Raw genomic sequence first — 57,671 nt, 5'->3', positions numbered from 1 at the left:
ACAGCATCCCGGCGATCGTGCGGGACACCCGTGACGACGCCATGCTCCGCGACGCCCTGCTGGAGAACATCCACCGGGCCAACCTGAACCCGCTGGAAGAGGCCGCCGCCTACCAGCAACTGCTGGAGGAGTTCGGGGCCACCCACGAGGAGTTGGCCCGCCGGATCGGCCGGAGTCGCCCGCAGATCTCCAACACCATCCGACTGCTGAACCTGCCCGCACAGGTGCAGCGCCGAGTTGCCGCCGGCATCCTGTCCGCGGGGCACGCCCGCGCTCTGCTGAGCCTCGATGAGGCGGAGGCGCAGGAACAGCTGGCCCTGCGGATCGTGGCCGAGGGCCTGTCGGTTCGGGCGACCGAGGAGATCGTGGCCCTGGCACTGAACGATGGGCCGGCGAAGGGTCAGGCCGCGAAGCGCCGCCCGAAGGCGCACGCTCCGGCCCTGACCGATCTCGCCGATCGGCTGTCCGACCGGTTCGACACCCGGGTGAAGGTGGACATCGGCCGGAGCAAGGGCAAGATCACGATCGAGTTCGCGACGGTGGACGACCTTGAGCGGATCGTCGGGATCATCGGCGTACAGCAGGAGGAGAGCGGGGAGGACTGAACCCGCCCTCTCGCCGACGGCCGCGCTACCCACCGGGAGCGCGGCCGTTCCGCATCCCGGGGTCGTCGCGTTTCACGTGAAACAGCGGTCGGCCTGATGCCGGGATCGGCCTGCCCTGCGGACCGTCGTCGTCCTCGGCTCTTCCCGCCAACCCGGCGTCCCCTCTGACCGCAGGATGAGTGGGCGGGAGTGATGGGCGGATGGGGCGCGCTGGCTTGGAGGTTGCGAAGCACAAGCCGCAGCCGCAGCCGCAGCCGGCGGGTGGCGGGCGATCGGCGGAGGCGGCGGACGGACGCGGCGGTGGCGAGCGCGGACGTGGCGAGTGCCTTGCGGCCTCCGGCTGGCACCCCTGGACCGACGCCCCACCTACCGCGGCACCGAATCCACCGGCGCCCCGTCCGACGGGTCGAGGGCGCTGTACTTCCGGTAACCCGCCGCCGTCCGCTGCGGCGCCGACGACGTATGCCCGGCGGCCCACGGTCGCGGACGTGGTGGCGGGCGGCGAACGGGGTGGCGGGCGACGCGAAGCGGGCGCCGGGGTGGGTGCGGGTGGCGGGCGGATCCGCTAGACGCCTCGCAGAAGACTCCGGGATGGTCCACTCGACCGCAACCACCCCCTGCTCGGCCCGAAGCGTCAGCGAGCCACTGAGTGGCGTGTAACGACGCCTCCGCCGTCCCCCTCGGGCGGGCCGAAGCTCTCGGTCGCGGTCAGTCTGGTCGGAGCGTGCCTCACCGCGACTTTGGCGGGAGGTTAGCCGAGTCGACGACCCGCCGGCTCGGGCTCGCCGCCCTGCGCCGTTTCACGTGAAACCGCGATAGCGGCTCGGTCGGACCGGATCGAAACCCCTTGGGTTCGGAGTGGCGGTACAAGCGGAGTCGCCCCCGGCTCTCAGGCGCTAGACGCCGGTGCTCCGGCTCGAACTGCCCGTCCCGTCCACAGCCTCCGGCGTCCAGAGGTCCAGAGTCCGGGCGCAACGGGGCGCACGGGCGCACGGGCCGTGGGTCGGGCGGGTCCGCGTACGAGCGAGGCGGTCGTCCGCCCACGGATGCCAAACGAGCCAGCGGGCGGTGGGGGCAACGCGTCGGCGGCGGCATGCGGTGCCGATCGGAGTGCGCCCGTCCAATTCCGTCCCCCCGGGGCCGTCGACCCCGCCGATTTGGCGGTTCGCGGACAACGACCGACCGGCCGAAAAGTTATCCACACCGGTTGTCCACAGGCACCCCCCGTTTCACGTGAAACAGCGCGTGGGAGCGGGTGTGAGCCTGTGGATGACGGCCTGTGTTCAGGATCTCGGCAGCCTGTGGATATCGCCTCTCGCTGCCCGCGCGACCGCGCCGGCTCGGTCGACGACGGGCACCGATCCGGTGGCCCGCGACCGCTCAAACAGGTAGGGACAGCGGTGCCAGACTCGGTTAGGGTCAGCGTCGTGCACGACACCCCTCCCTCAGTCCCGGACTTCACCCAGTGGCCGTCATTTCCCTTCGAGGGTGACCTCCACGTGAAGCAACTCGATGATCCGGTCCCGGTCGAACCGCCCCGGAAGGGCGAGGGTCTCCGGGAATGCACCGCCTGCAACGCACCCGACGACGCCTACATCTGGGTGGGCGAGCGGTGGCGGGTCCGTGCCATGGACCGGCCCACCGGCCTGCCCATGGTGCTCATCCTGGAATCGCGGACTCACCTCGACCTCGGCGACCTGCCGAACCTGCTGGCTGCCGAACTGGGGGTGATGACCGTACGTCTGGAGCGAGCCATCCGGTCGCTCGACGGCGTGGCGCGGGTGCACGTCAACCGCTGGGGCGACGGCTCGGCTCATCTGCACATGTGGTTCCTCGCCCGTCCGTACGGCCGCCTTCAGTTGCGGGGCACGTTCCTGTCCCTGTGGGATTCGATCCTGCCGCCGATCTCCGAGGCGCAGTGGCGGGAAAATCTGGCACTGGTCGCTGCCTGGCTCGCCGAGTTCGGTGGCCGCCCGCTCGCCGAGCCGCCCCGCATCCAGTGGCAGGCGCCGTCCAGTCTGCTGGCCCAGTCCGCTGCCGCGGATGCCGCCGCCGCAGCGGAGGCTGCCTCAGCGGCAGCAGCCGGGGTGGAGGCGGTCTCGGTCATCGAGGCGGCAGAGGAGATCCCGGAGCCGGCGCTCGACTCCACTCCCGATCCGAACCACGCCGACACCACGCTCCCGGCCGAACCAGCCGCGGACCCGGACGCCGCTGCCGGCTCGACGGCGACCACCGTCACCGACCGGACAGCTGAACCCGCTCGGACGGCCACGGTCACCGGACCGGCGACCGAGCCCGCTCAGACGCCACCCGCCACCGACCTGTCCGGCACCCCGGCGTCCGGCACCCCGGCCTTCGACACCCCGGCCTCCACCGCCGCAGCACCCGGTCGCACAGCGTCCGGCATCGCCGCCAGGGTGGGCACGCCCGCCGAGGGACCCCACCTCGGCCCGGCGGAGACGCCCGGCGGCGGACCCCAGGCTGGCCCGGCGAAGGTCCCCACCGACGGGTCCCACGTCGATCCGGCGGGGACGCCTACCGACGGGTCCCACGGCGGCCCGGCGATCGGCACCGCCGACAAGGCTGTCTCGGGTCCCGCCAACCCGGCCGCGTACGACCCCACCGACGGGGACACCGCCGGGGAGGCCGTCACGAAGACCGTCCCCGAGGACGGCGTCCGGGGCACCAGCGCTCCGGGCACGGCCGCGCGCACCAACGGCAACGACGCACCCGACGTACGCGCGAGCCACTGATCTGGAACCGACCATGAGGTTGGCCCCGACCGGCCAACCTCATGGTCGACCGGGGGCGGGTGCGCTCGACCGAACGGGTTGCCGGGTAGGTAGGTCAGTGAGTGGTGAGGCGGGCCGCTGCTCGGGCGACCAGGGTGCCGAGGAGTCGGCCGAAGTCCAGGCCGGCCGCCTGTACGGCGAGCGGAAGCAGTGACGTCTCCGTCATGCCCGGCGAGACGTTGACCTCCAGCACGTGCGGCTGGCCGGCCGCGTCCACGATCACGTCGACGCGCGAGAGGTCCCGTAGACCGAGCGCGGTGTGTGCGGCGAGGGCCACGTCAGCGACCGTGGCAGCCACCTCGGGGTCCAGCCGGGCGGGGGCGTGCCAGGTGGTCCGCCCTGCGGTGTAGCGGGCGGCGTAGTCGTACACGCCGTTGCGCGGCACGATCTCCACCGGCGGTAGCGCCTGCGGGCCGTCGCCGAGGTCGACGACGGAGACCGCCACATCCATCCCCGGCACGTACCGCTCCACCAGCGCGGTGGAGTAGTACGCGAAGCAGCCGACCATCGCGGCGGGCAGCGCGGCGGCGTCCCGGACCACCGCTCCGCCCAGCCCGGAGCCGCCCTGCGCCGGCTTGACCATCAGGGGTACGCCCAGCCGGTCGACGATCCGGTCCAGGACGGCGACCGCGCCCAGCTCGGAGAAACGGTCGTGCGGGAGCGCCACCCAGTCCGGGGTGGGGATGCCGGCCTCGCGGAGCACCGCCTTGGCCGAGGGCTTGTCCCAGGCGACCCGGGAGGCCCGAGCGTCGCAGCCGACGTACGGGATGTCGCACAGATCCAGCACCCCGCGCAGTGAGCCGTCCTCGCCGGTCGCGCCGTGCAGTGCGATCACCACCGCGTCCGGTGGGTCGGCCGCGAGCGCCGGCAGCAGGGCCACGTCCGCGTCGCGCAGCTCGGCCTCCACCCCGACGGCGCGCAGCGCGTCGAGCACCCGACGACCGGAGCGCAGCGACACGTCCCGTTCGTAGGAGAGCCCACCGGCGAGCACCACGACGCGCAGGTCGGCCGAGATGGCGGAATCGGTCACGAGGAGGTGCTCGGCGGTCGTACCCATGCCGGCATCATGCCAAGTCGGGCCCGGGCACGTCGGAGCCGGCCCGGCCGCGTCGGCCGGCGGCGCCACCCACGGCGCCGAAGACCCGGCGCATGGCGATCTCCTGCTCCATGACCCCGGCCAGCCGGCGGACGCCCTCGCGGATCCGCTCCGGCGGCGGGAAGCTGAAGTTGAGCCGCATGGCGTCGGTGCCGGTGCCGTCGGCGTAGAACCCCGTGCCGGGAACGTAGGCGACCCGGGCGGCGACCGCGCGCGGCATCATGGCCTTCGAGTCCAGCCCGTCGGGCAGGCTGGCCCACACGAAGAGCCCGCCGGCCGGGGTGGTCCAGCTGGTGCCCTCGGGCATCAGGTCGGCCATCGCGTCGAGCAGGGCGTCCCGGCGTTCCCGGTAGACCTCGCGGTAGACCTTGAGCTGCTGCCGCCAGGGCATGGTGCTCAGATAGGTGGCCACCGCGGCCTGGGCGAAACCGCTGGGGCAGAGGATCTGCGCCTCGCTGGCGATGACCAGTTTGTCGCGGACCGCGTGCGGCGCCAGGATCCAGCCGACCCGCAGCCCGGGGGCGAAGGTCTTGGAGAACGTGCTGAGGTAGAAGACGCCATCGCGGCGGCGGGCCCGCAAGGGGGCCGGGGCCTCACCCTCGAACCCCAGTTGACCGTACGGGTCGTCCTCGACGACCAGCAGGCCGGCGCGCTCGCAGATGTCGAGCACCCGCTCCCGGCGCTCCTCGCTGAGCGTCACGCCGGTCGGGTTCTGGTAGGTGGGGATCGTGTAGAGGAACTTGACCCGCCGGCCCGCGCGGGCCAGGTCGGCGATGGCCGTCTCCAGCGCCTCCGGGATCAGCCCGTCCGCATCCATCGGTACGTGGACGACCTGCGCCTGGGCGGCCTGAAACACGCCGAGCGCACCGACGTACGTCGGCCCCTCGGCGAGCACCACGTCACCCGGGTCGAGGAAGAGTCGAGCCACCAGGTCCAGGGCCTGCTGCCCGCCCACGGTGACCACGACGTCCTCCGGGGAGGCCCCGCACGCGGCGTCGATCCCGGAGAGCGACATCACCTCGCAGATCCGCTCGCGCAGTTCGAGGGTGCCCTGGCCGATGCCGTACTGGAGGGTGGTCACGCCGTGCTCGGAACCGAGCCGGCCGAGCATCTCGCCGACCGCGTCCAGCGGGAGCGCGGCGATGTACGGTGCGCCGCCGGCGAGCGAGACGACCTCCGGGCGACTGGCCACCGCGAACAATGCTCGGATCTCGGAGGCGGTCATCCCGCGTACCCGCCGGGCGTACCGGTCGGTGTAGTCGTCGAGTGTCGTGCCGGTCATGACCTCACCTCGATCGCTGCTCGGGTGGCTCCCGCCCCGGGTACCCCGCACACCGCTGACCATGGCGGCGGGCACACCGATTGTCGATCCTAGTCCGCCACAGTCGTGCTGCCGCGGGGCCGAGGCAGATCGACCACATGGCGGACCGTCCTCGGCGTCCCCCACTGCGGTGAGCATTCGCGCGTCCCCTCCCGTATCGCCGATCGGCGGCGTACGATCGCTCGTCGGGGGCAGGAAGGCGGCGCTGTCGTTCCATGCCGGTCTCACCACCGAGCCTATTGTGGGGATGCGCCATATGTCGCGACGTCTGGTCAGCCTGACCCTCGACACGTTGGAAGACCTCCCGCGCCCGTGCCGGCAGTGCGTCTACTGGGAGCTCGATCCAGTCTCCGCGGACCGGGCCTGTGCCGCTGGCGACCCAGGCCTGGAGAAGGAGGCGTGGGTCTCCCAGACCCTGCTGGAGTGGGGCTCCTGCGGCAAACTCGCGTACGTCGACGGAATGCCGGCCGGCTTCGTGATGTACGCCCCGCCCGCCTACGTGCCCCGTTCGATGGCGTTCCCGACCTCACCGGTCTCTGCGGACGCGGCACTGCTGATGACCGCCAACGTGGTCGCCGCGTTCTCCGGCGGCGGGTTGGGCCGGATGCTGGTGCAGGGTGTCGCCCGGGATCTGACCAAGCGCGGGATCAAGGCCATCGAGGCGTTCGGCGACGCCAAGTTCGGCGACGCGGACGACCCGGCCGGCGGTTGCGTGGCCCCGGTCGACTTCTTCCTCTCCGTGGGCTTCAAGACCGTACGTCCGCACCCGCGTTTCCCCCGGTTGCGCCTTGAGCTGCGGACGGCGCTGAGCTGGAAGTCCGACGTCGAGTACGCGCTGGAGAAGCTGCTCGGGTCGATGAGCCCGGAGACCCTGCTTCGGCCGGTCCGTCCCGCCCCGGCCACCCGCTCCACCAACGGCTGACGCCCAGCGGCGGATCAGTCGACCACCGTGCCGGCGGCCACCACGGCACGCAGTTCGCTGACGTCGAGCGACCCGGTCGGGACGTCCCGTTCGATCGGGTAGTACATCCGCTGCACCGCGGCCACGAGCGCCTCCACCACCCGGTCCCGGAACCGGGGGTCGACAAGGTGGGCGCGGTCCGTCGGCGAGGTGAGGTAGCCGACCTCGACCCGGACGGCGGGCATCCGGGTCAGTCGCAGCAGCTCCCATGTCTTGGCGTGGGTACGGCAGTCCCGCAGCCCGGTGCGGGCGACGATCTCCCGCTGCACCAGCCCGGCCAGGCGTTCACCGGTCGCCGAGGTCACCCCGTTGTCGGTGCCGTAGTGGTAGGTCGCGACGCCCTCCGCATCCGGGTTGGCGTGGCCGTCCAGGTGCAGCGAGATGAACACGTCGGCGCCGAGCGAGTTGGCGAGCAGGGCCCGGTCGGTGTCCGGCAGGCAACTGTCGGGCGACGGGCCCCGGGTCAGTTGCACCCGCACCCCGGTGGCGGCGAGTCGCCCCTCCAGTCGGCTGGCCAGGTCGTGCACCAGGTCCGCCTCCGTCCAGCGCAGCGAGCCGTCGGGCACCACCATCCCGGGGTCGGTGCCCCCGTGCCCCGGGTCGATGACGACCGTCTTGCCGACCAGCGCCGGCCCGGACTGCCGGATCGCGTCGGATTCACGGAGCCACTGCGGGCGGCCGCCGACCACCTTGCGACCGATCCGGCGGAGCGCGTTCATGGTGTGTGGGCCGCAGGAGCCGTCCGGGGTGAGCCCGACCTCGCGCTGGAACTGGGCCAACGCCCGGGACGTCCGGACACCGTAGATGGCGTCCGCGCGGCCCACGTCGTACCCCATCTCCAGCAGTCGCTCCTGCAGCGACCGGACGTCCTCGCCGGTGAGCGGCTCGGGGACCGCGTGGTAGAGGGTGCGGGCACCGAGCCGCCAGCGGGCGGCGTCCAGGGCGCGCCAGGTCTCGGCTCCGACCCGGCCGTCCACGCTGAGCCCCCGTGACTGCTGGAACGCGCGGACCGCCCGCTCGGTGTCCAGGTCGAACTCGTCGGTCTGCGGGCCGGCGGCGGCGAGCAGCTCAAGGCCGGTCAGGATGGTACGGATCTCCGTGACCGCGGGTCCCTGGTCACCGGGTCGGATCGGACGCACGCACGACCCCCTCTGCACGACGCTGGCTGGCCGGGCGGCCCAGGCTTGAGGCTATGCGCTCCGGGGCGGCGAGGTGGCTCGGCCGGGAAAAACGCGGCCGGGAAGACACCGAACCCCGCACCCGACGAGCGGGTACGGGGTTCGGTTGATGTTTCTGCTGGTCAGAGGGCCGACTCGATGAGCCGGACCAGCTCGCCCTTCGGCTTGGCACCGGCGATCGACTGCACCGGCTGACCGTTCTTGAAGACGGTGAGCGTCGGCACCGACATCACCCGGTAGGCCCGGGCGGTCTCCGGGTTCTCGTCGATGTTGAGCTTGACGATGCTGACCCGGTCGCCCATCTCGCCGGCGATCTCCTCGAGCAGTGGCGACACCTTGCGGCACGGCCCGCACCACTCGGCCCAGAAGTCCACCAGCACCGGCCTGTCGGCCTGCAGTACGTCAGCGACGAAGCTCTTGTCGGTGACCGCCTTGGTATTTCCCACTATGCCCCTCCTCCGGGATGTGTTTCCTTGCTTCAGCTGAGCGTCGCGATGAACCGTTCGGCGTCGAGCGCTGCGGCACAGCCGGTGCCGGCCGCGGTGATCGCCTGACGGTAGGTGTGGTCGACCAGGTCACCGGCGGCGAAGACGCCGGGCACGTTGGTGCGGGTGCTGGGGGCGTCGACCTTGACGTAGCCCTCGTCGTCCATCTCGACCTGGCCCCGGAACAGCTCGCTGCGAGGGTCGTGACCGATGGCGACGAAGACGCCTGTCACGTCCATCACCTTGGTCTCGCCGGTGTGCACGTTCCGGACGCGTACGCCGGTGACCTTGCCGTCGTCGCCGAGGATCTCCTCGACGGCGCTGTTCCACTCGACCTTGATCTTCTCGTTGCTCAGCGCCCGCTCAGCCATGATCTTGCTGGCCCGGAACGAGTCGCGGCGGTGGATGATGGTGACCGACTCGGCGAAGCGGGTGAGGAAGCTGGCCTCCTCCATCGCCGAGTCGCCGCCGCCGACGACCACGATGTGCTGGTTGCGGAAGAAGAAGCCGTCGCAGGTGGCACACGAGGAGACGCCGTGGCCCAGGAATTCCTGCTCACCGGGCACGCCCAGCGGACGCCAGGCCGAACCGGTGGAGAGGATGACGGATCGCGCCCGGTAGGCGGTCTCGCCGACCCAGACGGTGCTCACCGCGCCGGAGCCGGCGTCGCCGGTGTCCACCAGCTCGACCCGGGTCACGTCGTCGGTGAGGAACTCGGCGCCGAACCGCTCGGCCTGCTTGCGCATGTTGTCCATCAGCTCGGGGCCGAGGATGCCGTCGGCGAAGCCGGGGAAGTTTTCCACCTCGGTCGTGGTCATCAGCGCGCCGCCGGACTGCACGCCCTCAATGATCAGCGGCTTCAGGTTGGCGCGTGCGGCGTAGACCGCCGCGGTGTAGCCGGCCGGCCCGGAGCCGATGATGATCAGGTTGCGGACCTCGTCCACTGCCGTCTCCCGAGTTGTGTGTGTTCGGCGTCGGCGCGAGCACCGATGCTGATCCGAGTTGCCGACGCCTGGGTGGGGCCGGCAGCTGACTTCCAGAACGTCATCGTACGAACCGGGGATTCCCGAGCCGGGCATCCGGTGGGTCAGGTCACGTGGGCGGTCATCGTGCCCTTGACCGTGGATTCACCCTACCCGCGCCGAATACCGGCTGTCCGAGCCGGACCCAGGCACTCCGCACTCCGGGCCGCTCACCCAGGCCCACCGGGCTCCGGTCGCATCGGTGAAGTGGATGACCAGCGCCTGATCGCCCTGGAACCGCGCGTAGTCGACCACCTCGACCACCAGTGGGGCCGATCCGTGCTCTGCCGCGATGCTGGCCAGACAGGTGGTCAGCGCGGCCTCGTCGGTCAGCCGGGCCAGCTGGTCCGACCCGTCGGGAGAGGGACGGCGTCCGCCCTCGGCATCCACCTCCGGCTGCTCGCCCGGAGTGTTGCCGGTGGCCCGGCTGGCAGCCGGTGCGCTCGGCACGTTCGTGTCGTAGGCGTTGCCGAGGGTCTGCGGGGTGTAGTTCGTACCACTGCGCAGTCCCGGCCCGGTGGTGCGGACCGTTCCGGCCCCCGCGGCGCCCTCGGGCGCGCTGGCCGGCTGGTTCATGGCGTTGGTGCCGCCGGAGTCGTCCGACGTGCGTATCGACAGCTGGTTGAGGCCCAGTGCGACGGCGATCACGGCGATCGCGGCGGCGGCCACGGGTGCGCCACGGCGGGCCCAGCCGCGCCGGCGGCGGCCCGGGCCGGTGGACGCCTGGCGCCCCGACCCGACGGGCGTGCGGACAGGCGGCCGGCGATCGGCACCGCCCTGCGCCGGTACGACCACCGGCGTCACCGCGTCGCCGTCCGGATCGGCGGCGGATGCCCCCTCGATCGAGGTGTCGTTCGTCGTCTCCACCGAGGCCAGCGCGGCCAGGAGGCGGTCGGTGATCGCCGACGGCATCTCCGGGGACGGCTCGGCCCAGCGGGTCAGGTCCGTCCGGACCTCGGCCAGGGCGGGGGCCAGCAGCGCGTACGCCTCGGCCCAGGACGGGTCCGCGGAGACCAGTTGGGCTACCTCGTCCTGCTGCGGGGTGCCGTCCAACGCCCCGCCGAGGTAGTCAGCGAGGAGGTCGGCGTCGACCTCCCGGAACCCCTCGGTCGTCACGTGTCCTCCTGGTTGGCGTCCCGCCGATACCGGCCTGACCCCGATCCGACGCCCTCCACCGGGCCGGGGTTCCCCGGCGTGACGCCCGGCACGCCCGTGATCGGGGCGGCCGGGTCCGGTCGGGCCGAAGGCGTCGCGACGGCGGTGGGGCGGAGGTGCCCGAGCAGCACGGCCAGCCGCGCCCGGCCCCGGGCACAGCGGCTCTTCACCGTTCCCTCGGCAACGCCGAGGATGCGGGCCACCTCGGCGACCGGATAGCCCTGTACGTCGACCAGCACCAGCGCGGCACGTTGCTCGAGGGGCAGCGCGGCGAGCGCCTCGCGGACCACCAGCACGGTGTCGTGGTCCGCTGTCGGTGCCGCCGGCTCCAGCCCGCCGGTGCCGTCCTCGGCCCGGTTGCCGTCCGGCAGCGGCACAGTGGGGTGTGCCTGCCGGCGCCGGATCCGGTCCAGGCAGGCGTTGACGACGATCCGGTGCAGCCAGGTGGTGACGGCGGAGTCGCCGCGGAACCGGGCCGCCGCTCGATGCGCCGACAGCAGGGCGTCCTGGAGTGCGTCGGCCGCCTCCTCGCGATCGCCGAGCGTCCGCAGGGCCACCGCCCACAACCGGTCACGGTGCCGGTGGAACAGCTCGGCGAAGGCGTCCCGGTCTCCGGCGACGTGCGCGCGCAGCAGCTCCAGGTCACGTGCGGCGGCACGCCCGTCCATCACCGCGTCCAGTGAGTGCGGTGCCCGGATCGTGGTGCCCGGCTCACGACCCCTGGACCGTAATCTCCTGCACCCCCAGCTTGAACCCACCCTCGGCCGGAGCCAACTCGGTGATCCAGAACAGCAGGTACTGGTATTTCTGGTCGGCGTCGAAGCCGTTGAACGTCATGGTGGTGCCGTCGTGGTCCTCGAACGGCTGGCCGATGGCGGTCTTGTAGCTCGCGACCAACTGCTTGTCACCGTTGGAGCTGGACGGCGGGTTGGTCGTGCCGGCGAACAGTTGGGCGGACGCGTTGGTGGCCGACAGCACTGCCTGCACCGACTTGACGGTGTGCGGCTCGCCGAGGTCGATCCAGACGCCCATGCCCTTCTTCAGGTTGCCGAAGTTGGGCCGGTCCCGGTAGGTCTCGGTCTCCCAGCCCTTGTCCTCGTCACCGTCGATGACCTTCTCGGCGCCGTCGACCTCGCTGCGGTTCTTGCTGTCCGGGTCGATGATCCGGACGTCCTTCACGGTCAGCTTGCGCGCCGTCGCGGCGGCCGGGGTGGCGTCACCGGCCGGCGCACTGGAGGTCGGCGCGGCGACCGGGTTGGACTGCGGGTCCTTGTCGTCGCCGCCCAGCGCGACGATCCCGATCAGGAGACCGACCAGGGCGACGGCCAGCAGACCGGCGATGCCGACGGCGACCTTGCGACCGCCGGCCGCGGCCAGTGGCGACGGCTCTTCCCCGGTGTCGGCGGCGAACCGCAGCGGCCCGGTGTTGTCGAGGTAGTGCTCCTCCTCGGCCGGCACGTCCAGTCGCGCCAACTCGGCGGCGAGCACGTCGGACGACGGCGGCGCGATCTCGGCGTCGAGGAGGTCCATGGTCAGGTCGTCCAGGTACGCGGGAACGCCCGCGCGGACCTGGCGCGGTGCAGCGATGGCACCCGCAGCGTCCCGGACAGCGTCCGGAATGGCGGCGCGGCCGTGGCCGGCGGTGGCGCCGCGCAACGGTGCCTCGGCGTGCGGCCAGGAGCCGGTCAGTGCGAAGTAGAGGACCCCGCCGACCGCCCGGATGTCGTTCTCCTGGCTGTCGGCGCCGTCGGTGCGGGCGTCGGCCAGGACCACTCGGCCCTCGTCACTGATCATGACGGTGCCGGGGTGGACGTTGCCGTGCACCATGCCGGTGGCGTGCACCGCGGCGAGCGCGCTCGCGACGGCGTTGCCGATGGCGGTGGCCCGAGCCGGGTCCAGGGGGCCGTCGGTCGCCAGGTCCCGCAGGGACTGCCCGTCGACCCACTCGCGCACCACGTACGCCCGGTCGGCCTCGTCGATCGCGTCGTAGACGCCGACCAGGTTGGGGTGGATGACCCGGCTGGCCGCGACGGCGGCCTGAAGCATCTCGGTGGCGGAGTCGCCACCCGGGTAACGCAGCACCACGGCGACGGGACGGCGCAGGATGACGTCGACCCCGCGCCAGACCAGCCGACCCGCACTGTCGTTGTTGATGTGCTCAACCAGTTCGTACCGCTCGGCGAGGACTTCACCGGCCGTGGGAGCACCGAAGGTCATGACCGGAGGAGCGCTTTCGTCCGCCTCCTGACCCTCGCCGACCTGGGTCACCCGTCCTCCCTCGGTGATCGTGTCGATCGATGAACCCGAACTGCTGGGCATGTGGCTTCCCGCTCTGCCGTTGAAGGAACCGGCCGACCGGTGTCGACGCCCAGCGTCGGCCCCTGCCGTACCCGTCGAGAGCGACCTTACCCGGGTTGCCCGTCTCTCCGACATGTCATCTTCCCGCCGTACCTGGCGGGGTTCCGGCAGTCGGCGAACTCGTCCGGTTACGACCGTTGTCAGCCACGTTGCTGGCACATGTACTAGCTAATCTACGGCTTCACCGCAAGTGACCGACGCCGGGGCTGGGCTGGCGTGGCGCTCGCGCTGCCCCGTACGTTCCCACCGATCGGGTTGCCACCCTCAGCCGTACGGTTGGTTATCCACAAGCTGAAGGGGTGGTTGACCCGCGAATCGCGGAGTTATCCACAGGTGCATCCCCAGCCTGGTGATCCGTGGTCACGGTCCGTATCAGTGCGAACTTGTTGTAATCAGGTGCGGACGTTCAGCGACCGAGACGGCGGCGAACCATTCCGACCACCTCGGTGATCTCGCCGATCTTCAGCAGCATGGCCAGACCCAGGTAGGTCCCGCCGATCACCACGCCGCCGATCACGAGCTGCACGACGGCCTGCATCCAACTTGGCCTGTCGCCGCCGGGCAGAAGACTCACGACGAGGAGGCCGACCAGGGCGGCCCCCAACGCGGCGACCGCCACCCGGCCGAGCGTGCGCAGGATGGCACCCATCCCGATCCGGCCCACGCGGGGCCGCAGCAGCCACGCGGAGGCGAAGGCGGCCGCCAGGTAGGACACGGCGTTGCCGATCATCATCCCGGCCGCGGCGAAGTGGGCGGCGAAGGCGACGTAGAGCACCACCTGTACGCCGATCCGCAGGGCGACCACCGGGATGTTGATCAGGGCCGGGGTGCGGGTGTCCGGCAGGGCGTAGAAGGCGAAGGTGAAGAGCTGGCTGATCGCGAACGGCACCAGTGCCAGCGCCGCCAGGAGCAGCACCAGCGAGGTGTCCGCCGCGTTCTCGTCGGTGAACGCGCCGTAGCGGAACAGCGTCACGGCCAGCGGAGTCGCCAGTACCGCGTAGCAGACCGCGATCGGGGCGAGCACCGCCGAGACGGTGCGCGTGCCCCGGGACAGGTCGGCGGCGACGTCGGAGTACCGGCCGTCGGCGGCGGCCGCGCTCATCCGGGGCATCAGCGCGGTGATGATCGACACGGCGATGATGCCGTGCGCCATCATCAGCAGCAGGAACACGTTGTTGTAGATCAGTGGACCGGCAGCGTTCTCCCTGCCTGCCCGGTTCAGCAGGTTGAACAGCACGATCAGGCCGACCTGGCTCACCGCGACGTAGCAGAACATCCAGCCGCCGAGACGCCCCAGCTCCTTGAGCCCGAGGGTCCGGAAGTCGAACCGGAACTTCCACCGGAAGCCCACCTTGCGCAACGCCGGCAGGAGGCCAGCGGCCTGGATCGCGACGCCGAGCAGGGTCCCGCCACCGATCAGCAGAATCCGGCCGGGGGTCATGTCGTCCGGCTTGACGATCTCCGCGCCGAAGATCGCGATGTACAGGCCCGCGGTGGCGATCACCACGATGTTGTTGAGGATGGGCGCCCACATCGGCGCGGCGAAGTGCCCCCGGGTGTTGAGCACCGCGCTGATCAGCGCGCTGAGACCGGTGAAGAAGATCATCGGCAACATCAGGTACGACAGTGCCTTGACCAGGCCCCGGAATTCTTCTCCGGTGTCTTCGCCAGCGTAGAGCTTGGTCAGCAGACCGGCCGACAGCACGGCCAGCAGGGCCGCTCCCGCCAGGGTCAGCACCGCGAGGGTCAGCAGCCGCTGGGCGTACGCCTGGCCGCCGTCGGTGTCGACCCTGCGCCGACGGACCAGCACCGGGATCAACACGCTGGTGAGGATGCCGCCGAGCAGGAACTCGTAGACCATGCCGGGCAGGATCTGCGCGGTGGTGTACGCGTCACCCACCAGCGCCCCACCCAGCGCGGCGGTCAACGCCAACGTGCGTAGGAAGCCAGTACCCCGGCTGACCAGGCTGCCGATCGCCATCACCGCGCTGTTGGCCGCCGCGCTCGCCTCACCCACCTGCTCCTGCGGTGGCGCGGTCGACTCCATGGCCGGCTGGTTCAGCGGCTCGGCGGAGATGAACGTGGCGCCGTCCCCGGGACGGGCGCCGGCGCCGCCATCGTTCGCGGCGTTGGCGCTGCGGTAGAGCCCGCCGCTCATCTCCAGCCTCCCAGGGGTACGTCGAGCCGGACACCGACCCGCACGCCACAGACCATAGTCAACCCCCACCCGTTACCCGCGCCCGGCGGATCGGATCACACCCCGGCCCGATAAGCTGGCGATCCCATGTCCGAAGCCTCCGCTCCTCACGCCGCCGACCGCCGCGAACTCACCGCCGCGCAGCGCAACGCCGTCGCCGAACTGCTCCGGGTGTCCCCGGTCGCCGACGAGTTGGGCCGCCGCTTCGTCCGCGCCGGTCACGAGTTGCACCTGGTGGGCGGTTCGGTGCGGGATGCCCTGCTCGGTCGACTCGGCGACGACCTCGACTTCTGCACCGACGCGCACCCCGACGAGACCCTGCGGATCATCAAGGGCTGGGCCGAGTCGATCTGGGAGACCGGTCGGGAGTTCGGCACCATCGGCGCGCAGCGCGACGGCCTCCGACTGGAGATCACCACCTTCCGCGCCGAGTCGTACGACCAGGTCAGCCGCAACCCGGTGGTGGTGTACGGCACAAGCCTCGACGAGGACCTGAAGCGGCGCGACTTCACGATCAACGCGATGGCGGTCAGCCTGCCCGACCACCGGTTCACCGACCCGCACGGCGGGCTGGACGACATCTCGGCCAAGGTGATCCGTACCCCGAGCACGCCGGCTGAGTCGTTCGGCGACGACCCGCTGCGGATGCTGCGGGCCGCCCGGTTCGCCGCGCAGCTACGGTTCGCCGTGCACCCCGACGTGCACGTGGCGATGACCGAGATGGCCGCCGACCTGGACCGGATCACCGCCGAGCGGATCCGCGACGAGTTCACCAAGCTCCTCTGCGGCGCCGACCCGATCACCGGCCTGCGGTTGTTGGTCGACACCGGGCTGGCCGAGCGGTTCCTGCCGGAGCTGACCGGGCTGAAGCTGGAGATCGACGAGCACGCCCAGCACAAGGACGTCTACGAGCACACGTTGACGGTCGTCGAGAACGCCGTCTCCTACGAGGATGAGGGCTGCGACTTCATCCTGCGGATGGCCGCCCTCCTGCACGACGCGGGCAAGCCGGCGACGAAGGCGGTCGGGTCCGACGGTCGGGTCAGCTTCCACCACCACGAGGTGGTCGGTGCCCGACTGACCAAGGCCCGGATGAAGGCGATGCGGTACCCGAAGGAGGTCACCGCGAAGGTGACCGCGCTGGTCGCGCTGCACCTGCGCTTCTACGGGTACGGGCGGGGTGAGTGGACCGACTCGGCGGTGCGGCGTTACGTCGCCGATGCCGGTGACCTGCTGCCCCGCCTGCACAAGTTGACCCGCTCGGACTGCACGACCCGCAACCGGCGCAAGGCCGCCCAGCTCGCGGCCGACTACGACGCGTTGGAGGATCGGATCGCCCGGATCGCGGCCGAGGAGGACCTGGCGCGCGTTCGACCCGACCTGGACGGCAACGCGATCATGGAGTTGCTCGGCGTACCGCCGGGGCCGGTGGTCGGGCGGGCGTGGAAGCACCTCAAGGAGCAGCGCCTCGAGCACGGCCCGCTGGACCGCGACGCCGCCGAGGCGGAACTGCTGCGCTGGGCCCGCGCCGAGGGCCTCATCGGTTAGTCACGCCGGCCGGGCGCGAGTTGATCGACTCGGTTTTGGTGATGTCGCGGGGTCCTCGCAGTTCGGATGCCCCGACTTCAAGGAACCCGAGCGGATCTGCGAGCCGGGACGTTTCGACGGGCGCCACCCCACCGGAGAGCGGCGCCCGTCGGCGTACGGAGTCAGCGGCTTTCGACGGCCTTCCCGTCGACGGACGCAGTGCCCTTGCCGGCCGGAGTGGACGTCGAGCCGAGCCGCGCCAGCAGCCCGGGCAGGTCGATCCCGGTGAGGTCGCTGCCGAGCTGGAGGCCCTGGGCCACGTTGCCGGCCACCGACTTGGTGAGCGACGACGCGCCGTCGGTGGAGATGACCGTCATCTTGTCGATCGCCCCGATCGGCGCACTGGCCGCCTCGACGACCTGCGGCAGCACCTTGACCAGCAGGTCCAGCACGGCCGCCTCGCCGTACGCGGCGAACGCCTCGGCCTTGCGGGCCATCGCGTCCGCCTCGGCCTCACCCTTCGCCAGAATGGCCGCGGCCTCGGCCTGACCTTCCCGCTCGACCGCCTCGGCGATGGCGGAGCGCCGCCGCTGCTCGGCTTCACCTTCCTTGGCGCCCTCGATAGCGTTCGCCTCGGCGAGTGCGGCGCGTCGGGCCCGCTCACCCTCACCGGTGAGGCGGGCCTGCTCGGCGGAGGCCTGCGCGGCGGCGATGACGGCCTGGCGCTGCGCGTCGGCGTGCAGCACCGCCGCGTTGCGGGCCGCCTCGGCCTCCTGCTCCACCTTGTACCGGGCCGCGTCGGCCGGCTTGCGAACCTCGGTGTCGAGTTGGCGCTGCTTGAGTTCGGCGTTGCGCTCGGCAACCTTCTGCTGCTCGGAGAGGATCGCCTGGTCCCGCTCGGCCTGGGCGAGTGGTCCGGCCGCTGCGGACTTCGCCTTCGCCGCGTCGATCTCGGCCTGGATACCGGCCTGCTTGAGGGCCAGGTTGCGGTTCGCCTCGGCGATGGCCTCCTCGGCGAGCAGCCGCTCCTGCTCGGCCTGCTGCCGGGCCCGCGCCTCGGCGATCGCCGCGTCCTTGAGCACCCGGGCGGCCTCGGGTCGGCCCAGGTCCTGCAGGTAGGAGCCTTCGGCGAGGATGTCCTGGAGCTGGAAGGTGTCCAGCACCAGACCCTGGTTGGTCATCGAGTGCTCGGCCTCCTCCGCGACCGCGCTGGCGAACGCCGCCCGGTCCCGGATGACCTCCTCCACGGTGAGCCGGCCGACGATCGAGCGCAGCGCGCCGGCCAGCACCTCCCGGGTGAAGTTGTCGATCTCGTCCTGCTGGTGCAGGAACCGTTGCGCGGCAGCCCGGATCGCGTCCTCGGTGCCGCCGACCTTGACGATCGCCACCCCGTGCAGGTCGGCGCGGATGCCCTGCTTGCTCACGGCGCCCCGGATGCCGACGTCGATCCGCCGGCTGGACAGGTCGAGCGACTGGAGCTTCTGCACCACCGGCAGCACGAACACCGAGGCGCCCAGCACGACCTTCTGCCCGGAGTTGTCGGTGGATCGCCCACCGTCGGCGGTCTGCGTGGTGCGGCCCTTGCGACCGGTGACGATGAACGCCTCGTTCGGGCCCGCCACCTTGATCCGGGAGAGCACGAAGAGCACCAGGATGAGCGCGAGGAGGACCGCGCCACCGATGGCGATGAGTAGGGCCATATAAGGAGTCCCGTCTACGAGGGGGAGGTCAGTAGGTCTCTACGTGCACGCTGGTCTCGCTGAGCGCCTGCACGACGAAGACCTGGGCGCCGATCGGGATCGGCTGGTCCGCGCGGGCGCTGAGCTTGACCGGTTGGCCGGCGAGGCGGATGCGGACCTCGCCGTACCCGTTGGCCGGCACCGGGGTGACGACCAGGCCGAGCGCGCCGACCAGATCGTCACGGGTGGGGGTGGGGTCGGTGCGCATGTTCCGCGCCGCCCGGCTCAGCCGGGACGCCAACCACCCCGTGGGCACGGCCGCGAGCACACCGCCGGCCACCGACCCGACGACCATGCCAGGTGTACGCGCACCGAGCAGTTCGTTGACGATGGCCGCGCCGAACCCGAACGCCCCGGCGAAGCCGGCGACCGTCTCGATCGAGATCGGCCCGTCCACGTCGGCGTGCCCGAAGTGGAGCATCTCGGTGCCGAGCAGGGCGAGCGCGAGCACACCGATGCCCGCCCCGCCGATGATCAGAAAGATGAGCGTCCCCGTTGCCACGACCAGCACGGTATCGACGTACCGCAACGTTTCGGTGGCGTGGTTCTGTCGCCGAACCGACGACGACACGGGGGCGTATCGACCGAAAAGCCGAGGCGCGCGCGGCCGGTGATCGTCCATCATGACGGAGCGCCCGCCAGCAATTACGCACGTCTATGCGGCACCGGCGGCGCATGTCTGACCATCCGCGGGGGATGGTCAACGAGACACGGGGAGATCCATCTGTGAAACGTCGTGGCGTCATTCGCCGCTCGGCGGTGGCGGGCCTGGCGCTCGCCTCCGCAACCCTCATCGTCAGCGCCGGCACCGGTGGCGCTGCGCTGGCCAGACCCTCCGTCCCTGCCTCGGCGGAGCCCGCCCAGAAGGTCACGGACACGCACACCAAGCCTTCCAAGGCCAAGCCCAGTGCCGTCGTGCCGGACAGCTACATCGTTGTCCTGGACAAGAAGGCGACTCCAGGGCAGCGCAGGGCCGCCGCCTCGGCGTTGACCAAGAGCAACGGCGGCACGGTCCGTCAGGTCTTCGAGAAGGCGCTCAACGGTTACTCCGCCACGATGACCCGTCAGCAGGCGGCCCGGTTGGCGACCAACTCGGACGTGGCCTACGTGGAGCCGGTACGGACCCTGTCGACCAGCGGGACACAGACCGCGCCACCGTCGTGGGGCCTTGATCGTGTCGACCAGGTCTCGCCAAAGTTGAACGGCTCGTACTCCTATCCGAACACGGGCGCCGGCGTCACCGCCTTCGTGATCGACACCGGCATCGACGTGGCCCACCAGGACTTCGGTGGCCGGGCCGTCTCCGGGTACGACTTCGTCGACCAGGACGACGTCGCCGAGGACTGCGACGGGCACGGTACCCACGTGGCGGGCACCATCGGCGGTACCCAGTTCGGGGTGGCCAAGGAAGTCGAGCTCGTCGCTCTGCGGGTCTTCGGATGCGACGGTGGGGCTCGTACGGACCACATCGTCGCCGCGATCGACTGGGCGACCACGCACAAGACCGGTCCGTCCGTGGTCAACATGAGTCTCGGTGGCTTCGACAACGGCACCGATCAGGCCATCGCCAACGCGATCAACAACTCCGTCGCCAACGGCCTGACCTACGCGGTCGCCGCCGGCAACGACTATGACGACGCCTGCTCCTACACCCCGGCGAACGTGTCGGCCGCGATCACCGTGGGCGCGACCGACATGGTCGACTACCGGTCCTGGTGGACCAACTACGGCAGCTGCATCGACATCTACGCGCCAGGTATGAGCATCGTCTCCGCCGCGGCCGGCACCGGCAACGGATCGGTTTCCTTCAACGGCACGTCGATGGCCAGCCCGCACGTCGCGGGGGCCGCGGCGCTGCTGCTCCAGGCCAATCCGACCTGGAGCCCGGCGCAGGTCCGGGACACCATCGTCACCAAGGGCATCGCCGGTGCTGTGCACAACCCGTGGGGCGGTACGGACCGGCTGTTGAACGTTGCGGCTGTCGTCTCGCCAGCGCGTGACTCGCACGGGTTGCGGGCACGCTCCAACGGAAAGTTCGTCTCCGCCGACGGGGCTGGCACCAAGCCGCTGGTCAACAATGGCCCGGCGCTCGGCGGTTGGGAGAAGCTCGACATCGTCGACGCCGGCGGCGGTCTGGTCGCGCTGCGGGCGAAGGTCAACGGGAAGTTCGTCTCGGCTGACGGCGCGGGCACCAAGCCGCTGATCGCCAACGGGCCGGCGATCAGTTCCTGGGAGAAATTCCAGCTGATCAACAACTCGGATGGAACGGTGAGCCTGAAGGCCACGATCAACGGTAAGTTCGTGACCGCACCAAACACCGGGGGTGCGTTGATCGCCAGCCGGCCGAGCGCGAGCACCTGGGAGAAGTTCGACGTCGAGGCGCCGAACCCGATCGTCAGCATCAAGTCGGCCGCCAGCGGCAAGTATGTCTCCGCCGACGGTGCGGGCTCGAAGCCGCTCATCCCGCTGGCCGCCTCGGTCAGCACGTGGGAGAAGTTCGAAATGGTCGACGTCGACTTCGGCTACTTCGCGCTCCGCTCGCTGGCCAACGGCAAGTACGTCAGCGCCGAGGGCGCGGGCAGCAAACCAATGGTCGCATCAGGCCCCGCCGTGGCTGACTGGGAGGTCTTCGACTTCCGCTGGTATCGGGGCGACGGATCGATCTGGTTGCGGACGTATGTCGACGGGCAGGCCGTCAGCGCGGGCAGCGCCGGCACCAGCCAGCTCATCCCGAACAAGTCCTTCAACGACGCTCTCGATGACTTCGGCCTCACGGCTGGCGAGCGCTTCTTCGTCAACCCGGCCTGATCGGCCTTCGCGCCACCGAATTGGTCCTCGGTGCCCGTCGGCGTCGCCCCCTACCGGGCGGCTCCGGCGGGCACCGCCCGTCTGGGCCGCTTCGAGCGCAACGGGCGGCACTCCGACCGCTCTTGGCCGGCGACGGGACCGGGTAGGCAGTCCAGCGGAACAGGAGCATCGGGGAGAATGGGTGGATGCGCTGGGCTGTGCTCGACTCACCGATCGGTGAGTTCTCCGTCGCCACCGACGGCACGAACGTCTGCGGCGCGCACTTCGGCCGGATCGAGGCGGCCACCGAGGAGCCCGACCAGGCGCTGTCCCGGCAGGCCGTCGACGAGCTGCGGGCGTACTTCGCCGGGGAGCTGACCGCGTTCACCGTCCCGGTGTCGGTGCCGCGCGGCTCCGACTTCGAGCGCGCCGTGTGGCGGGAGATGACGCGGATTCCGTACGGGGAGACGCTGACGTACGGCGAGGTTGCGCGACTGGTCGGCGATCCCGGAGCGGCACGGGCGGTGGGGGTCGCCTGCAACCGCAACCCGGTCCCGGTGATCGTGCCGTGTCACCGGATCGTCGGCGCGGGCGGCAAGCTGGTCGGCTTCGGTGGGGGCCTGCCCCGCAAGGTCAAGTTGTTGGAGTTGGAGGCCGGGGTCGCGCTGCGACAGGCCTGGTCTTGAACCGTCCCGCAGTAGCCGTCCCCTCGGGACCTCACCCGGCGCTAGCGACCCTTCCGTTCCGGCGGCGGGCGAGGTCCGGCCGGGCCACGGCGGGTCGACCGGGGTCCGCGGCCGGAAGAAGGCGTCGGCCGGTGGCAGGGCCAGCAGTACCAGCGCGACGAGTATCGCCACCGGCGCGCCCAGGCCCAGGGTGAGCAGCAGGGGCTCCAGCCACGCCGGCATGCCGTCTCGCGCCATCGCGGTGATCCGGTCGATGTTCTCGGCGGAGTACATGGAGGAGAGCGGCCGCGGGGATCGGACCGTTCCGACGGTGGCGCAGCAGGCGAGGAGGGGCGCCGTGGTCCAGGAGGCGATCCGCGCGCCGTTCACACCCACGACGTTGGCGGCAGCGAGCGCGAGGAGCCCCGATCGACAGCAGGCGGTGATCACCGGACAGCGTCCGTACCCAGGGAGTCGACCTATGCGAAAGGGCCGGGTCCGCACGGACCCGGCCCTTTGACGTGCTTGGTGACTCAGCGCGTCAGCGCGTGACCTCACCGGCGATGAACTCCTCGACGGCCTGGTGGGCGTCGTGGTCGGCGTACTGCACCGGCGGGGACTTCATGAAGTACGACGAGGCCGACAGGATCGGGCCGCCGATCTTCCGGTCCAGGGCGATCTTCGCGGCCCGGACCGCGTCGATGATGACGCCGGCCGAGTTCGGAGAGTCCCACACCTCGAGCTTGAGCTCGGCGTTGAGGGGAGTGTCACCGAACGAGCGGCCCTCCAGGCGGATGTACGCCCACTTGCGGTCGTCCAGCCACGGCACGTGGTCCGACGGGCCGATGTGCACGTCGCTCTTGCTCATCTCGTGCGGGATCTGCGAGGTGACCGACTGGGTCTTCGAGATCTTCTTCGAGACCAGCCGCTTGCGCTCCAGCATGTTCATGAAGTCCATGTTGCCGCCGAAGTTGAGCTGGTACGTGCGCAGCAGCTCGACGCCGCGGTCCTCGAAGAGCTTCGCGAGGGCGCGGTGCACGATGGTGGCGCCGACCTGGCTCTTGATGTCGTCACCGACGATCGGCAGGCCCGCGTCCTCGAACTTCTTGGCCCACTCGGGGTCGGAGGCGATGAAGACCGGCAGGGCGTTGACGAACGCGCAGCCGGCGTCGATCGCCGCCTGGGCGTAGAACTTGGCGGCCTGCTCGGAGCCGACCGGCAGGTAGCAGACGACGACGTCGACCTGCGCGTCGCGCAGGGCCTGCGCCACGTCGACCGGGGTGGCGTCCGACTCCTCGACGATCTCGCGGTAGTACTGGCCCAGACCATCGAAGGTCGGACCGCGCTGCACGCTCACGCCGGTCGGCGGCACGTCGCAGAGCTTGATGGTGTTGTTCTCGCTGGCGACGATCGCCTCCGCGAGGTCCATGCCCACCTTCTTGGCGTCCACGTCGAATGCCGCGACGAACTCCACGGCGTTGACGTGGTAGTCGCCGAAGGCGACGTGCATGAGACCCGGGACGCGGTCGTTCGGGTTGGCGTTCCGGTAGTACTCGACGCCCTGAACCAGGGACGAGGCGCAGTTACCCACACCGACGATGGCGACGCGGACGGAGCCCATAGCGTCTGCCTCCTTCTTTTCTGTCACGGCCGCTCATTCCTGGTCTCTCCAGGCGGAGGCGGGCTGTTGTCTTCTCGTCGGCCGCCGGCTGTCCCGATGTTCGGGACCGTCGGGGCTCGGCCGGAGCGCTCGTTGGCGATGAGCTCCTCCAGCCAGCGGACCTCGCGCTCACAGGCATCAAGGCCGTGGCGCTGCAGTTCCAGCGTGTAAGCGTCGAGGCGCTCGGCCGCCCGGCCCAGCACGTCACGAAGCCCTTCGCGACGCTCCTCGATCTTGCGGCGGCGACCCTCCAGAATGCGTAGTCGGGTCGCCTGGTCGGTCCGGGCGAAGAACGCGAAGTGCACCCCGAAGCCCGTGTCGTCGTACGTCTCGGGCCCCGCCTGTGCGATCAGCTGGGCGAAGCGTTCCTTGCCTTCCGCGGTGATTTTGTAGACCACCCGACCTCGTCGGCTGGTCAGCGCGGGAACCTCCTCGGCAGTGGCGGGTGTCTCAGCAGCTTCGGTGATCCATCCCGCCGCCTGCAGCCTGCGTAGCGTGGGGTAGAGCGAGCCGTAGCTGATCGCCGCCCGGATCGCGCCGAGTTTGGCGGTCAACTCCTTGCGCAGCTCATAGCCGTGCATCGGAGACTCCTGCAGGAGGCCGAGGATGGCGAACTCAAGCACTGGCCACCCTCTCTTTACCCTCCGGCGTGGAGTGGTAACCGCCGCGATGTATCGGACCGATACATCGCACGTTAGCGGGTCGTGCCGGCCAGGGCAAACCCCCGTTCCGAGATGCTGCCGTCACGGATTGTGAGCGTGGTCGCCTGCTCGGGCCGGACCGCGTACCCTTCTTCGCATGCGTACGCAGCGCCAGGTCGTCGACTACTCGCTACAGAAGCGAGCAGTGCTGCGTGAGCTCCTGGCCGGCCGCGTCGGCACGTACGACGTCTGCGACGCGTCGCCGTACCTGAAGAACGCCGCTCGGTTCCACGGTGAGCCGACCGACCGGCGCTGCCCGATCTGCCGCAGCGAAAACCTGACCCTCGTCCACTACATTTACGGTGACGAACTCAAGCAGTCCGCCGGGCAGGCCCGGACACTGACCGAGTTGCCCGTGCTGGCGATGACGCTGCGTGAGTTCCAGGTCTTCGTGGTGGAGGTGTGCCTCGGGTGTGACTGGAACCATCTCGTCGAGCAGTACCTGCTCGGCCGGGACGGGCTGACCGGCGACAGCGACGGCACCAGCGAGCAGGACGCAGCGGGCGCCGAGGGCGGCGGTCGGCGGAGGCGAGAGGCGCAACGGTGATCTCAGCTGGTTGGACCGGCCCCGGGGCCGTAGACGAAACCCGGGACGGTCGACCGCTTGTTGGTCCGATTGGCCCCATTGATACGGCAATGCCCCCGGTCGCCTGGCACCCTCGTGCCGGCGTCCCGGGTGAAGCAACTCACGGCAACCCGGTGGCGGCGCAGCCGCGCCCCACCGCGACCGGCAGGGTGTGAGGAATGAACTCGTACGGCGATCCCAGTTCTGCGCGCGGACGGGCCCAGTACTCGGGTCCGAACGGTGACCCCGGACCGGGCGCGGACGACGCGTACCGACGATCCGGCGGTGACTCCGGCGGAAGCGGCTGGTCGGCCTCGGAGGGCGGCGCGGCGACCCCGGGCCGCGCCTCGGTGACGCCGCGGGCTGCCGGTGGTCGCGCCACGGTCGGCGGTTCGGCTTCGGTGCCGCCGCGTGGTGGCGCGGCCGCCGGGTCCGCCTCGGTGGGTTCGGCAGCGACCGGCCGGGCCGGTCGGGCCTCGGTGCCGGTGTCGCCGGCACCGGGCGTGGCCGCTGGCCGCGCCGGCGCCGGTCGGGCCTCGGTGCCCGTCTCCCCGGCGCCGGGCGCACCCGCAGGTCGGGCCGTGGTCGGTGCCGCCGCCGTCGGTGCGGCCTCGGTCGGATCCGCCTCGGCGGGTCGGGCCAGCGTCGGCTCCGCATCGGTCGGTGGTCGTGCGGCGGTCGCCCGAGCGAGCGTCTCACCTGTCTCCGGTGGGCCGGGCGGTCCGAGTGGGCCCGGCGGGCCGGGCGGTCCGGGCGGTCCCGGTCGGGGCGGTCGTGGCCCGGGTGACTCGGGTGCCGCGCGGGCGAAGAAGCGCAAGCGGATGAACCTGCTGATCGCCGGGATGGCCGTCTTCATCATGCTCGCCGGCATCGGCGTGGTCGGGTTCACCTACTACTCGACCAACGTGGTCATGCCGGACGAGATGCCGCTGCCGCTCTCCACCACCGTGTACGCCAAGGACGGCAAGACGCCGCTCGCAAAGCTGGGCAGCGAGAACCGCACCTTCGTGACCATCCAGCAGATCCCGCAGCACGTGCAGGATGCGGTCGCCGCGGCGGAGGACCGGAACTTCTACCGGCACTCGGGCGTCGACTACAAGGGCATCGTCCGGGCCGCCTGGAACAACGTCTCCAACGGCGACAAGCAGGGTGCCTCGACGATCACCCAGCAGTACGCCCGCAACGCGTTCGAGAACCTCAAGGACGACACGTACGGCCGGAAGGTGAAGGAGGCCATTCTCGCCTCCAAGCTGAACGACAAGTACGACAAGCCGACGATCATGCAGCACTACCTGAACGTCATCTACTTCGGTCGCGGCGCGTACGGCATCGAAGCGGCGGCGCAGACCTACTTCGGCAAGCCGGCCATCAAGCTCACCGTCGCGGAGGGAGCGGTCCTGGCCGCGCTGATCAAGCAGCCGCAGGCGACCGACACCCACATGGGGTACGACCCGGCGGTCAACCCGACCGACGCCAAGACCCGCTGGGACTACGTGATCGGCGGCATGAAGAAGGAGGGCTGGCTCGACGCCCCCGGTCGGGAACCGGCACCGACCGAATACCCCAAGGTGCTGCCACCGAAGAAGGGTGGCAACGGCTTCGGTGTCGACAGCCCGCGCGGCAACGTCATCAACTACGTCCGGCAAGAGATGGACGAGATGGGTCTCTGCTCCGACAGCGGCGCGGAGGGCAAGACGAGCTGCGTCGACGCGCTGCGGGACGGCGGCTACCGGATCACCACCACCATCGACCCGAAGCTGCAGGCCGCCGCGGAGAACACCGCGATGCAGTCGAAGAAGGGTTCGGAGCTCTACGACCAGCCGAAGAACCTGATGGCGGCTGTGGTGTCGATCGACCCGTCGAAGGGTCGGGTGCTCGCCTACTACGGCGGTGACAGCGGCGCCGACTTCGACTACGCCGGCAAGAACATCGACAAGAACGGCGACCTGACCGGCGGGCACCAGCCGGGCTCGTCGATGAAGGTGTACACCCTGGCCGCCGCGATCGAGGCCGGTATCTCGGTCAAGTCGCACTGGGACCCCACGCCGTACAAGCCCAAGGGCTCCGACGTCGCAATCGGCAACGCCGGCCGCACCAACCTCAAGTGCGGCAAGTACTGCACGCTCGAAGAGTCCACGGTCCAGTCGTACAACGTTCCCTTCTACTGGGTCGCCGACACGATCGGCGCCGACAAGGTCGTCGACATGGCCAGGAAGGCCGGCGTGACCACCATGTGGGGCGTCGACCCGCCGCAGGCCTTCGACCTGTCGAAGAAGGGGCCGAAGCCCTTCGACAACTACACCGCTTTCGGCAAGTACCCGATCACGGTGTTCGATCACGCCAATGCCCTGGCAACCTTCGCGAACGACGGCAAGTACATCAAGGCCCACTTCATCATCAAGGTGGAGCAGCAGGAGAAGGAAACCGGCAAGTGGAAGATCGTCGGCCCCAGCGAGCGCATCAAGCCGGAGCAGCGGATCCCCAAGAAGGTCACCGATGAGGTCACCGGCGTCCTGAAGCAAATTCCCAAGCCGAACAACATCTCCCTGGAGGACGGCCGCCAGGCCGCCGCCAAGACCGGCACCTGGGAGTACGACAAGGACGACAACTCGCACGCCTGGACGGTCGGCTACACCCCGCAGATCGCCACCGCGGTGTGGGTGGGCAGTAGGGACCCGAAGAAGCCGGAGATCCGGCTCACCGGCGGCAAGGACATCGGTGGTTCGACGCTCCCCGGCCCGATCTGGGAGAAGTACATGGACGCCGCCCTCAAGGGCCAGGAGGAGATCCCCCTGCCCAGCGTCACCGGCGAGGGCGACGTCACGAAGGGCAACGGCAAGGAGCCACCGCCGCCGCCACCGCCGACCAACCCGGGTGGTCAGCCGGGCCAGGGCCTCCCTTGTAACCCGCTGATCGACCTGTTCTGCAACAACCCCGGCGGCAACCCGGGGGGCAACCCTGGGGGCAATCCGGGCGGTAACCCCGGTGGCAATCCGGGCGGCGGCGGAACAGGTGGTGGCGGCGGCGGGCTGTTGCCCAGCCTGCCACCCAACCGGGACTGACCCACACCAGCGCACGACGCCGCCGCCGGCCGGACGACCTGTCCCGGCCGGCGGCGGCGTTTTCGTACCCGGAACTGCGCGCCGGGACAGGACGGGCACCCCTGTCGTACGGCAGGATGCCTCTTCATGAGCACCCAGTCGACGCCCGGCATCGACGACGCCGGAACCACTGATCACCCGTCTCGCTCCGACGGGTTCGTCCGCGGCATCTCCGGCGTCATCGGCGGGCCGCTCGGCGACCACGCGACCGCGCTGGACCGGCCGGCCGGTCGGGAGCCTCGCTTTTGGACCGCCGTGCGGATCGTGCTGGCGCTGGCGTGCCTCACACTCGCGCTGCACTGGGTGCAGAAATCGCCCTGCCAGGACGGCGCCTGGCAGAACAACGTCCAGTACACCCGGTTCTGCTACACCGACGTCCTTGCCCTCTACTACGCCGAAGGGCTCAACGAGGGCAAGGTTCCCTACCGCGACCACCCGGTCGAGTACCCGGTGCTGACCGGCTACTTCATGGGGGCGCTCGGTCTGCCGGTGCACGCCATCGGTGACGGCGACCCGAGCATCAACCAGGGCCAGTGGTTCTACAACCTCAACGCGCTGGTGCTGGGCGCGCTCGCGGTGGCCACGGTGGCGGTGATCCTGGCGTTGCGCCGCCGACGACCATGGGACGCGGCCCTGTTCGCACTCGCCCCGGCGCTGGTGCTCACCGCCACCGTCAACTGGGATCTGCTCGCCATCGGGCTGGCCGCCTTCGGTCTGCTGGCCTGGGCCCGAAAACGACCGGCGGTGGCCGGCGTGCTGCTCGGGTTGGCCGGCGCGGCGAAACTCTGGCCGCTGTTCCTGCTCGGGCCGATCCTCATCCTGGCGCTGCGGGCCGACCGGGTTCGTGCCGCGCTCATCGCCATCGGTACGGCGATCGCCGCCGTGGTGCTGGTGAACCTGCCGGCCGCCCGCGCGTACCCGGAGAACTGGGACCGATTCTTCGAGCTGAACACCACCCGGCCGATCGACTGGGGCACGCTCTGGTACATCGGGCGCTACCTGGACGGCAAGGTCGGCAACGACCCCGCCAAGCTCGGCCCGTTCGAGTGGCTCAACGCGAACATCCCGACCCTCAACACCCTCTCGTACGCGCTGTTCGGGCTGGCCTGCCTCGGCATTGCCGTGCTGGCGCTGCGGGCACCGCGCCGACCGCGGCTGGCTCAGCTCGGCTTCCTGGTAGTGGCGGCGTTCCTCATCTTCAGCAAGGTCTGGTCACAGCAGTTCGTGCTCTGGCTGCTCCCGCTGGTGGTGCTGGCCCGACCGAAGTGGGGCGCGTTCCTGGCCTGGCAGATCGCCGAGGTCTGCTACTTCGTCGCCTTCTACGGGGAACTCCTCGGCGCGGCAACCAGCAAGCCGGTCTTTCCGGAGGGGGTGTTCGTGCTGGCCTCGACGTTGCGACTGGCCACTGTGGTGGTGCTCTGCGTGTTCGTCGTCAAGGAGATCCTGCACCCCGAGCAGGACGCGGTGCGGGCCACCTACCCGGACGACCCGGATGGCGGCGTGCTCGACGGCGCCCCGGACGCCCCCTGGATAGACCGCTGGCGTCGCCCCGCGAGAAGCGAGCCTTCCGTGGAACCCATCACCACCTGACCCCTTTAGGCCGAACGCGGCCCGGACCTGAAGCCTCAGAGGCGGTAGACGACGGCCTCCCCGACCTCCTGCCGGCTGATGCCGAGCGACTCGACCGGCGCGTCGATGCTGATCTCCCACGGCGTGCCAGCCACCTGATCGCGCAGCAGCACCACCGTGCGGACGCCGAGCGTGCGGAGGTAGTCGACGCTCGTCTGGTCCGGGAACGACTGGCTCACCCGACGGACGTCGTCGAGCTGGCGCGGCGTGAAGCCGCTACCGCCGTTGACCACATCGGGGAACCCGTCGGTCGACCAGAGCATCACGTGCTGGTCCAGGCTCTGATTGCTGGGCAGCACCAGCATCGGCCCCTGCGCCGAACGCATCGCGGCCGGTGGGGTCGGCACCACCGGATGCGGGGTGGTGTTCAGGCCCTCGACGGTGACCAGCAGCAACGGCAGCAGGGTGGCCATCCGCAACCACGGCCCCGGCCACGACGGGATCCGCTGCGCGGTCAACTCGCGGACCCGGTCGGTGAGCGCGGTGACCGCGCCCGCCGCGAGCAGGCCCAGCAACAACGTGGTCCACAGCATCAACCGCCCGGGGGTACGCAACCCGCTCCAGCCCGGCAGATGCTCGAAGAGCGGCACGTAGGTGAAGGTGCCGTCGAAGAAACGGGTGCCCATCGCGAAGGCCATCGTCACCAGCACCCCGGCGAGCAGCAGCAGTCGGTGCCGCAACCGCCAGACCGAGAAGAACAACCCGCCCGCGGCGAGCGCGTAGAGCACGAAGCCCGGCAGCAGGGTCATCTCCGGGTGCCACGGCAGTGCCGCCCGGGCTCCCTCGTGCAACCCACCCCAGATTCGAGACTCCCCGGGCGCCGTCACGAAGCCCGTGGCCGGCGGCGAGAAGAGGCTGATGTCGCCGATGGTGCGCTCGGCGTACGGGTGTAGTTCGGTCACCTTGAAGAACGGGAACGCCATCAGCAGACCGACACCGGCGAACAACACCCCGCCGAGCACGTCGGCGACGAACAACCGGCGACCGAACGGAACGGCCTGGCCGGTGCGCAGCCGCCGCACGAAGAAGAGGACAGCAGCGACCAGCACCGCGCCGGCCAGGAAGTACGCGAATGGCAGCCCGATGCCGAAACCGAGGCTGAGCTGCCAGGCGGCCACCAGCCAACCGGCGTAGACCCAACCGTCGTGCCGGCGCTCCGGCCGGTAGCCGTGTCGGAGGGACCACCCGTGCCCGCGTGCCAACATCGCCAGGGCCAGCGGGATCCCCCCGTTGGAGAGCACGTGCAGGTGCCCGGCCTGGGCCAGCAGCCACGGCGCGTAGGTGTAGCTCACCCCGGCGACGGCCGCACCGATCCGGCCTGCTCCGAGCTGTCGGGCCAGCGCGTACGCCCCGAGCGTGGCGAGCGCGTGCGCCAACACGAACATGATGTTGTAGCGCAGGATGGCGTCCTCGGGACCGCTGCCGAGCATCCCGGCCGGGGCGTACCCGAGCAGCGTGTCGGAGAACGCGAAGCTCCACAGCTCGGGGAAGAACGTGTTGGACTGCCACAGGCGCGCCGGGTCGGCCAGCAGGATGTGCCCGGACCAGGCCATCTGCCAGGCCTGCAGGCTCGGGTCCCAGTAGTCCTGCGGGAGGGTGTAGCGCGGATAGCGCAGCGTCGGCCAGGTCATCAGCACGGCCAGTGCCAACGCGCCGAGGGCGGCCAGGGTCCACTCGTGGATCAGGAACCGACCGACGGCCCGGCCCACCCGAGTGAAGATGGAGGGCCGCGGCTCGGGCGCGGAGGCGAACGCCTCCCAACGCTCCGGGCCGACCGGCTTCGCCTCGCCGTCGGCCTTGTCCGGACCGTCAGCGTCGCTCGCCTTCGCGTCCTTGGCCGGGTCGCCGTCCTTGGTCGCGCCACCCACCGGGTCGCCGTCCTTGGTCGCGCCACCCACCGGGTCGCCGTCCTTGGTCGCGCCATCTACCGGGCTGCTGCCCTTGGATGGGTCGCTGCCCTTGGTGCTGTCGCTGGTTTCGGTGCCGCCCTTTGCGGCGTCCTGCTTGACTGCGGTGCCCTGCTTGACTGCGGTGCCCTTGTCGCCGCGCCGGGACGCGCCGTTCTTGGCGGCACCGCTCGTCGCGAGGTCAGCCTCGGCGTCGCCGTTCGGGCCGGCTCCGGTCAGTCCACCGTCAGTTGATGACGGATGGTCCACGGCGGTCTCGGCGGGGGCCTGGTCAGAGGTGCGAGCCGACTGGGTCGGGGCGCCCGCTGCGGTCGTGGTGTCGGGTCGACTCTCGGCGTCCGCGCCGGTGGGAGTGGGCCGGGCGTTGCCGGTCCCGGGCTGTCCGCTCGTCATGCCGCCGGGCTCTCCGCTCCGAGCTGCGCACGCAGAAAGTCGATGTCGGCGGCCTGGCCGGTAACACCGCCCGGTGTCTCGACGACCACCGGCGCGCCCGCTGCCCGGATCAGCGCCACCACCAGCTCGGGGTCGATCGTCCCGCCGCCCAAATTGTCGTGTCGGTCCTGGCCGGAGTTGAACGCCCCCTTGGAGTTGTTGGCGTGCACCAGGTCGATCCGCCCGGTGATCGCCTTGACCCGGTCGACCAGGCCGAGCAGCTCCTCGCCGCCCGCGTACGCGTGGCAGGTGTCCAGGCAGAAGCCGACCTCGTAGTCACCGATGGCGTCCCAGAGTCGGGCGAGCGCGTCCAGCCGTCGGGCGCAGGCGTTGTCGCCGCCGGCGGTGTTCTCGATCAGGACCGGTACGCCGAACCCGCCGGTGTCCGCCGCGTACGCGAAGGTCTTGCGCCAGTTGTCGAAGCCGACGGCCAGGTCGTCGCTGGCGTTGACGTGCCCGCCGTGAACGATCAGGCCCTTGGCGCCGATGGCGGCGGCCGCGTTGGCGTGCCCGAGCAGCAGCTTCCGGCTCGGGATCCGGATGCGGTTGTTGAGGGTGGCCACGTTGATGACGTACGGCGCGTGCACGTAGAGATCGACCTCGGCGGCGCGCAGCCGCTCGGCGTCCTCGCGAGGCTTGGGCGCCTTCCAACCCTGTGGGTCGGAGAGGAAGAACTGCACGGCGTCGGCGGACCGGGCGGCCGCCTCTGCCAGCGGGTCGGTCGAATCGACGTGGGCTCCGATACGCATGCGAGCGAGCCTACGTCGCGACCCCCACCGGCGGGGCGACGGCCGGGGCGGTGTCGCGTCACCGGGCGGACCGACGATCGTTGATGGCTTTGAACCGGCGACCAGCACCCGGTGCCGCCAGCGGCGCGAGCGTCGCATCCGGCGACCGGCGGTCGACGGCCGACAGCGAGGTCACCCCCGCCGCGCGGCCCGGCGCAGCGGGGGCGACCCCATCGCACACCGGCTACCGAGCGAAGGCGAATCTCGGAAAATTGTGCTTTTCCCCCCGACAAGGTACGAGTGCTGTTGTATCGTCAGATAACAACACGATAAAGCTCCGCGGGGCGTCTTCGGTCCAACCTCATCGGTGTGGTCGTTCCTCCCCAGGTCCCACCCAAGGAATGCGGACCGGACGCCCCGCGGCCTCGTAGACGGGGGTCCACCATCGGCCGATCGACGGCCGGACGGTGGGCCCCCGTCGGCATGTCCGGGTCCGGGCCCGACCACCCCGGGCATGATCGTTGGGACCGGGTATCCTGGTCAGGTTGTCCGCGTCCGGCCGGGTTCCCTCGGCGCGTGCGGGCAGCGACACAAGACCTCCTGCCACGGAAGGACCGTGGCCGCTTAGCCCACAGGAGGTGAGCACGTCTTGCGTCACTACGAACTAATGGTCATCCTCGACTCCAGCCTCGAGGAGCGCACCGTCGCACCGTCGCTCGACACGTACCTGAACGTGATTCGGACCGCGGGTGGCTCGGTTGAGAAGACCGACGTGTGGGGCCGCCGGCGCCTCGCGTACGAGATCAACAAAAAGGCCGAAGGCATCTACGCCGTCATCGACCTGCAGGCCACGCCTGCTGCGGTGGCCGAGCTGGACCGTCAGCTCCGGCTCAACGAGTCCGTGCTGCGCACCAAGGTCATCCGACCGGAAATGCGCTAGAGCATCCAACCCCGGTTCGTCCGGATCAGCCTCCGCGACTCTGTCGTACGGCTCTGCGAGCCTGTACGACGAGACGCTGAGTGCGCGAGGAGATGGTCATGGCAGGAGACACCACCATCACGGTCATCGGCAATCTGACCGATGACCCCGAGTTGCGGTTCACCCCCTCCGGGGCTGCGGTCGCCAAGTTCCGAGTCGCTTCGACGCCCCGTTTCATGGACAAGGCGTCGAACGAATGGAAGGACGGCGAGCCGCTGTTCCTCGCATGCACCGTGTGGCGGCAGGCCGCCGAGCACGTCGCCGAGTCGCTGCAGCGTGGCGCTCGGGTGATCGTGTCGGGCCGGCTGCGTCAGCGGTCGTACGAGACCCGCGAGGGTGAGAAGCGCACTGTCATCGAGCTTGAGGTCGACGAGATCGGCCCGTCGCTGCGCTACGCCACGGCGAAGGTGCAGAAGATGTCCCGCTCCGGCGGTGGTGGCGGCGGCTTCGGTGGCGGCGGTGGCGGTGGCAACCAGGGTGGCGGCGGAGGCAACTTCGACGACCCCTGGGCTTCGGCTGCTCCTTCTCCCGCGCGTGCCGGTTCGGGCGCCAATTTTGACGAGGAGCCACCGTTCTAATGGCGCCTAGCGCTCGCGATCGCAAACCAGGAGCACGTGCAACGGCCAAGGCTGCGGCACTGCGCAAGCCCAAGAAGAAGGTGAACCCGCTCGACAAGGACGGGATCGCCTACATCGATTACAAGGACACCGCGCTGCTGCGCAAGTTCATCTCCGATCGCGGCAAGATCCGCGCTCGTCGGGTGACCGGCGTTACCTCGCAGCAGCAGCGGCAGATCGCCCGTGCGGTCAAGAACGCCCGTGAGATGGCGCTCCTGCCGTACACGGCCACCACCCGCTGAGAGGAGGCACCGATATGAAGATCATCCTGACTCAGGAAGTGTCCGGGCTCGGTGCCCCGGGCGACATCGTTGAGGTCAAGGACGGCTTCGGCCGTAACTACCTGCTGCCGCAGGGCTTCGCGATCGTCTGGACCAAGGGCGCGGAAAAGCAGGTCACGGTCATCAAGCGGGCCCGTGGGGCCCGCGAGATCCGCGACCTCGACCACGCCAACGAGGTCAAGGCTCAGCTCGAGGGTCTCAAGGTCAACCTGAAGGTCCGCGCCGGCGACGGCGGACGGCTCTTCGGCTCGGTCACCCCGGCCGAGATCGTCGACGCCGTCAAGGCGGCCAGTGGCCCGGTCCTCGACCGGCGTCGGCTGGAGGTGCCCGGTCACATCAAGTCGATCGGCGCCTACCCGGTGAAGATCAAGCTGCACCCCGAGGTGACCGCGTCGTTCAACCTGAACGTCGTTCAGGGCTGACGTCCGCAACACCACCACGAGGGCCCGCACCGAGCGATCGGTGCGGGCCCTCGTGCGTACGTCATCCAACCCGGCACTGCCCGGGCCAAGGTGGGCCCGCCCGGCGCGCCCGACCTGCCACCCAGCGGGGCCCCGACCTACCTCCGGGCCCAGCGGAGGCCCCGGCCCGATGCCCGCCCGGTCCGGTCCGGTCCGGTCCGGCCCGACCCGCAGACAGGTCACCCGATGGGCTGGCCGGTCACCGCGCTGATCAGCACCGTGGAGAGACCGCCGCCCACCACCGCGGCGGCAACCGCGATGGTCGCCGAGCGCCACGTCGTACCCACCCGGCGTAGCAGCGCCGCCACCACCAGACTGCTCACCAGCGCCAACCCGAAGCGCGGCGAACCGGCGAGGAGTGACTCCAACGCGCGGGACCGGGCGGACTCACACCCGCCCCCGCTGATATCGGTCACACAACCAGCAGGTGCCTGGCTGTCCAACGTCAACAGCCAAACGAAGATCAGCATCGCCGGCACCAGGTAACAGGCCGCCGTGTACAGCAGAGGCCGGACGGACCCACCCGGGTCCGGATCCAGCAGGTCGTCCTCCAGACGCCGGGCCCAGGCACCCGTGGCCGCCGACTCGACCCGCCGACGTACCGACGCCGTTCCCACCGCCGGCCGGTCCGCCCGACGCCGGGAGGGTGCCCCCGCACCGGCGCGCGGCGCACCGCCACGCGGCGCAGGCGCGCTGCGCGGCCGTGGGGCCGTGTATCCCACCACCGGAGACCGCGGGGCCGACGTCGTCGGATCCATCCAGCGCGGGTCGTCATCGGCCAACCGAGTGCCGGACCAGAACCCGTCCTCCCGGCTCGGCCACCCCTCGGCCGCCACCGAGCGATCGGAGCGCGGCGCCAGCGTACGGTCCCACTGCTCGTCCTCGATCGCGGACCGCTCCCACTGGCCGGTGCGGTCCGACCGCTCCCAGCCACCGACGCTCTCCACCGCCGACCACTGCCCGCTCAGGTCCCCGCTGTCCGCGCCGGCCGCCGGCGGCCACGCGTGCACGCCCGAGGCGTCCCACGGGTCCACCGCGGGCGGGTACGAGGGTTCGGGTTCCGCCACCCGGTCCGATCCGCGGGCCCACGGGTCGGCCGCCGGACGGGACCAGGACTCCTCCGCCGCACGTCGACTACGCCGGCTCGGACGGCTCGGCTCCTGGTCCGGCACCTGCTCGCTCGGGGCGGACTCCAAGTCCCCGCCCGACCAGATCACCTGCGGACGGCCAACCGGCGCACGGCGGGGACGCCGGTCCGAGACAGCGCCAGAGACCGGCTCGTCCTCCCCGGCGTCGGCCCGTCGGCGGCCGGCATACCCCTGATCCTGCGGCCGGTCGAGCGTCCACTCTCGGGTGTGGTCCGAATCTGGGGCCGGACCGATCGCCGCCTGCTCCCGCCGACGCGTCTCGCCGCCCCGCCGCCGACCACTCGACGACTCGGCGGACCGCCGGCCCGCGCCGGACGTCGGCCGCTCGGGCTCGTCCTCATCCTCGTCCGGTGCCGCGTGGCGACCGCCGCCGTCCGCGTGCCGAACCCCTGACTCCAACGCCCACCGGGGTAGGTAGGCGTCGACAGGCTCGTCCTGGCCGCGGTCCAACGCACGCCGTCGGCTGGAGGTGCGGTAGCGCCCGTCCTCGTCGTACGGGTCAACCGGAACAGACGCCGCGCGCTCACCCCACGAGGCGGTTGGCTGGCGCTCGCGCGGGCTGCCATCGCCGCGTCCCCAGTCCCGGTAATTCACGGCCGGAGTGTGACCCTTCTGAACCGAAAGCGGAATCCGCTGTCCAGGTGTAGCCGTTCGCTGGAGATAGTACGGGACGATCGTGTCACAGGCCCGACCGAAATATTCTCCTCCACAGGCTGGGGAGCATGTTCTCGCAGGTCAACGACTTCTGGCCGAGAATTCCCCAATGGTTGTCCACAGGCTGTGCACACGCTGCGCACATGCTGTCCACCGGGATCCACAGGTTGTCCCGAGGCTCGTCCACCGGCGTTGTTGAGTCTCTGACCTCGGGGTCCGTATGGTTGGCCCTCGACCGCCGGCGATGGCCCCCGATCGACCGGCCCGGTCGGACGGAAGTGTCGTACCCCAGCGGTAGAGCTGGGGTTGGATCCGGCGCAGTGGAGGGGGGACCCGTGTCGGTCACCGACGACATGCGGGCAGAGCCACGCTCCGGCGGAGGCCAGCCACCTGCGCAGCGGGATGGCCAGTTCGACAAGACCCCGCCCCAGGACGTCGCCGCCGAGCAGTGCGTCCTCGGCGGCATGCTGCTCTCCAAGGACGCCATCGCCGACGTCGTCGAGATCCTCAAGACCAACGACTTCTACCGGCCGGTGCACGCCACCATCTTCGACATCATCCTCGACATCTACGGCCGGGGTGAGCCGGCCGACTCGATCACGGTCGCGGCGGCGCTCGCCGACTCCGGGGATCTGGTGCGCATCGGCGGCGCGCCGTACCTGCACACCCTCATCGCCAGTGTGCCCACCGCCGCGAACGCCGCCTACTACGCCCGGATCGTCAGCGAGCGGGCGGTGCTGCGCCGGCTGGTCGAGGCCGGCACCAAGATCGTGCAGCTGGGCTACGGCACCGCCAGCGGCGGCAGCCGCGACGTGGACGACGTCGTCGACCTCGCCCAGCAGGCCGTGTACGACGTCACCGAACGGCGCGTCAGCGAGGACTTCGCGGTCCTGGCCGACATGTTGCAGCCGACGCTGGACGAGATCGAGGCGGTGGGCGCGACCGGCGGCATGATGACCGGCGTCCCGACCGGCTTCAGCGACCTGGACCGCCTGCTCAACGGCCTGCACGCCGGACAATTGATCATCGTGGCGGGCCGACCGGGTTTGGGAAAGGCGCTCGCGCTCGACACCCCACTGCCGACCCCGGGCGGCTGGACCACGATGGGCGAGGTCAAGGCGGGCGATCAGCTTCTGGCGGCGGACGGCAGACCCACCACGGTCACACACGCCTTCGACGTCATGCACGACCGTCCCTGCTACGAGGTGGAGTTCTCCGACGGCACGGTCATCGTGGCCGACGCGGAGCACCTGTGGAAGACCACCAGCCGCGCGAGTCGGCGGCAGGCCCCGGCGCGGCAAAGGCGGCACTGGCCCGAGTCGTCCCTCGCCAACGTACGTGCGGCACATGAGCGGCTGACCTCCCTGCGGAACCAGCCGATCACGCTCTTCGACACGATTGAGCAGGTTGGGCCGGAGTTCCGACACGTCCTGCACACCGTCGCCCGTGAGGTCGGGTCGGTCGGTCGGATCAGCCGTCCCATCGTCCGCAACGGCAAGCCGCAGAACTGGACCGCGCCCGGCTATCCGGCTGGTCCGCTTCTGAGCGCCCTTCTTCAGCGAGCCGAGCGGGAGGTCAATGCCGGCAGTCGGGCCGACCACGACGGCGTCGTCACCACTGCCGAGATCGCAGCCACGCTGCGTACTGACACCGCCCAGCGGCGGCTCAACCATGCCGTACGGAATTGCGCTCCCATCCAACTCCCGGACCGTGAGCTGCTGGTCCCGCCCTACACCCTGGGGACGTGGCTCGGTGACGGGCACAGCGACGCCAGCCGCTTCACCACGGCAGATCCGGAGATGGTCACGCACGTCGAGGCGGACGGCTTCGTCGTGCGGCCCAGCGGGCCGATGGTCTACACCATTCTGCTGCAGCCCACGTCCGCTGCTCCGGGCAACGGTGTCTGCGTGGACTGTGGCATTTCCACCAGGGCGTTGCGTGAGAATCCAGCGACCAGGAAGTGTGCCGACTGCCGTCACCGGAACGGTTCCTTCCTCGGGCTGTTGCGTCAGATCGGGGTGGCGGGGAACAAGCACATCCCGGGCGTCTATCTGCGCGCCTCGGAGGATCAGCGCAGGGCGTTGCTCGCTGGGCTGATGGACACCGATGGGACCGTCGCCCCCGCCGGCAACCTGCAGTACACGTCGACCTCGAAGCGGCTGGCTGATGACGTACGCGAACTCATCGTCAGCCTCGGCTACCGCTGCACGGTCAATGCGAAGCCGGTGCGCGGCCACACCCGCGAGTCGTCGATCGCGTACACCTTGAACTTCTCCACCCCGGACGTCATCTTCCGGCTCAAGCGCAAGCAGGATGCGCACGCCGAACGCCGCCGGACCACCTCCGACATCCGAACGACCTCGCGGTTCATCGTCGACGTCCGGCCCGTTCCCAGCGTTCCGGTGCGGTGTGTGACCGTCGACAACGACGAACACCTGTACCTGGCCAGCCGGGCGATGATCCCTACCCACAACAGCACGGCCAGCATGGACTTCGCCCGAAATGCTGCTATTCGTGCCAATCAGGCGGCCGCCATCTTCTCGCTGGAAATGAGCAAGGTCGAGATCGTGATGCGACTGCTCTCCGCCGAGGCGCGGGTGCCGCTGCACGTACTGCGCAGCGGTCAACTCTCCGACGATGACTGGACCAAGCTCGCCCGGTGCATGGGTGAGATCAGCGAGGCGCCGCTCTTCGTCGATGACACGCCGAGCATGAACCTGATGGAGATCCGGGCCAAGGCTCGGCGGCTCAAGCAGCGGCACGACCTCAAGATGATCGTGGTCGACTATCTCCAGCTGATGACCTCCCCGAAGCGCACCGAGAGTCGCCAGCAGGAGGTCGCGGACCTGTCCCGTGGCCTGAAGCTGTTGGCCAAGGAGGTCGAGTGCCCGGTGATCGCGGTCAGTCAGCTGAACCGTGGCCCCGAGCAGCGCACCGACAAGCGACCCCAGCTTTCCGACTTGCGCGAAAGTGGATCAATTGAGCAAGATGCCGACGTTGTCATCCTGCTGCACCGCGACGACTACTACGACAAGGAGTCGCCCCGGGCCGGGGAGGCGGATTTTATTGTTGCTAAGCATCGAAATGGGCCCACCGACACGGTGACCGTCGCGGCCCAGCTACACCTCTCCCGCTTCGTCGACATGGCCATCGGCTGACCGGCGCGGCACCCCGTCGTCGGTCAGCCGAGCAGTGGGAACCAGCCCGCTGACTCACCTAGCTCCAGCCGGTCCCGGTCGGTCAGCGGGACGCGCCCGGTGGCCTTCAGCAGGAAGTCGTGGTCGTCCCACGCGGTGGGCCGAACGGTGTCGTCGCTGAGCAGGCCGTCCATGGTCGCCACCGCGACGCGTACCGCCAGTGGGCCGGGTGGCGGCGCGTCGGGCAGTTCCAGCGTCAGGTCCAGGTGGTGGACGGCGGCCTCGGTGGTCAGGGTGGCGAGGAAGTCCGGTACGCGCAGCACGTGTCCCTGCGTCGTCACGTACCCCTCGGGGTCGGCTGACGCGGCGGCGCGGACCGCCGCCGGGGAGGTGTCCCGCCAGAGGTCGACGATGCCGGTCGGACGGTCGAAGGCGGCAGCCGAGCGGCGTACCCACCAGGCGTGCCGGGCGGCTTGGTCGTCGCCGCCGGGAAAGTCACGCCAGTAGCTCACGTCGTCGACGTCGGCGGGGCCGTCGGCGGGGCTGGCCAGGGTGACGAGTGCCCGCTGGGCGTCGCCGAGCACGTGCAGGAGCAGGTCGGCGATGAGCCAGCCCTGGCAGCGAGTCGCTCGTTGCAGGCCGGCGTCGTCCAGGTCAGCGACCACCGCGGTGATCCCGTCGTACGCCTGGGCCAGCGCCTCGTCCGGTCGGATCGCGGTCATGCGACTCAGCCTCGCATGAAGCCTCGCGCGCGCCAACGATCAATGGCCCGGGTGGTGTGCCCGGGCCGACGCGTGGATCGACCCGGGCGGAAGGTCGGCCTGGGCTCAGCCGAACATATCGTCGAGGAAGCCCTTGCGCTTCTTCTGCCGGTAGTGGCCGTGGTAGCCCTGGTGCTGCTGCTGGTGGCCGTAGGCCGGCTGCGGCGGGTAGCCGTGGGCGGGCGGGGGCGGCGGCGGGACGGCGCCGTAACCGGGCTGGTGCGGCGGGGGCGGCGGGGGCGGGTAGCCGGCCGGCTGCTGCGCGGGTTGCCCTGGCGCGCCGCCGGTCTGTTGGCGGCTCCAGTTGGCCTCCGCCTCGAACAGCTTCTCCAGCTCGCCGCGGTCCAGGAAGATGCCTCGGCACTCCCCGCACTGGTCGATGACGACGCCGCTGCGCTCGTACTGGCGCATTTCTCCGTGACACTTGGGACAGGTGAGGCTACTCATCGCCCGACGGTACCCGGTGGACCTATGCAGTTGCTGTGAGCGCCTCGGTGACTTCTTCGTCGGACACCTCGTGGAAGTCGTCGTAGTAGACGCTCACCGCGCCGAAGTCCGCCGGGCGTTGGGCGCAGATGACCTGGTCGGCTTCGGCGGCGAGCAGTTCGTACGCCTCCTGCGCGCCGACCGGGACCGCGACCACGACGCGGTGCGCCCCGAGTTGGCGGACAACCTCGACGGCGACGCGGGCGGTTGCGCCGGTGGCGAGGCCGTCGTCGACGATCACGGCGGTGCGTCCGGTGAGGTCCACCTGGGGGCGATCGCCCCGGTAGAGCCGTTCCCGGCGTTCCAGTTCGGCCTGCTCCCGATGGCGGACCTCGGCGATGTCGTCGCTGCTGAGTCGGCTGGCCACCGCGTCGTTGAGCACCTGGACACCGCCCGGCCCGAGTGCGCCGAAGGCGACCTCCCGGGCCCACGGCATGCCGAGCTTGCGGACGACCAGCACGTCAAGTGGCGCGCCGAGCCGTTCGGCGACGACCCGGGCGACGGGGACGCCGCCACGGACGAGGCCGAGGACGACGACGTCCGGTTCGCCGATGAGTGCGGTGAGCCGTTCGGAGAGCACCCGGCCCGCGTCGGCCCGGTCGCGGTACGTGGTCATGTCTTCAGGTCTACGCCCTGACGAGCGGTTCCGCTCGAAAGTTACGCCGAAGTGGTCCGACCGGACCGCTCGTCGGCAACCGCGGTGTTCGGCGTGTCGACTGGGCGGTGCAGCGCGGGTGCCCAGGTCAGCAGGGCCAGCGGGTACAGCAGGTAGCCGAAGCGGGTCGTCGGCATCAGGGCGATGGCGGCGAGCAGTCCGTACCCGCAGATGAGCGCGGTGGCGACGGCGGTGCGGGGCGGGCGGCGGGCGAGTCGGACGGCGATGGCGACGCCGGCGGCGATGAGCAGCGCGGCGGCGATCAGTCGGCCGGCGGGTAGCGCGCTGGCGATCAGGTAGCCGGGGAACGGGGACTGCGCGGGACTGGTGACCAGGCCGTGGCCGAGGGGGAAGCGCAGCACGTTCTCGGTGAGGGCGTCGCGGTCCACCAGCAGCGCCGGCAGTAGTGCGGCGATCGGCAGGCCGATCGCGCCGGCGGCGACTCGGGTGCCGGCGCGCCGGGTCAGACCCCAGACGATCAGGACCAGGGCGACCGGCCAGGCGAACAGCTTGAGCGCGCCAGCGAGCCCGACCGCGAGGCCGGCCCGGCCGGGTCGGTCGGCGGCGGCGAACGCGAGGGCCAGCAGGCAGAGCGCGAGTACGGGTAGGTCGTCGCCGCCGGTGGCGAGGGTGAGGGCGCAGATCGGCAGTACGGTGGCGGCCTGCACGCCGCGCAGCAGGGCTGCGTCCCGCCGCTGGGTGGCGGCGGAGGTGGCCTGGCCGGCGATGGTCGGTGTTCGGCGGAGGGCGGCCACGGCCAGGGCGAGCGCCAGCGCGGTGCCCACCGCGAACCAGACCCGGGAGTCGGTCCACCAGGTGTCGAGAAGTGCTCTGGGCAGGCCGAACATCGCCATGCCGGGCTGGTACGGGGTGTAGCCCATCAGTTGCTCGCCGGGTGGCAGGGCGGCGATGGCGTCGGGTCCGAGGTAGGGCGTGCCGTGTTCCAGGAGGCGGGCACCTGCCTGCTCCACGACCAGCACCTCCTCCTGGGCCCGGTCGGTGCGCCCGCCGGCCCGGTCGATGCTCTGCCAGGCCAGGGGCAGCAGGGTGGTGGCCGCCCAGGCGAGACCGGTGACCGTCCAGCGGGCCGGCAGACCGGTCAGCCGGGAGGTCGGAGAGCGTCGACGCAGCAGGAGTTGGGCGATCACCGTCAGCGTCGCGAGCAGGTAGCCGACGGCGGCGACCGCGCCCCACGCGCGGTGCGGCAGCAGGGTCGACGTGACCGCGGTGATCGCGGCGAAGGTGGCCGAGACGGCGTAGAGGCCCAGGTCGAGGGCGAGTCCGCCAGCCGCGTTGTCGAGCGTCCGCCAGTGCCACCGACGGCGGCGGGCGGTCGGGTCGTCGACGATCACGCGCGACAGTCTGGCAGACCTGGCTGCCCGCGTGCCGGGGCGATGCCTGCTCAGGCGGGCAGGTGTGGGAGGCGGTCGGGCCGGAAGCGGCCGGCCTGGCGGCGGTTCTGGCTCAACCGGATCACCGCCCCGGCGTCGTGCAGCGGCGCGGCCAGGGTGCCCGGTCGGCCGCCCGAGCCGCGTTGCATCGCCGCGAGCAGGGTGCCGGACGGCATCGGCCGGGCGAACAGGTGCCCCTGGCCGGCGACGCAGCCCAACTCCCAGAGGGCCCGCCGCTGCGGCTCGCTCTCCACCCCCTCGGCCACCACGTCCAGGTCGAGGCTGCGACCCAGGTCGAGGGTGGAACGGATGACGGCGGCGGCCTCCGCCGAACTCTCCATCGTCGTCACGAAGCTTCGGTCGATCTTCAGCTCGTGCACCGGGATCCGGGAGAGCAGGGAGAGGGATGAGTAGCCGGTGCCGAAGTCGTCCAACGCCAACCGGACTCCCTCGTCGCGCAGTCGGCTGAGCACCCGGTCGACCACGTCGAGTTGGCTGAGGGTCAACGTCTCGGTCAACTCCAGGACCAGTCGGTCCGGAGGTAGGTCGTGGGCGCGGAGGCGGGCCAGCACCGAGCCGGGGAACCGCGCGTCGAGCAGGCTGCGCGGGGACACGTTGACCGCGACCGGTACGTCGAAGCCGGCGTCGCGCCACGTCACGGCCGCGATCAGCGCCTGGTCGAGGATCGCTTCGGCGAAGGCCGGTAGCAGACCCGAACGTTCCACCGCCTCCAGGAACCGCAGCGGGTCGATCATGCCGTGGGTGGGGTGGTGCCAGCGGGCCAGCGCCTCCGCGCTGGTCACCTGACCGGTACCCAGGTCGACGATCGGTTGGAAGTTGACGACGAACTCGTGGTCGGCGACCGCGCGCGGCAGGTCACCGCCGAGGGTGAGGCGACCGAGGTCGGCGGTGTCCCGGGTCGGGGCATACGTGGAGATCCGTTGCCCGGCCCGTTTCGCCTGGTACATGGCCACGTCGGCGCGGCGCAGCAGCTCGGCCATGCCACCGTTGGACGGAGCGCCGGAGATCCCGCCGCTGGCCTCGACGCTGATCCGCATGCCGTCCAACTCGAACGGCTCGTGCAGGGCGGCGAGCAGCGTCTCGGCCCGGTGTGCGGCCACCGCCGGGGCCGGCAGACCCCGCAGGAGTACGGCGAACTCGTCGCCCCCGAGGCGAGCCACCAGGTCGGTCGCCTGGGCCGCACCGCGCAACCGGTCGGCCACCTGCACCAGCACCTGGTCGCCGGCGGCATGCCCGAGCGTGTCGTTGACCTCCTTGAAGTGGTTGAGGTCGATGAGCACCAGCGCGGTCACCCCGTCGGCGTGCCGGGTGCTCAACTGCTCGGTGCCCTCGTCGAGGAGGTGCCGACGGTTGGCCAGGCCGGTCAGCGCGTCGTGCGAGGCCGCGTACGCGTGCTCGTCGGCGACCCTGGCCAGTTCGGCATACGCCTGGGCGTTGCGGACGGCCGTGCAGAGCGCCGAGGCGAATGTGCGCAGCGTGTACTGCTCCCGCTCGGAGAGCTGCACCGGGCCGCGGAAGCGCAGGCGAAGCATGCCGACGTCGACGGTCCGGTCATGGCCTTCCAGCGGCGCGGGGACGATCGTGCCGTCCACGTCGGTGGGCGTGCCGGTCGGGCCGTCGAAGGTGATGCCGCCGGTGCCACCGCGCACCGTCCGGCCGCCGTCGCGCAGCTCGATCTCGACCTCGTCGGCGGAGAACAACTCGGCGGCCTGGGTGACGGCGGTGGTGAGGACGTTGTCCAGGTCGACGACGTTGAGCGCGTCGGTGGTGCGGGCCAGCCGCTGCCACGCCTGCTGCTCGGTGCGGCCGCGGATGCGTGCGGAGTAGGCCAGGTGCAGGCTCAGGACCAGGGGTGGGACGGCGAGCAGTAGCCGGGGGTCCATCCCCATGATCAGCAGCGTGCAGGCCGCAACGGCGAACCGTACGGCGAAGCCAGCGAGCCGAAGGTCGAGATTGCTGCGGAAGTGCTTCGCGATCCTGGTCTGGGAGGCGAGCGCGATGACTGGGATGGCGAGCAGATCGTCCAACAGCGCCGCGACCAGGTAGGCGAGCGCCAACGGCCCCAGCAGCATCAGGGGAGCCGTCCCCGTGGGCGGCCAAGTCCAGGTCGTCATCGCGAGTGCCGTGCCAGCGCCCCAAGCCACGATGACGTTCTTGCCGACACCGAAGGCCAGCTTTATCGGTGTGAGGCGAAGCGAGGCGAGGGCGATCCCGACTGCGGTGCAGAGCACGACCACCGAGGTCGGAGCGATGGCCGCACCGACGATGATCGCTGTCTCGTTCCAGCTGATCGACTGAGTCGTCGACCGGATCCGTACGCGAGCCTTGACCAGCGTGCCCAATGCGATCATGAGCGTGAGCATCACCAGGACTGCGGCGTCGCTCACCGTCTCCAGCTTCGCCGAACCCAATGCGGCGGGAAGTGACGTGGCGACGATGACCGCGGCAACAACGACGACGAGACCGACGAGCAGCAACAGCCGCCGATCGGTCTCAATCTCTCGTCGCTGAGGAAGGGTCATGCCGCTCCCGAAGGACTGCCTGCGCGTTCTCGCAGCCTACTGCCCGGGCCCTCAGAAGTCCTGTGTCGAACTTGTCAGTTCCAGTCGGTGCCACGCATCGCGTTGCCCCCTTCTCCCGCTGCGCCAATTGGAGTACCTGTCCCGTGATGGGGAGGTCTTCCTCCGAAAGGCAGCTTAAGAGGCGGAAGGGCAGGCTAGAAGAAATAAATGTCGGTATGCGCAACATTAGCCAAGTTGACGCCCGTTTATCACGTTCTGTCCATCGTTACTGAACGGAGTGCGGTCGAGCTTGGCGGTGCTGGATTCAAGTAGCACCTTGCAACTGCGGACGGTATCTGACGAGGTTATGGGACGCCTTATTCCTTGAGTCTGAGGGCTCCTCAGGAGTTGTCTCATCCGGAGTTTGGTCAGGCGTAAGGGCGGCATGGGCAGAGTTGGCGCGGCCGAGGGGTGCCCAGTGAGGCAGGTAATGGTGCCAGCCTTCCCCCGGGTCCTTGGCGACGACGGGTGGACAATCGCGTTTCGGCAGGCGGTGGTGCAACTTGCTGCCGGCACCGTGCGGTCCTGGACCGGCATTCGCGCAGCTCCTTCCGTCACTCCTGCACACCTAGCCGTCGTTCGTATCGCCCTGTAAGCGGTACGCCACCCCACGGGGTCGTACACTCCGTTGCGTGATCGGCTGAATACCTGATACGGCTGGCGGGGGCGGGTGGAGATTCAGGTTCTGGGCGGCCTTTCGGTGCAACTGTCTACCCGCACGCTGCGCCTTGGTACACCCAAGCAACAGGCAATCTTCGCAATGCTCGCCGTTCAGCCCGGTCGACTGGTGACGGTGGAAGACCTCGTCGATGAGTTATGGGCCGATCGCCCACCGCGATCGGCCGTAGCGAATGTGCGGACCTATGCCGCCAATCTGCGCCGGGCTTTCGAGGCTCTACCGGCCGGCCGCGGTGCCATCGAACGCCAACGCAACGGCTACCGACTCCTCGTGGATCCGGAACGGGTGGATGTCTTTCGCTTCGAGCTGGAACGGAACGCGGGTCGGGAAGCGGTGACCGGTGGCCACCTGGACCGTGCCCGCGAGCTACTGGGGCACGCCCTGGCTCGGTGGCAGGGTGCGATGCTCGCCGGCGTCCCGCTCGGGCCTGTCCTTACCTCCCGAACTGTCGCTGCCGAGGAGGAGCGGCTGTTGACCGTGGAGCTTCTCGCCGACGTCCAACTGAGATCGGGCCGGGACGACCTGGCAGTTCCGCTGCTGCGTGAAGTGGTGGCCCGCCATCCTCTCCGCGAGCCGGCCTACGTCCTTCTCATGCGGGCTCTGCACGAGCGCGGGGACAACGCGGAGGCACTGGCGGCGTACGACGAGATCCGCACAACGCTGACCACGGAGTTGGGAGTGGGCCCCGGGGGCAACCTTGAAGAGTTGCGCCGCTCCATCGTCACGGCGATGTCGCGCCCAGGTTCGGGGCGTGCCGCCGTACGGGTTGGGGGAACTGGCCGGGCGCGCTCCGGGGCGGGCGTGGCGGTCGGCGCGGCATCGGAGCAGCCGGTTCGGATCAGCCCGGTGGATCACCTTCCCCGAGCGGTCACCGACTTCGTCGGCAGGGAGGACGTCGTGTTGCGGCTGCTCGCAGAGACCCGGCGAGTCGAGAAGCGGGTGCCGGCCGTGCACATCATCGATGGCATGGCGGGCAGCGGCAAGACGACCCTCGCCGTACACCTGGCCCGCCGGTTGTTTGATCGATACCCGGACGCCGCGTTGTTCATCGACCTGTGCGGGCACGGTCGCAAGAATCGGATCGAGCCGGCGGGCGCCTTGTTCGCCCTGCTTCGACAGCTTGGGGTGCCGGCCGACCGGGTTCCGGTGGAGTTCGACGACAGAGTGGAGTTGTGGCGACAGGAGTTGGCCCGCCGCAGGGCAGTGGTGATTCTCGACAACGCCGCGAGCAGCGAGCAGATCATGCCCCTGCTGCCGGCGGAGCCGACCACCGTTGTGGTGGTGACCTCGCGGCGACGGCTCTCCCATCCGGATGCCGGACCGTCGCGGACGCTGCCGGTGATGAGCCCGCAGGAGAGCGTGGATCTGCTCCGCCTGAGCGTCGGCCGGGACAGGGTCGAGGCCGAACCGGAGGCGGCCGCCGAGGTGGTGCGTCGCTGCGGGTACCTCCCTCTGGCGATCCGGCTGGCCGGCGCCAGACTGGCGCATCGGCGCGGCTGGCGGTTGGCGGACCTTGCCCGGCAGATGGCCGACGACGCTCCGGTGCTGCACCACCTCGCCCAGGAAGAGAGCACCGTCACCGGGGCCTTCGCCGCTTCCTACGAACCGCTTCCAAGTTCGACCAAGCGTGTCTTCCGATTCCTGGGCCTTTACCCCGGCAGTCGCTTCGGCGCGCCGGCGGTCGCCGCGCTGACCGGGCTGACGGTCGCGGAAGCTCGCGCGGCGCTCGACGACCTCGTCGACCGGAACCTGGTGGAGGACCTGGACTCGACGCGATACCGACTGCACGACCTCATGCGGCAGTACTCCATCGACCTGTGCTCGGGTACCGACTCGTCGGACGACCGTCGACTCGGACTGGCTCGACTGTTCGACTTCACGCTGGAGGTCGTCCTGAAAGTCGCCGATCTGCTGGAGCCGGGCGTCATCAGATCCCAGATGACGCACACTCCGTCCGGACAGCTCGAACTCGTCGAGGCCATCGGGGAGCCGACCGTTGACTGGCTGGAGGCCGAGCGGACGGACCTGGTGACGATGGTGTCGGCGGCACGCGAGGCGGCGTTCTACCGGCACTGCTGGCAGTTGGCCCGCGCTCTCTGGCGTTTTTGCTACATCCGCGGTTACTTCGAAGACATCATCCTGACCCACAGTCATGGGCTGGAGGCGGCGGAGGCTACCGGGGACATCGATGCGCTTGCGCTGATGAACAACTACCTGGCATCCGCCTACGTCCGTACCGGGAACAAGCAGGGGGCGCTCGACCACCTGACACGCTCGGTCGACCTCTCCCGCAACTCGCGGGACGTGCTGAACCCGGCCCGGTATCGCGCAAACCTCGCCGCCGTCTACTGGTGGAGTGGTCACCTGTCCGAGTCGGTGGAGCTCGGTTTCGAGTGTTTGCGCGACAAGGTGTACGGAAATGTCGGCGGCTCCATCCTGCTGCCGAATCTGGGGCTGGCGCTGAGCGCTCTGGGTCGCTACGACGAGGCATTGCGGATGCACCGCCTGCACCTGGCGTGGGCCCGGACGAACTCCGACGAGTTCCACACGCTCAACGCGCTCAGCCACATCGGCGCCGTACGTCTGAGAATGGGCGACCTTCCGCAGGCGATCCGAATTCTCCTGGCGTCGTTGGCCCTACGGGATCGCACCGGCCACCGGTACGCCGAGGCCGAGGTGCGCAACGACCTCGGGATCGCCTATCGCGGTCTGGGTCGTCTGGTGGAGGCCCAGCGGGAGCACGAGCTGGCCCGGAAGCTGTCGATCGGTTCGGGGGAGCGACACGTCGAGGCGGCTGCCCTGAACGAGCTCGGGCGCACCCTGCTGGCGCAGGGGCGGGGTGACGAGGCGTTCGAGGTGCACCAGGAGGCGTTGCGGTTGGCTACTCGGATCGCGCACCCGCACGAGCAGGGTCGTGCGCTGGCCAGGCTCGCCGAACACTTCGCCCGCGCCGATCCGGCCGAGGCCCGGCGGCACTGGGAACGGGCGTTGGCGATCTTCCGACGGATGGGCGTGCCGGAGCGCTTCGAGGCCGAACGCCGCCTCGCCGAGTTGAGTGAGCGACCCTGGTCGCAGCGCGCTGGCCAGCCCGAAGGTCGCTTATCGATTTCTTATCGGCAGGCCCGGTAACTTTCCGGCCGTATCGGCGAACGGGGGAGGTTCTGCCCCTGGGCAGAACCGGGTCGTCGACACGCGCCCGCTGCCAGGTCCCCCCAGCGACCTCGACCGCGGGCCGGTGAAGGGAGGAGCGGCGTCGGACCGATGCACCGTCAGCACCCGGTGCGGTCAGCGTGACGCCGCTCCTTCCGACCGCCGTCGTACCGCACCGATAGGCTCACGACCGTGACCGAACCCGCGCAGCTCAGCCACGTCGACCGCGCCGGCGCGGCCCGCATGGTCGACGTTTCCGCCAAGGCGGTGACGGGTCGGTTGGCCGTCGCGGCCGGCCGTTTGCGGACCACGCCCGAGGTCATCGACCTGTTGCATCGCGACGGGCTGCCCAAGGGTGACGCGTTGGCCGTCGGGCGGCTGGCCGGGATCATGGGGGCCAAGCGCACTCCTGATCTGATCCCCCTTTGCCACCCGATCGCCCTGCACGGTGTCACCGTCGACCTGCGGCTGACCGCCGACACGGTGGAGATCACGGCCACCGCCCGCACGGCGGACCGGACGGGGGTGGAGATGGAGGCGTTGACGGCGGTTGCTGTCGCCGGTCTCGCCCTGGTCGACATGGTCAAGGCGGTCGACCCGGCGGCCTCGGTCGACGCGGTCCGGGTGCTGCGCAAGGAGGGCGGAAAGACCGGCGAGTGGGTCCGTCCGGAGGACCGGCCGTGATCCGGGCTCGGGTGATCGTCGCTTCCAATCGGGCCGCTGCCGGCGTCTATGCCGACACCAGTGGGCCGCTGCTCGTCGCCGGCCTGCGCGAGCTGGGCTGCGAGGTCGACGACCCGGTGGTGGTGCCCGACGGTGCGCCGGTCGGCGACGCCTTGCGGGCCGCCCGCGCCGATGGTGTCGACGTGGTGCTGACCAGCGGTGGCACCGGAGTGACCCCGACGGATCGGACCCCGGACGTGACCCGGGGCCTGCTGGATTACGAGATCCCCGGCATCGCCGAGGCGATCCGCGCACACAGTCGTGACCGGGTGCCGACGTCGGTGCTGTCCCGGGGCCTGGCCGGGGTCGCCGGCCGGATGCTGGTGGTCAATCTGCCCGGCTCGACCGGCGGTGCCCGGGACGGCCTGGCCGTTCTCGGGCCGATCCTTGGGCACACCGTCGACCAGCTTCGCGGCGGGGACCACTGACCGCCTCCCGGCGGGGACCAGTGGCCGGTGCACGCCAGGCCCGGGCGGGTGTCGGTCCGGGCCGATAGGCTCGGTCGGTGAGCACGGAAACCGCACCCACCGCGGATCGGGTCACCGCACCCCCGCCAGCCGGGTGGGAGGAAGCGCGTTCGCGGGTCTACGCGGTCGGTCTGGCCGCCGCGCTGCCCGCCGCCGCCCGACCACTCGTCGACACCGACGGGTCGACCCTGGCCGAGCCGTTGACCACCCGCACCGACCTGCCGGCGTTCCCGACCTCCAGCGTGGATGGCTGGGCGGTGCGCGGCCGGGGGCCGTGGCGCGTCGTCGGCCGGGTCCTGGCCGGCAGCACCCCCGCGCCGCTCACCGAGGACGACACCACCGTCGAGATCGCGACCGGCGCGATGGTGCCCGAGGGCGCCACCGCCGTGCTCCGCGTCGAGGAGTCCGCCGCATCCACCACCGGCCTGATCAGCGGCACTCCCCGGAAGACGCCCGAGTGGCGGCAACCCGGCGAGGAGGCGTACGCCGATGAGGAGTTGTTGCCGGCCGGCACGCCGGTCGACCCGGCGGTGATCGGCCTGGCGGCCGCCTGTGGTCACGACACGCTGCGGGTCCGGCGGGCGCCGCGTGCCGCGCTGCTGGTCTTCGGCGACGAACTGCTGACGGCGGGCCCGCCCGCGGCCGGTCGCATCCGCGACGCGCTGGGCCCCGCGGTGCCGGGGTGGTTGCGGCGGTACGGCTGCCAGGTCCGCCCGTCCGACGTGGTCGGGCCGGTGGCCGACACGCTGCCCGCACACGTGGCGGCCCTGCGCTCGGCGCTGGCCAACGCCGATCTGGTCTGCACCACCGGCGGCACGATGAACGGCCCGGTCGACCACCTGCACCCGACCCTGGAAGCGCTCGGCGCCGACTACGTGGTCAACACGGTGGCGGTCCGCCCGGGCTTCCCGATGCTGCTGGCCCGGCTGACCGGCCCCGACGGGCGAGCCCGGTTCGTGGCCGGGCTGCCGGGCAACCCGCAGTCCGCCATCGTCGCGCTGGTGTCGCTTGTCGCCCCGCTGCTCGCCGGCCTCCAGGGCCGGTCGATGCCGCTGCTGCCGCAGGTCACGTTGGCCCAGGCGGTGCCCGGTCGCGGTGACCACACCCACCTGGCGCTGGTTCGACTGGACCGGGCCGCCGGCGTCGCGTTCCCGGTCCGCCACGTCGGCTCGGCGATGCTGCGCGGCCTGGCCGGCGCGGACGGGTTCGCGGTCATCCGACCCGGCACCAGCGGCGAGCCGGGCGACCGGGTGCCGATCGTGCCACTGCCGTTGTTTCCCGGGGAGCGTGCGTCGTGACCGCACCAACGATCACCTTCGGCGAGGTCACCGACCAGCCGCTCGACCTCGCCACGCACGAGGCGGCGGTCGCCGACCGCCGGGCCGGCGCTGTGGTGTCCTTCCAGGGCGTGGTCCGCGACCACGACCACGGCCGCCAGGTCACGAGCCTGGAGTACGAGGGGCACCCGAGCGCCGCGCAGGTGCTGCGCGAGGTGGCCGCCGAGATCGCCGCGGAGCCCGACGTCTACGCGGTGGCGGTCTCGCACCGGGTCGGCCCCCTGGCGATCGGTGACGTGGCGCTGGTCGCCGCGGTGAGCACCGCGCACCGGGCAGCGGCCTTCGCGGCCTGCGCCCGACTGGTCGACGAGGTCAAGGCGCGACTGCCGATCTGGAAGCGGCAGGTCTTCACCGACGGCACCGAGGAATGGGTCAACTGCCCCTGACCGCTCAGCGGTGGCCGTTCACCACCACTGCCCGGGCGAGCCGGTCGCCGTAGAACGCCGGCTCCGCACCGGGACGCCACGGCAGCGCGGCGACCAGCACGATCAGCGCGAGCGCGAGCGAGTTCTCCATCAGTGCCCCGAACAGGCCGTCCTGGTAGTGCGACATCTCCGGCAGTTGGTGTTCGTACGGCCAGATCGGCGAGATCAGGAAGAGCAGGTAGAGCCCGATCGCCGCGACGCCGTGGCGGAGCCCGGTCAGCGTCGGGTACCAGATCGGCGGGCGAAGCCCGTTGACCCCCGGTAGCCCACCGAAGACCGGCCCCTGGCCGGTGCGCTGCGGCATTCCCCGGCTCGCCTCGCGGCGACGTACGGCGGCGTCGGCCAGCACGATGATCGCCGGGATCACCCAGACCAGGTGGTGCGTCCAGGAGATCGGGCTGATCACGTTCGCGGTGAGACCGACAAGTGTGAAGGCGGTCAGCTCGTCACCGTCGGCGCGGGAACTGGCCGCCCGGGACAGGCCCAGCGCCAGGACCAGCACCGAGAAGGCCAGCCACAGCAGCCCCGGGGTCTCGATCGAGTCGTACAGCCGGGCGAGCAGACCGGCGAGGGACTGGTTGGGCGTCATGTCCGCCGCGCCGACCCGTTCGGTCTGCCACAGCACGCTGCCGAAGTAGGTGCGCGACTCGTCACCGACGATGGCGAAGGTGCCCACCGTCACGCCGATCGTGGTGCCGATGGCGGTGGCCGCCACCCGCCACTGACGGGTGATCAGCAGGTAGGCGATGAACAGCGCCGGGGTGAGCTTGACCGCGGTGGCGAGGCCGATACCGGCCCCGGCCCAGGCCCCGCCGTAGATGAAGCGCAGCAGCGGGCCGTCGGTGGCGGCGTAGTGGGTGCCCCGGCGGGACCGCCAACGAAGGCCGATCAGGTCGGCCATGATCAGGGCGAACAGCAGGATGTTGACCTGGCCGTAGCCGAGCGTCTCCCGGGCTGGCTCGATGGCGACCGCGAGGGGCACCGCCACGGCCACCGTGAACCACAGTGGCCACCCCAGCCGGTCCACGATGGGTCGGAGCAGCCCGGCCAGCACCAGCGCCAACGCGGCGATGCTGGCGGCGGCGTTGACCATGCCGGCCGCGCCGATCGGCAGCTGCGCCATCGGCAGCATGACCAACCCGGCGAAGGGTGGGTAGGTGAACCCGAGTGTGGTTCCGGGCGCGATGAACTCGTAGAGCTCGTGACCGCTCGCCCACCACACCACGGCACCGTGGTAGATCTTCATGTCGAAGAAGTTGTACGGCCGCCCGAAGGTGCCGATGGCGAGCCATGCGGCATAGGCGACGGCGGCCACGATGGCGCCCCGTACGACGTTCCTGCGATCGATCCCGCGCGTCACGCGGTCGATCCCGCGTGTCACACGTTGGATTGGGGCGAGGCGGTCCGCCCGTCTACCGACAGCCGTCGGCATGGCGTGGCCACCCCCGTACCAAGGTCGTCCTACCCGTCCAGGTCCTGCACGGAGCCTAGAACGGCGCCTCACGTCAGTGCCTCCCGCGTTATGCGACCGTGTCCGATCCCACACATGTTTTTGACATTTCCACCGCGTTAACGCCTACCGGGTGGTTCAGGTAATTCGTGGCCTTAGCGGGGGGTGGGGGTGAGGCAGAGACGGATCGACGCAGGTCAGCCGGGGAGTCGACGTGCGGTGGACGCGGAGCGGACGGCGATGCGGGCCTCACGTCGGGCGGTGCGGACGGCGCGTTGCACGGAACGTCGAGAGTGGCCGATGCGATGACCCGTCCGCCACCGTAGACCCGGCTTGCCGCCGGTGTCCGACGCGGCGAGCAGCAGACCGCCGAGGAGCCCGAGGTTCTTCAGGACGTGAATCTGGTTGTTGTTCTTGGCGATCGGGTCGTCGTTGTTCCAGAAGGGATGCCCGGCGATGGTCACCGGCACCAGCGTGCCGGCGAGGACCAGCGCGGCGGGTCGGCTGAGTCGTCCGGTGGCCAGCATCAGACCGGCGCTGACCTGCACCGCCGCGTTGAGCCGGATCAAGGTCTCGGTCTCGGTGGGGAAGCTCGGGTGGGCCTTCTTCAGCATCGGCGCGACCTTGTCGGTCACCGGTTTGGCGGCCACCGTCAGCCGGCCGGGGTCACGTAGGTTGCGATACCCGCTGACCACGAAGATGCCGCTCAGCATGGCGCGGGCGAGGGAGCGTACGGGCGTCATAGGTCAGTCATACCCCGTCGCGACGTTTGCTACCCCGGCAACCGCAGGATCGGATTGGTGTTGGTACACGTACGCCACGCCGAATCGAGCGACCGTCACGGATGGACGGGCGTTGGCGGGTAACGTCGCGCGGGTGACCACGCTGCGGCTACGCCCCGAGGACCCGGCCGACGCCGGCCCGGTCCGCCGCGTGCTGGCCGCCGCGTTCGCCCGCCCGGACGTGGCGACGCCGCCGGAGGTCAGCCTCGTCGACGAGCTGCGCGACACCACCGCCTGGTTGCCGGAGTTGGCCATGGTCGCCGAGTACGGCGGTGAGGTGGTCGGTTACGCGTTGCTCACCCGGGTGCGGCTGCGGCCGGAGCGGGGCTCGGACGTGCCCGTCCTGGCACTCGGCCCGGTGGGGGTCGCGCCGCACCGACAGCGGGTCGGGCACGGCACGGCGGTCGTGCAGGCAGCCCTGGACGCCTCGACCGAGTTGGGCGAGCGGCTCGTCGTCGTCCTCGGCGCCCCGGCCTTCTACCGCCGGTTCGGGTTCGGCCCGGCGAGTGAGCTGGGCCTGACCGGGCCGTGGACCGGCCTCGGTGAGCCCTGGCAGGCGCTGGTGCTGCCGCCGTCCACCAGCGAGGAGGGGCCCCCGCCTCGCGGTGAGGTGCTCTTTCCGGCGCCCTGGTCGAAGGTCTGACCGGGCCGGCGCGGTGGGTGGCGGTCAGGCCGGCTGCGTCCGCAGGTACCGGCCGAAGTGCGGGACCGTGAAGGCGACAGTGCCCCGCTCACCGGAGTAGATCAACCCCTTCTTGATGAGCGCGTCCCGGGCCGGGGACAGGCTGGCCGGCTTGCGGCCGAGGGCACGGGCGATCTCGGCCGTGGGCACCGCGGCGTCCATGTCGTCGCGGACCACAGCGCCGGGCTCGCCCTCGACCGCGGACATCATGGCCATCGCCCGCATGTACTCGCGTTCGGCGGGAGTGGCCCGCTCGAACCGGGACCCGAAGAAGCCGACCGCCAGCTCGGCCTCCGCCTCGGGCGCGGCGACCCGCACATCTGCGGCGGTGATCGGCGAGCGCGGCGCGTGATCCCAGGTCGCCTTCCCGTACGCCTGGACGAAGTAGGGATAGCCGCCGGACTTCTCGTAGAGCAGGTCGAGGGCCTTCTGCTCGTACTCGACCTCCTCGCGCTCGGCGGGCGCGCAGAGCGCCCGGTCGGCGGCGATCCGGTCGAGCCGGTCGATGCGTTGGTAGCGGAACAACCGTTCGGAGTACGACTTGGCGGCGCTGAGCACGGCCGGCAGGTGTGGAAGGCCGGCGCCGACGACGATCAGCGGCGCGCCGAGCTGGGACAGCTCGTGGCAGGCGGCGCAGAGCGCGGACACGTCCTCCGGGCCGAGATCCTGCATCTCGTCGATGAAGATGGCGATGCCGGTGCCGACGTCGCTGGCCACGGCGGCGGCGTCGCTGAACAGCTCGACCAGGTCGATCTCGATGTCGCCGGAGTCGGCCCGGCCGCTGGCGGCCGGCACGTCGATGCCGGGCTGCCACCGGTCGCGCAGCTTCGTGGCGGCACCGGAACGGCCGGTCGGGGTGGACCGCTGGGCGAACGCCTTGAGGACGCCGAGGAACGCGTCGATCCGGTCCGGTGCGCGGTGGCGGGGGGCGAGCTCCCGGACCGCCATGTGCAGCGCGGCGGCGACCGGTCGACGCAACGACTGGTCCGGTCGAGCCTCGATCTTGCCGCTGCCCCAGAGCCGGTTGATCGCCTGCGACCGGAGGGTGTTGAGCAGAACCGTCTTGCCGACGCCCCGCAGCCCGGTGAGCATCAGGCTGCGCTCGGGTCGGCCCCGGGCGATGCGTTCGAGCACGATGTCGAAGACGTCCAGCTCCCGCCCCCGCCCGGCGAGTTCGGGCGGACGCTGGCCGGCGCCCGGCGCGTACGGGTTGCGGACCGGATCCACGCATCGCAGATTATCGGGCCATCTAGCTGCGAGGCTAGACATGGATAGATGGGGCTACCGGCGTGTCGAGGCCGTCGACCACAAACTAGGGCTGTCTAGCGTCCACGCTAGACAGCCCTAGTTTTGGCAATCGGGTTGTCGGTGCTCCGGATCGGGCTAGCGCTTCTTCAGGCAGAGCACGTAGTCGAACAGGTCGACCGAGTTGTCGTGCACGTAGTTCGCGGTCGCCTGCGGCGCGAGCGTCTCGCACCGGTCGCCGTCGGTGGTCGCCGGGATTCGCAGCAGCACCTGATAGGTGTTCGGGCCGCACGGCACCTTGCGCAGCTCCGCGTCGTCCTCACTGCCGTCGTTCACCACGCAGTCACCCCGCGCGAACTCCTCGTCCGGGGTCGGCGCGGCCGGGGTCGGCGGGTCGCTGGGCAGCGCGGGCGGAAGGACCGGGGCACTCGTCGACGGGGTGCGCGCGGCGTCGCTGCCAGCGTCGGCCACCTTCCAGACCGCCCAACCGGCCAGGCCGAGGCACGGACAGAGCACGAGCAGCACCACCACAGTGATGATGAGAGCGACGTTGCGGCCGGTCTTCTTCACCGGCGCGGCGGGCGGCATTCCGTAGCCGCCGGGCGGCTGCTGACCCCACGGCGCGGGTGGTTGACCCGGTATCTGCCCGGGCGTCGGGCCGGCGGGTGGGAACGGCCCGGGCGGTGGGTACGGGCCGGACGGCGGCGTCGGCCCGGCCGGTGGGTAACCCGGCCCGGACGTGGGCGGAGTCGGGCCGGCCGGTGGGTACGGGCCGGGGGGTGAGTATCCCGGGCCCGAGGTGGGCGGCGGCGCCCACATCGGCGTGGTCGGTGGCTCCGCGTTCGTGGGTGGCGCCCACATGGGTGCCGTCGGTGGCTCCGCGCTCGTCGGCGGCGGCCCCCACTGCTGCCGCGTCGGGTCCTCCGCGGCCGGCGGAGGGCTCCACTGGGGCACGGTCGGGTCGACCG

44 protein-coding genes and 2 pseudogenes (1 of these 46 only partly in view) are annotated in these 57,671 nt (G+C 70.7%); 21 read left to right on the top strand and 25 right to left on the bottom strand.

The window, feature by feature from the left end:
- Positions 1-605 carry the 3' portion of a ParB/RepB/Spo0J family partition protein gene (locus ACFYL6_RS26530; RefSeq protein WP_387175240.1) on the top strand. 412 nt of this gene lie to the left of the window's left edge, so 605 of the gene's 1,017 nt are visible here — the last part of the coding sequence; its start codon lies beyond the left edge, outside the window; it ends in the stop codon at positions 603-605.
- A gap of 1,652 nt (positions 606-2,257) precedes the next feature.
- Positions 2,258-2,627: pseudogene (locus ACFYL6_RS26525) on the top strand (hypothetical protein); the annotation flags it as partial.
- An 825-nt stretch (positions 2,628-3,452) separates the two neighbouring features.
- Here the strand turns inward: ACFYL6_RS26525 and ACFYL6_RS26520 are convergent.
- Positions 3,453-4,454, bottom strand: a complete 1,002-nt coding sequence (locus ACFYL6_RS26520; protein WP_387175238.1) for a D-alanine--D-alanine ligase — start codon at positions 4,452-4,454, stop codon at positions 3,453-3,455.
- Positions 4,455-4,461: 7 nt separating this feature from the next.
- Complete coding sequence (locus ACFYL6_RS26515; RefSeq protein ID WP_238681542.1) at positions 4,462-5,775, bottom strand: PLP-dependent aminotransferase family protein; 1,314 nt, start codon at positions 5,773-5,775, stop codon at positions 4,462-4,464.
- 295 nt (positions 5,776-6,070) lie between these two features.
- Here ACFYL6_RS26515 and ACFYL6_RS26510 point away from each other — a divergent pair, with 295 nt between their 5' ends.
- Positions 6,071-6,736 carry a GNAT family N-acetyltransferase gene (locus ACFYL6_RS26510; protein ID WP_091396576.1) on the top strand — a complete coding sequence of 222 codons (666 nt, stop codon included), beginning with the start codon at positions 6,071-6,073 and terminating at the stop codon, positions 6,734-6,736.
- Between the two features lie 14 nt (positions 6,737-6,750).
- On the opposite strand, the gene ACFYL6_RS26505 is transcribed toward ACFYL6_RS26510, so the two are convergent.
- The 7 genes from ACFYL6_RS26505 to murJ all read right to left on the bottom strand — a co-directional run bounded on the left by ACFYL6_RS26505 (position 6,751) and on the right by murJ (position 15,131).
- The gene (locus tag ACFYL6_RS26505) at positions 6,751-7,914 is read right to left on the bottom strand and encodes an N-acetylmuramoyl-L-alanine amidase (RefSeq protein WP_387175235.1); all 1,164 of its coding nucleotides are present in this window, start codon (positions 7,912-7,914) and stop codon (positions 6,751-6,753) included.
- A gap of 161 nt (positions 7,915-8,075) precedes the next feature.
- Positions 8,076-8,399, bottom strand: coding sequence for a thioredoxin (gene trxA, locus ACFYL6_RS26500; protein ID WP_387175234.1), 324 nt, complete (start codon positions 8,397-8,399; stop codon positions 8,076-8,078).
- A gap of 32 nt (positions 8,400-8,431) precedes the next feature.
- On the bottom strand, positions 8,432-9,382 hold the full coding sequence (gene trxB, locus ACFYL6_RS26495; RefSeq protein WP_387175232.1) for a thioredoxin-disulfide reductase: 951 nt from the start codon (positions 9,380-9,382) through the stop codon (positions 8,432-8,434).
- Between the two features lie 183 nt (positions 9,383-9,565).
- Positions 9,566-10,576, bottom strand: a complete 1,011-nt coding sequence (locus ACFYL6_RS26490; protein WP_387175230.1) for a hypothetical protein — start codon at positions 10,574-10,576, stop codon at positions 9,566-9,568.
- On the bottom strand, positions 10,573-11,283 hold the full coding sequence (gene sigM / locus ACFYL6_RS26485; RefSeq protein ID WP_387175228.1) for an RNA polymerase sigma factor SigM: 711 nt from the start codon (positions 11,281-11,283) through the stop codon (positions 10,573-10,575). Before sigM ends, ACFYL6_RS26490 begins: the two co-directional genes overlap by 4 nt.
- Before the next feature lie 43 nt (positions 11,284-11,326).
- A complete protein-coding gene (locus tag ACFYL6_RS26480; protein WP_387175226.1) occupies positions 11,327-12,934 on the bottom strand; it encodes a protein kinase family protein in 1,608 nt (535 codons plus the stop codon).
- 445 nt (positions 12,935-13,379) lie between these two features.
- Entirely contained in the window at positions 13,380-15,131 is a 1,752-nt protein-coding gene (gene murJ / locus ACFYL6_RS26475) for a murein biosynthesis integral membrane protein MurJ (protein WP_387175224.1), read from the bottom strand.
- Positions 15,132-15,257: 126 nt separating this feature from the next.
- Here murJ and ACFYL6_RS26470 point away from each other — a divergent pair, with 126 nt between their 5' ends.
- Entirely contained in the window at positions 15,258-16,718 is a 1,461-nt protein-coding gene (locus tag ACFYL6_RS26470) for a CCA tRNA nucleotidyltransferase (protein WP_387175222.1), read from the top strand.
- A 161-nt stretch (positions 16,719-16,879) separates the two neighbouring features.
- On the opposite strand, the gene ACFYL6_RS26465 is transcribed toward ACFYL6_RS26470, so the two are convergent.
- Together ACFYL6_RS26465 and ACFYL6_RS26460 are read right to left on the bottom strand one after the other, a co-directional pair.
- A complete protein-coding gene (locus ACFYL6_RS26465) occupies positions 16,880-18,397 on the bottom strand; it encodes a flotillin family protein (RefSeq protein ID WP_387175220.1) in 1,518 nt (505 codons plus the stop codon).
- A gap of 28 nt (positions 18,398-18,425) precedes the next feature.
- Positions 18,426-18,947, bottom strand: coding sequence for a hypothetical protein (locus ACFYL6_RS26460; protein WP_387175218.1), 522 nt, complete (start codon positions 18,945-18,947; stop codon positions 18,426-18,428).
- A gap of 215 nt (positions 18,948-19,162) precedes the next feature.
- Between ACFYL6_RS26460 and ACFYL6_RS26455 the strand changes: the two genes are divergently transcribed.
- Positions 19,163-21,244, top strand: a complete 2,082-nt coding sequence (locus tag ACFYL6_RS26455; RefSeq protein WP_387175216.1) for a S8 family serine peptidase — start codon at positions 19,163-19,165, stop codon at positions 21,242-21,244.
- Between the two features lie 185 nt (positions 21,245-21,429).
- Positions 21,430-21,909: a methylated-DNA--[protein]-cysteine S-methyltransferase gene (locus tag ACFYL6_RS26450; protein ID WP_387175215.1), complete on the top strand. Its 480-nt coding sequence runs from the start codon at positions 21,430-21,432 to the stop codon at positions 21,907-21,909.
- A 520-nt stretch (positions 21,910-22,429) separates the two neighbouring features.
- Here the strand turns inward: ACFYL6_RS26450 and ACFYL6_RS26445 are convergent.
- Both ACFYL6_RS26445 and ACFYL6_RS26440 read right to left on the bottom strand, forming a co-directional pair.
- The gene (locus ACFYL6_RS26445; protein ID WP_091396616.1) at positions 22,430-23,509 is read right to left on the bottom strand and encodes an inositol-3-phosphate synthase; all 1,080 of its coding nucleotides are present in this window, start codon (positions 23,507-23,509) and stop codon (positions 22,430-22,432) included.
- Positions 23,510-23,532: 23 nt separating this feature from the next.
- Positions 23,533-24,171 carry a PadR family transcriptional regulator gene (locus ACFYL6_RS26440; RefSeq protein ID WP_030331823.1) on the bottom strand — a complete coding sequence of 213 codons (639 nt, stop codon included), beginning with the start codon at positions 24,169-24,171 and terminating at the stop codon, positions 23,533-23,535.
- 175 nt (positions 24,172-24,346) lie between these two features.
- Here ACFYL6_RS26440 and ACFYL6_RS26435 point away from each other — a divergent pair, with 175 nt between their 5' ends.
- The 3 genes from ACFYL6_RS26435 to ACFYL6_RS26425 all read left to right on the top strand — a co-directional run bounded on the left by ACFYL6_RS26435 (position 24,347) and on the right by ACFYL6_RS26425 (position 29,505).
- Complete coding sequence (locus ACFYL6_RS26435; RefSeq protein ID WP_238662314.1) at positions 24,347-24,796, top strand: DUF5318 domain-containing protein; 450 nt, start codon at positions 24,347-24,349, stop codon at positions 24,794-24,796.
- Between the two features lie 197 nt (positions 24,797-24,993).
- On the top strand, positions 24,994-27,876 hold the full coding sequence (locus ACFYL6_RS26430) for a transglycosylase domain-containing protein (protein ID WP_387175210.1): 2,883 nt from the start codon (positions 24,994-24,996) through the stop codon (positions 27,874-27,876).
- A 126-nt stretch (positions 27,877-28,002) separates the two neighbouring features.
- On the top strand, positions 28,003-29,505 hold the full coding sequence (locus tag ACFYL6_RS26425) for a glycosyltransferase family 87 protein (RefSeq protein WP_387175207.1): 1,503 nt from the start codon (positions 28,003-28,005) through the stop codon (positions 29,503-29,505).
- Between the two features lie 35 nt (positions 29,506-29,540).
- Here ACFYL6_RS26425 and ACFYL6_RS26420 read toward each other — a convergent pair whose 3' ends face one another.
- Positions 29,541-31,844, bottom strand: a complete 2,304-nt coding sequence (locus ACFYL6_RS26420) for a hypothetical protein (RefSeq protein WP_387175205.1) — start codon at positions 31,842-31,844, stop codon at positions 29,541-29,543.
- Entirely contained in the window at positions 31,841-32,632 is a 792-nt protein-coding gene (locus ACFYL6_RS26415) for a deoxyribonuclease IV (protein ID WP_387175203.1), read from the bottom strand. The genes ACFYL6_RS26420 and ACFYL6_RS26415 overlap by 4 nt, the downstream gene beginning before the upstream one ends.
- 628 nt (positions 32,633-33,260) lie before the next feature.
- Between ACFYL6_RS26415 and rpsF the strand changes: the two genes are divergently transcribed.
- From rpsF to rplI, 4 genes are all read left to right on the top strand, one after another.
- Positions 33,261-33,551 carry a 30S ribosomal protein S6 gene (rpsF, locus tag ACFYL6_RS26410; protein ID WP_036391391.1) on the top strand — a complete coding sequence of 97 codons (291 nt, stop codon included), beginning with the start codon at positions 33,261-33,263 and terminating at the stop codon, positions 33,549-33,551.
- A gap of 80 nt (positions 33,552-33,631) precedes the next feature.
- A complete protein-coding gene (locus ACFYL6_RS26405) occupies positions 33,632-34,168 on the top strand; it encodes a single-stranded DNA-binding protein (RefSeq protein WP_181518404.1) in 537 nt (178 codons plus the stop codon).
- Positions 34,168-34,449 carry a 30S ribosomal protein S18 gene (gene rpsR, locus ACFYL6_RS26400; protein ID WP_051723758.1) on the top strand — a complete coding sequence of 94 codons (282 nt, stop codon included), beginning with the start codon at positions 34,168-34,170 and terminating at the stop codon, positions 34,447-34,449. The genes ACFYL6_RS26405 and rpsR overlap by 1 nt, the downstream gene beginning before the upstream one ends.
- Positions 34,450-34,463: 14 nt before the next feature.
- Positions 34,464-34,910: a 50S ribosomal protein L9 gene (gene rplI, locus ACFYL6_RS26395; RefSeq protein ID WP_238657908.1), complete on the top strand. Its 447-nt coding sequence runs from the start codon at positions 34,464-34,466 to the stop codon at positions 34,908-34,910.
- Positions 34,911-35,128: 218 nt separating this feature from the next.
- On the opposite strand, the gene ACFYL6_RS26390 is transcribed toward rplI, so the two are convergent.
- The gene (locus ACFYL6_RS26390) at positions 35,129-36,691 is read right to left on the bottom strand and encodes a hypothetical protein (RefSeq protein ID WP_387175200.1); all 1,563 of its coding nucleotides are present in this window, start codon (positions 36,689-36,691) and stop codon (positions 35,129-35,131) included.
- A gap of 395 nt (positions 36,692-37,086) precedes the next feature.
- Between ACFYL6_RS26390 and dnaB the strand changes: the two genes are divergently transcribed.
- Positions 37,087-39,909: a replicative DNA helicase gene (gene dnaB / locus ACFYL6_RS26385; protein WP_387175198.1), complete on the top strand. Its 2,823-nt coding sequence runs from the start codon at positions 37,087-37,089 to the stop codon at positions 39,907-39,909.
- Between the two features lie 23 nt (positions 39,910-39,932).
- Here dnaB and ACFYL6_RS26380 read toward each other — a convergent pair whose 3' ends face one another.
- The 5 genes from ACFYL6_RS26380 to ACFYL6_RS26360 all read right to left on the bottom strand — a co-directional run bounded on the left by ACFYL6_RS26380 (position 39,933) and on the right by ACFYL6_RS26360 (position 45,724).
- Entirely contained in the window at positions 39,933-40,610 is a 678-nt protein-coding gene (locus ACFYL6_RS26380) for a maleylpyruvate isomerase N-terminal domain-containing protein (RefSeq protein ID WP_387175196.1), read from the bottom strand.
- Positions 40,611-40,715: 105 nt separating this feature from the next.
- Complete coding sequence (locus tag ACFYL6_RS26375; protein ID WP_387175194.1) at positions 40,716-41,096, bottom strand: zf-TFIIB domain-containing protein; 381 nt, start codon at positions 41,094-41,096, stop codon at positions 40,716-40,718.
- Between the two features lie 22 nt (positions 41,097-41,118).
- Positions 41,119-41,751 (bottom strand): phosphoribosyltransferase, encoded by a 633-nt coding sequence (locus ACFYL6_RS26370; RefSeq protein ID WP_387175192.1) that lies wholly within the window; start codon positions 41,749-41,751, stop codon positions 41,119-41,121.
- 41 nt (positions 41,752-41,792) lie between these two features.
- Positions 41,793-43,142 carry a glycosyltransferase 87 family protein gene (locus tag ACFYL6_RS26365; RefSeq protein ID WP_387175190.1) on the bottom strand — a complete coding sequence of 450 codons (1,350 nt, stop codon included), beginning with the start codon at positions 43,140-43,142 and terminating at the stop codon, positions 41,793-41,795.
- Between the two features lie 50 nt (positions 43,143-43,192).
- Entirely contained in the window at positions 43,193-45,724 is a 2,532-nt protein-coding gene (locus tag ACFYL6_RS26360) for a putative bifunctional diguanylate cyclase/phosphodiesterase (RefSeq protein ID WP_387175188.1), read from the bottom strand.
- A 709-nt stretch (positions 45,725-46,433) separates the two neighbouring features.
- Between ACFYL6_RS26360 and ACFYL6_RS26355 the strand changes: the two are divergent.
- The 6 genes and pseudogenes from ACFYL6_RS26355 to ACFYL6_RS26330 all read left to right on the top strand — a co-directional run.
- Positions 46,434-46,697, top strand: a pseudogene (locus ACFYL6_RS26355) (winged helix-turn-helix domain-containing protein); the annotation flags it as partial.
- Positions 46,698-46,727: 30 nt separating this feature from the next.
- On the top strand, positions 46,728-49,571 hold the full coding sequence (locus tag ACFYL6_RS26350) for an ATP-binding protein (protein ID WP_387175363.1): 2,844 nt from the start codon (positions 46,728-46,730) through the stop codon (positions 49,569-49,571).
- A gap of 213 nt (positions 49,572-49,784) precedes the next feature.
- Positions 49,785-50,276 carry a cyclic pyranopterin monophosphate synthase MoaC gene (moaC, locus tag ACFYL6_RS26345; RefSeq protein WP_387175186.1) on the top strand — a complete coding sequence of 164 codons (492 nt, stop codon included), beginning with the start codon at positions 49,785-49,787 and terminating at the stop codon, positions 50,274-50,276.
- Positions 50,273-50,743: a molybdenum cofactor biosynthesis protein B gene (locus ACFYL6_RS26340; protein WP_387175184.1), complete on the top strand. Its 471-nt coding sequence runs from the start codon at positions 50,273-50,275 to the stop codon at positions 50,741-50,743. The genes moaC and ACFYL6_RS26340 overlap by 4 nt, the downstream gene beginning before the upstream one ends.
- 77 nt (positions 50,744-50,820) lie before the next feature.
- Positions 50,821-52,080: a molybdopterin molybdotransferase MoeA gene (locus ACFYL6_RS26335; protein ID WP_387175182.1), complete on the top strand. Its 1,260-nt coding sequence runs from the start codon at positions 50,821-50,823 to the stop codon at positions 52,078-52,080.
- A complete protein-coding gene (locus ACFYL6_RS26330; RefSeq protein ID WP_196920325.1) occupies positions 52,077-52,505 on the top strand; it encodes a molybdenum cofactor biosynthesis protein MoaE in 429 nt (142 codons plus the stop codon). The genes ACFYL6_RS26335 and ACFYL6_RS26330 overlap by 4 nt, the downstream gene beginning before the upstream one ends.
- A 4-nt stretch (positions 52,506-52,509) precedes the next feature.
- Here ACFYL6_RS26330 and ACFYL6_RS26325 read toward each other — a convergent pair whose 3' ends face one another.
- Positions 52,510-53,976 (bottom strand): glycosyltransferase 87 family protein, encoded by a 1,467-nt coding sequence (locus ACFYL6_RS26325; RefSeq protein ID WP_387175180.1) that lies wholly within the window; start codon positions 53,974-53,976, stop codon positions 52,510-52,512.
- Between the two features lie 215 nt (positions 53,977-54,191).
- Entirely contained in the window at positions 54,192-54,737 is a 546-nt protein-coding gene (locus tag ACFYL6_RS26320; RefSeq protein WP_387175178.1) for a DoxX family protein, read from the bottom strand.
- 133 nt (positions 54,738-54,870) lie between these two features.
- Between ACFYL6_RS26320 and ACFYL6_RS26315 the strand changes: the two genes are divergently transcribed.
- The gene (locus ACFYL6_RS26315) at positions 54,871-55,419 is read left to right on the top strand and encodes a GNAT family N-acetyltransferase (RefSeq protein WP_387175176.1); all 549 of its coding nucleotides are present in this window, start codon (positions 54,871-54,873) and stop codon (positions 55,417-55,419) included.
- A gap of 24 nt (positions 55,420-55,443) precedes the next feature.
- On the opposite strand, the gene ACFYL6_RS26310 is transcribed toward ACFYL6_RS26315, so the two are convergent.
- Together ACFYL6_RS26310 and ACFYL6_RS26305 are read right to left on the bottom strand one after the other, a co-directional pair.
- Positions 55,444-56,685: an ATP-binding protein gene (locus ACFYL6_RS26310; protein ID WP_196920321.1), complete on the bottom strand. Its 1,242-nt coding sequence runs from the start codon at positions 56,683-56,685 to the stop codon at positions 55,444-55,446.
- 156 nt (positions 56,686-56,841) lie between these two features.
- Positions 56,842-57,291, bottom strand: a complete 450-nt coding sequence (locus ACFYL6_RS26305; protein ID WP_387175361.1) for a hypothetical protein — start codon at positions 57,289-57,291, stop codon at positions 56,842-56,844.
- Positions 57,292-57,671 lie beyond the last annotated feature (380 nt).

It is taken from the genome of Micromonospora sp. NPDC007208 (genome assembly GCF_042869175.1).
Taxonomy (GTDB): Bacteria; Actinomycetota; Actinomycetes; order Mycobacteriales; family Micromonosporaceae; genus Micromonospora; species Micromonospora foliorum.
This window is presented reverse-complemented; position numbering and strand designations above follow the sequence as displayed.

Bases quoted from the DNA above. Each gene is read 5' to 3' on its own strand.
- ACFYL6_RS26480 (WP_387175226.1), bottom strand. From the start codon at position 12,934: ATGCCCAGCAGTTCGGGTTCATCGATCGACACGATCACCGAGGGAGGA.
- rplI (WP_238657908.1), top strand. From the start codon at position 34,464: ATGAAGATCATCCTGACTCAGGAAGTGTCCGGGCTCGGTGCCCCGGGC.
- ACFYL6_RS26320 (WP_387175178.1), bottom strand. From the start codon at position 54,737: ATGACGCCCGTACGCTCCCTCGCCCGCGCCATGCTGAGCGGCATCTTC.
- rpsR (WP_051723758.1), top strand. From the start codon at position 34,168: ATGGCGCCTAGCGCTCGCGATCGCAAACCAGGAGCACGTGCAACGGCC.
- ACFYL6_RS26510 (WP_091396576.1), top strand. From the start codon at position 6,071: ATGTCGCGACGTCTGGTCAGCCTGACCCTCGACACGTTGGAAGACCTC.
- ACFYL6_RS26435 (WP_238662314.1), top strand. From the start codon at position 24,347: ATGCGTACGCAGCGCCAGGTCGTCGACTACTCGCTACAGAAGCGAGCA.
- ACFYL6_RS26465 (WP_387175220.1), bottom strand. From the start codon at position 18,397: ATGGCCCTACTCATCGCCATCGGTGGCGCGGTCCTCCTCGCGCTCATC.
- ACFYL6_RS26515 (WP_238681542.1), bottom strand. From the start codon at position 5,775: ATGACCGGCACGACACTCGACGACTACACCGACCGGTACGCCCGGCGG.
- ACFYL6_RS26325 (WP_387175180.1), bottom strand. From the start codon at position 53,976: ATGCCGACGGCTGTCGGTAGACGGGCGGACCGCCTCGCCCCAATCCAA.
- ACFYL6_RS26380 (WP_387175196.1), bottom strand. From the start codon at position 40,610: ATGACCGCGATCCGACCGGACGAGGCGCTGGCCCAGGCGTACGACGGG.
- ACFYL6_RS26470 (WP_387175222.1), top strand. From the start codon at position 15,258: ATGTCCGAAGCCTCCGCTCCTCACGCCGCCGACCGCCGCGAACTCACC.
- murJ (WP_387175224.1), bottom strand. From the start codon at position 15,131: ATGAGCGGCGGGCTCTACCGCAGCGCCAACGCCGCGAACGATGGCGGC.
- ACFYL6_RS26430 (WP_387175210.1), top strand. From the start codon at position 24,994: ATGAACTCGTACGGCGATCCCAGTTCTGCGCGCGGACGGGCCCAGTAC.
- ACFYL6_RS26360 (WP_387175188.1), bottom strand. From the start codon at position 45,724: ATGACCCTTCCTCAGCGACGAGAGATTGAGACCGATCGGCGGCTGTTG.
- ACFYL6_RS26305 (WP_387175361.1), bottom strand. From the start codon at position 57,291: ATGCCGCCCGCCGCGCCGGTGAAGAAGACCGGCCGCAACGTCGCTCTC.
- ACFYL6_RS26520 (WP_387175238.1), bottom strand. From the start codon at position 4,454: ATGGGTACGACCGCCGAGCACCTCCTCGTGACCGATTCCGCCATCTCG.
- ACFYL6_RS26420 (WP_387175205.1), bottom strand. From the start codon at position 31,844: ATGACGAGCGGACAGCCCGGGACCGGCAACGCCCGGCCCACTCCCACC.
- ACFYL6_RS26425 (WP_387175207.1), top strand. From the start codon at position 28,003: ATGAGCACCCAGTCGACGCCCGGCATCGACGACGCCGGAACCACTGAT.
- sigM (WP_387175228.1), bottom strand. From the start codon at position 11,283: ATGGACGGGCGTGCCGCCGCACGTGACCTGGAGCTGCTGCGCGCGCAC.
- ACFYL6_RS26450 (WP_387175215.1), top strand. From the start codon at position 21,430: ATGCGCTGGGCTGTGCTCGACTCACCGATCGGTGAGTTCTCCGTCGCC.
- ACFYL6_RS26415 (WP_387175203.1), bottom strand. From the start codon at position 32,632: ATGCGTATCGGAGCCCACGTCGATTCGACCGACCCGCTGGCAGAGGCG.
- ACFYL6_RS26445 (WP_091396616.1), bottom strand. From the start codon at position 23,509: ATGGGCTCCGTCCGCGTCGCCATCGTCGGTGTGGGTAACTGCGCCTCG.
- ACFYL6_RS26370 (WP_387175192.1), bottom strand. From the start codon at position 41,751: ATGACCACGTACCGCGACCGGGCCGACGCGGGCCGGGTGCTCTCCGAA.
- ACFYL6_RS26375 (WP_387175194.1), bottom strand. From the start codon at position 41,096: ATGAGTAGCCTCACCTGTCCCAAGTGTCACGGAGAAATGCGCCAGTAC.